Source organism: Weissella minor (genome assembly GCF_001437425.1).
In the GTDB taxonomy this organism is placed as follows: Bacteria; Bacillota; Bacilli; order Lactobacillales; family Lactobacillaceae; genus Weissella; species Weissella minor.
In genome coordinates this window covers 1-46,728 of sequence record NZ_JQCD01000029.1, presented here as the reverse complement: position 1 = coordinate 46,728, position 46,728 = coordinate 1, and the positions used below count along the sequence as shown (strand labels likewise).

The following is a 46,728-nucleotide window of genomic DNA, read 5'->3' as shown; positions in this document are numbered from 1 at the left end:
CGACAATTTGATCGATTTCGCTTTGGTCGGCTCCCTTATCAATGGCGTCCTTAATCACATCCTTAGTTGCATCATCTAGATTATCTAGACCGTCCACAACTTCCTTCGCTGCATCCTTGGCATCTTGCAATTCCTTAGCCGCTTGGTCGTCCTTCTTGGCGTCTTCGACAATTTGATCGATTACGTCTTGATCGGCGCCCTTATCAATGGCATCCTTGATGGCATCTTTCGTTGCGTCATCTAGATTATCTAGACCGTCCACAACTTCCTTCGCTGCGTCCTTAGCATCTTGCAATTCCTTAGCCGCTTGGTCTTCTTGTTCCTTCGCATTGTCTAAGATGTTTTGCACTTCTTCTTCTGACGTTGCCTTGTCTAACGCATCCTTAATGACATCCTTCGTTGCGTCATCCAAAGTTGGGAACTGATCCACCGCATCCTTGGCTGCATCCTTGGCATCTTGTAAGTCCTTAGCCGCTTGGTTTTCTTGTTCCTTCGCGTTGTCTAAGATGTTTTGCACTTCTTCTTCTGACGTTGCCTTGTCTAATGCATCCTTGATGGCATCCTTAGTTGCATCATCCAAAGTTGGGAAGCCATTCACTTCTTCTTTGGCTGCATCCTTGGCATCTTGCAAGTCCTTTGCCGCTTGGTTTTCTTGTTCCTTCGCATTGTCTAAGATGTTTTGCACTTCTTCTTCTGACGTTGCCTTGTCTAATGCATCCTTGATGGCATCCTTAGTTACATCGTCCAAAGTTGGGAAGCCATTCACTTCTTCTTTAGCTGCATCCTTAGCATCTTGCAAGTCCTTGGCGGCTTGATTTTCTTGTTCCTTCGCGTTGTCTAAGATGTTTTGCACTTCTTCTTCTGACGTTGCCTTGTCTAATGCATCCTTGATGGCATCCTTAGTTGCATCATCCAAAGTTGGGAAGCCATTCACTTCTTCTTTGGCTGCATCCTTAGCATCTTTCAGGTCTTTATTCGCTTGATTCTTTTGACGTGCTTCAACTAAAATCTCATCAATTTCAGCAATATTGTCTGATGCATTAATACGTTCATTGAAGTCATGTTTTTGTGCATCCGTCAAATGATCCAAGTTTTCAATTTCAAATTCGCCTGAATCTTTCTTTTCAGCCAAAATGCGTGCGTCTTCTGCTTGTGCTTCAGAAATTAACGCATCAATATCTCCAACAAAGTCACCTGCATCAATCTGATTTTTAATTGATTGTTTATACTCAGCATCCACGTTCTTCAAGGCATCAACAATTTGATTCCCCTCAGCCTTTTTATCTTGCAGATGTTTAGCATCTAATGCATTCGCATCGGTAACTGCTTGATCAACACCAGCTTGATTAGTTGCTTGATCAACCGCATCTTTGGCTGCTTGCTTCTCAGCTGCATCCAAGTTCTTTAATTGATCAATACCGTCTTTAGCAATTTGTTGTTGCTCTTGCAACACATTTAAAGCACGCGCTTCAGCTAAGATTGCGTCAATCTCTGCAATTGTATCTGAGGCAATAATTCGATTATTGAAATCTTGTTTTTGTGCATCTGTTAAGAATTGCATATCCGTAATTTCAGCTTGACCAGAAACCTTTTTCTCTGCCAATAAACGCGCATCTTCTGCCTGTGCTTCTACAATTAAATCATCAATATCTCCAGTGAAATCCGCTGAATCAATCGCATCAATCATTTGTTGACGATAGTTATTACCAATATTTTTCAATTGGTCAATGGCCTTTAATGCCTCTTCACGCTTAGCATCTAAAATCGCATAATCTTCTTCCTCTGCTTCAACGGGAACGTCCAGTAAATCATCTAGTGTTTCTGCAGTTTCAACACGTTCTTTATAAGCATTCTTCGCATCATCATCAATGTTCAAGAGGTTATCAATTGTTTCTAACGCCAAATCAAGGGCACTGTCACGGGCAGCACGATTTGAATCATCAGCCTTCTTTTTTTGTGCTAAGACTTCATCTTTTGTCTTCGTTCTTTTAATTGCCGAAATAATTGAATCCTTCACACGCTTATCAATGAAGCCTAATCCATTAACATAGTCAATTGTTTCAGCTTTCAAACGCTCAAAGGCTTCCTTTTCAAGACTATCATTTAACGTCTTCGCTTCAGCAACAATCTTTTGGATATCTTCAACAGATGTTGCTTCACGAATACGTTTCGTAAACTCATTTTGTTGCGCCACTGTCATATTATCATATTCAAGAATTTGACGATTAGCATTAATTTTTTCACCAGAAATAAGTGAGTCTTGAGCCTTCATATCAGTGACTTTATCATTAATCGTCTTAGCATCCGTAGCGTCCATGATAATTTGCTTGGCTGCATCTTTATCAGCTTGGCTCAAATTCTCTAACTTATCAATTTCAGCAATTGAAGATTCCTTCAACTTTTCCAATTCATTCGCTTGACGTAGCTTTTCGTTTTCTACCTTCGCATCGGCAACAATTTGCAAAACCGCATCCATATTAGGTGCATTTTTAATTTGTTCTTTTAACTCAGGCTTATTTGACAAATAGTCTAATTCATCAATATCTTTATATGCTTGTTCTTGTGCTTCTTCCAGAGCTTTTTGCACACGGTTAGCTTCATTTTGTAATTGCGCTTCATTCAAAATTTCTAACATATTTTGCAAATTTTCATCTGTCGCATCAGTAATGGCATCTAAGCGTTCAATATAACCATTCTTTTCTTCATCTGAGAGATCTTGCAACTTGTTAATGATTTCAGTTGTACGTTCCTTCAACTGTTCAAAGAATTGTTCTAATTCTTTACGTGTTTCGTCATCTTTTTCATTAGCTTGCTTAACTAAAGCATCGACCTCTTCAATGGTCGTTGCACCCTTAATTTTTTCAATGAAATCAGCCTTGCTTTCATCCGGCAAGTAACCGAGTCGTTCAACTTCAGCTTGACCCGCATTTTTAGCCTCTTGCAACTTCTTTTGATATTCCAATTCATTATTACGAGCAACTGCTTCGTCACTAATACTGTTAACAGCATCCATATCTTCAGCTGCATCAATTTTTGACTTGAAGTCATTGATTTCACCCGCATCAACTAATTCTGTTAACTTATCCAGTTCATCCTTAGCTTTTTGCTTGTGCGCCTCTAATTCTTTTGCTTGACGGTTAGCTTCATTTTGCGCGACAGCATTATCTACAATTTGCGTAATTTCCTTAACACTTTGTGACTTTTCAACTTGATTTTTAAAGTCAGTTTGTTGCTCTGGTGTTAAATCCGTCAATTCAAAATCAATCTTCTTATTGGCATCTTCTTTTGCCTGTGCCGTATCAGTGTCACGTGCATCAGCTAAAATTTGTTCTAACTCTTCAGGACTTGTGGCATTTTGAATTCGATCTTTAAATGGTGCTTGATTTTTTTCACCCTTTATAATGCCTTGAACCTTTTCATAAACTCCAATTTGTGCATTTTCAAGCGCTTGCTTATTATTGTCTAATTCAACATTCTTCCAAATGTTATCCAACATATCTCCTGTAAAGTAGTTATCCTCTAAATAATCAATAATATTCTGCTTTTGTGCATCTGAGGAACCAGGATAAGTTTCTCCATCAACCGTCCATCCTTGCATATTACGAACATTATCGATAATATCTTGCTTCTTTTGGAGGTTAGCCGCGCGTTCTTCCTCAGAAAGCAACGAGCTGTCATATACTTCAACAGTCACAACCCGTGAGTACACATGGTGGCTTTCACGACCAGTAATTGAATTCCAGTATTTTTCATATTGATAGTAATAATCCCCTAAGTCATTTGGAGTAACCGTTAGTGTCTCCGATGTTTCTTTAGGAATAACTTCCCAAACACCAGTACTTTTATTGTATCGACGCCAACGAGATTTATATGAACCAGCAATGTCAGTAATAGACCATGGATAATCAGCTTGAGCGGTTAATGTAATGCTCTTCTTTGATGTATCAGCCATATCAAATCCAACATCTTGTGGCTCCTTTTTCATACCTTCCTGCGTACGTGTAAAAAATCCGCCGCTTTGATATGCGCCAGTTGGCTTGAATGGCGGTTCAGGTGTCGTTGTTGCAGCTTCTTTTGCCTCGGCTTGAGCCGTTTTCTTTGCTTGATTTGTTTTCGCTTCAGGCTGTGTAACAGCATCTGTTGCTTGCACTTCAGTTTTATTGTCATCAGACTTTACATCTGTTGTATCTGCTACTTCAGATTTTTCATCTGCATTGTCAACTTCTGCATCAGTTTGAACTTCTGCATCCTTTGACTTATTCTCAGTTTGTGTTTCTGTGTTCTTAGCATCTTGTTCAGAATCTACTTGTTGATTCTCAGGAGTTGTATCTTCAGAAACCTGTTCACTTTTTTCAACGCTTTTGTCATTTGCTTCTGATGATTCAACGTCTGTAGTCGTTTCAGTAGATGCTTCAGCCACTACGGCCTCTTCAGAATTTTGGGCATCAGAAATAAGCTTTGCCTCTTCAGACACAGAACTCGCCTTAGTTTCAGACGCATCCAAACGTACTTCATTAGAATTACGTGGTGCATCTTCATCGTCTTCAGTACTTAATGTGCTCGTATGTTTTTTTCATCAGCTGATGCTTCCGTGACTGTCGTTAGTGTCACGCCAGTCCCCATTGTCAAACCGATAACACCGGCAAATACCCAGTTCTTACCTGATTTGTACATCTTATAATGCATTTTTGAATTCATGGTATGTATCTCCAATTTTTTAAATGTAGTTGTAACTGTTAAACCTCCACCGCAATTAAAAAAATATTGTCTGGTTTTAATCTAGATAGTCATTATAATATCAGACATTCACCCAAATAAAAAGAAAAGTTTCATTTAAATTACATTAGTTTCAATGCCGTTTCATTAGAAATAACTCATTTTCAATTTATAACATGTATACCAATTAAATCTCAAGTTCGAATTCAATGTATACTCTATGTATAAACATAATTTCATTTTAATCATAAAAGAGTAAATGGCAATTCAACGTGTATCTTGCTAACTGAAATAGCACCAAACTAACTAAATTTTGTTAAAACGTTTTAATATTTCATTCACGTTACATTAAGCTTTATTTTATTTAAAAAGAAAAAATTATTATGCATGTATTTTAAATATATAAAAAAGACCACCGTTCAGTTTACCTGAACGGTGGTCTTTTATGTGGTAGCCACAGAAATTAATCAAACACGTTGATTAAGCTTCTTCGTGCTTACCATACTTCTTAACGATCTCTTCTTGAACGTTCTTAGGAACAGCTTCATAGTGATCGAATTGCATTTGAAAAGTACCACGACCTTGCGTTGATGAACGCAAAGTAGTTGCATATCCAAACATTTCTGACAATGGAACCTTGGCGTGGATAATCATTGAGTTTCCACGTTGTTCTTGTCCTTCAAGCATTCCACGACGAGCTGAAACGTGTCCCATAACATCACCTAAGTTGTCTTCTGGCACAACGATATCAACACGCATGATTGGCTCCAAGATAACAGCTCCAGCAGTCTTAGCAGCTTCACGCAAAGCTAATGAAGCAGCAATCTTAAAGGCAGCTTCAGATGAGTCGACATCGTGGTATGATCCATCATACAACTTAGCCTTCAAATCAACCAATGGGAATCCGGCAATTGGACCGTTGTTCATTGAATCACGCAATCCAGCTTCAACTGAAGGAATGTATTCACGAGGAACGGCTCCACCAACGATAGCGTCTTCGAATTCGAATCCTGCTCCTTCTTCGTTAGGTGAGAATTCAATCCAAACATCACCATATTGTCCCTTACCACCAGATTGGCGCTTGAAGAATCCACGGGCTTGAACGTCCTTAGTGAAGGCTTCACGGTAAGCAACTTGAGGTGCACCAACGTTAGCTTCAACGCTGAATTCACGCTTCAAACGGTCAACGATGATATCCAAGTGAAGTTCTCCCATTCCTGAGATCAAAGTGTCACCTGTTTCTTCGTTTGTTTCGGCACGGAATGAAGGGTCTTCTTCAGCCAACTTTTGCAAAGCTGTAGACATCTTGTCTTGGTCAGCCTTTGTAGCTGGTTCGATAGCCAATTGGATAACTGGGTCAGGGAATTCCATTGATTCAAGGATCAATTGACGATCTGGTGAAGTCAATGAGTCACCAGTTGTTGTTGCCTTCAAACCGATGGCAGCAGCAATGTCACCTGAGAACACTTCAGGAATTTCAGTACGGCTAGTTGCGTGCATTTGTAGCAAACGACCAACACGTTCACGCTTTCCACGACTTGTGTTCATTACGTATGAACCTGATTCCAAACTACCTGTGTAAACACGTAGGAAAGTCAAACGTCCAACGAATGGGTCAGTCATAACCTTAAAGGCCAAAGCGGCGAATGGATCATCGTCATTAGCAATCAAGTCAATTTCTTCACCAGAATCTGGGTCGTTAGCAACATATGGCTTAACTTCCAAAGGTGATGGTAGGTAGTCAACAACACCGTCCAATACCATTTGGACACCCTTATCCTTATAAGCTGATCCAGCAAATACAGGGTAGAATTCCAAGTTCAAAGTTGCACGACGGATAGCAGCCTTCAATTCGTCAGCTGAAATTTCTTCTCCGCCCAAGTACTTTTCCATGATTTCGTCATCAACATCAGCAATGGCTTCAACCAATTCGTTGTACTTTTCTTCAACAAGGTCAACGTAGTCAGCAGGCATGTCGCGAACTTCCCATTCTTCACCAAGTTCAGTTGTTGGGAACCAAGCTTCCTTGGTAATCAAGTCAATCAAACCAGCAAAGTCATCTTCAGCACCGATTGGCCATTGAACAGCCTTAGCGTTTGCATCCAAACGTTCCTTCAATGAGTCAACTGACATACCGAAGTCAGCACCCATCTTGTCCATCTTGTTAACGAAGACGATACGAGGAACATCATATGTTTCAGCCTGACGCCAAACAGTTTCAGTTTGTGGTTCAACACCGGCTGAACCGTCCAAAACAGCTACGGCACCATCAAGCACACGCAATGAACGTTCAACTTCGATTGTGAAGTCCACGTGACCTGGTGTGTCAATGATGTTAATACGGAATGGATCATTCTTATATTGTTCGAAGAAACCATGCCAAACAGCTGTTGTAGCAGCTGATTGGATCGTAATTCCACGTTCTTTTTCTTGATCCATGAAGTCCATTTGTGAAGCACCATCGTGTGTTTCACCAATCTTATGAATCTTACCTGTGTAATACAAAATACGCTCAGTCGTAGTTGTCTTACCAGCATCGATGTGGGCCATGATACCGATATTACGTGTACGGTTAAGAGGGAATTCACGCTTGTTAGCCATGAGTACAAAATCTCCTTAAAATTTAACGACAACGCAATTAACTTGCGAAATCTGTCTGTCTTTCATTATACCGCAAAATACACAAAAATGGCCATAGCCGATATAAGGCTGTAGCCAAATTTTGTAATATTACCAACGGTAATGTGCAAAGGCACGGTTGGCTTCAGCCATCTTGTGCGTGTCTTCACGCTTTTTAACAGATGCTCCAGTGTTGTTAGCAGCATCCATAATTTCCTTAGCAAGACGTTCGTCCATTGTGTGCTCACCACGAGAACGGGCGTATTGCACCAACCAACGAAGACCAAGCGTTACACGACGTTCTGGACGAACTTCGATAGGAACTTGGTAGTTAGATCCACCGATACGACGAGCCTTAACTTCCAAAACAGGCATGATGTTGTTCATAGCCTCTTCGAATACAGTCAAAGGTTCTTCACCAGTTTCTTGCTTAATACGATCAAAAGCATCGTACAAAATTGTTGAAGCTGTTCCACGCTTACCATCAATCATCAAACGGTTGATCAAACGTGATACTAGCTTTGAATTATAAATTGGATCAGGCAAAACTTCAGCCTGTTTAGTATAACTCTTACGTGGCATTATTTATGTCCTCCCCTACTTCTTTGGACGCTTAGTTCCATACTTAGAACGTGACGTCATACGTCCTTCAACTCCGGCAGTGTCTAGCGCACCACGAACGATGTGGTAACGTACCCCAGGCAAGTCCTTAACACGACCTCCACGAATCAAAACAACTGAGTGTTCTTGTAGGTTGTGTCCGATACCTGGAATATATGCAGTAACTTCGATCAAGTTTGATAGACGCACACGTGCATACTTACGCAAAGCTGAATTAGGCTTCTTAGGTGTCATTGTTCCAACACGAGTTGCAACCCCACGCTTTTGTGGAGAAGAAACACGAGTGGCCTTCTTTAATTGTGAATTATAACCGAAGTTCAAAGCTGGTGACTTTGACTTCGTGCTCTGTGACTTACGAGACTTACGAACCAATTGGTTAATAGTAGGCATGTCCTAGAGTCCCCTTTCAATTTAATTCTTTATAGTGTCTAGTCCACATTACCAGGCGTATCGCTTAAATACATCCAGTAACATTTGAAATAGTACTTTTCGTTTAAGAGTTCAGCACGTCACGTCGAACACGTAAACACCCTTGCTCACTAAAAGCACAATGAATAATATACCATTAATCATTTCATCGTGCAAGTCTTTTTTGCAAATTAATTCCCCGTCTATAGCCATTCATTTTGCAAACAATACCGGGCGTGTCAAAAGTGTAATTTTCGTTGTTCTAAACGTCTTTATTCTCCATGGAGGTTTAGTCATGACGCATATGTTGCCACAATTTCTTTTCACAATAATACTTTTTTTCTTATCAATCCAAGATTTTCGCCAATATTTTATTAACAGCTTGCTTTTAATTCCCTTTTGGCTGTATTCATTTGCCATGAACCCAGATACGCCATGGTTCAATCTCGGTTGTTATCTCGGGTTACTATTGCTTAATCAATTAAATAAAGAAAAATGGATTGGTCATGGAGATTTAGATGTTTTAGCTTGCGGCTCATTATTGCTCTCAGCAACGCATTGGATCTATTGGCTAAATGGTGCATGCTTCATTCAACTACTGCTGCAAGCGACGTATTATCGCACTAGGCGTGCCCCATTTGTGCCTGCACTGACACTCAGTTGGCTAGTTTGCACCCTTTGGGTAAAATAAAAAGACTTACAAGCCAGACGGCTTATAAATCTTTTGTATTCATTAAACTAAGTCCAACAATTCAGCCTTCTTAGCTGAAGCTTGGAAGTCAATGTTGTTAGCAGTCAAGTATTCCTTGATTTCTGCAACAGTGTTCTTATCAGTTGGCTTTGCAGCTGAAGCTGACTTGTCAGCCTTAGGTGCAGCAGCGTTGATAGTAACAGTCTTTTCAGTTGTAGCAGGTGTCTTTGAAGCAACATGCTTTCCGTCAGCTTCCAAAGCCTTCTTAGCTTCAACAACCAAAGCAGCGAATGCTTCAGGGTCAGTAATAGCTAAGTCAGCAAGCATCTTACGGTTAACAGTTGTTCCCATCAATGACAAACCGTGCATGAAGTTTGAGTATGACAATCCGTTGATACGTGCAGCAGCGTTAATACGTGCAATCCATAGCTTACGGAAGTTACGCTTTGTTTGCTTACGATCACGGAATGCGTATGTCCAGCTCTTCCAGACACGTTCCTTAGCAACCTTATAATTAATGTGACGTTGACCACGGTAACCCTTGGCCAATTTGATCATTTTCTTACGGCGTGCGCGCGTAACTGTTCCACCTTTAACTCGCATGGATAATTTCCTCCAGTATTTTTTAAATATTAAATAATTTCGTTTGTAACTTTAAAAATGACAGATTAGCGACCCATCATGTGAACGTAGTTCTTCAAAGTTGTGTGGTTCATCATTGAAGTTCCACGCAATTGACGACGTTGCTTCTTTGTCTTACCGTGGAAACGGTGTGATGTAAAGGCGTTTGCACCCTTTAAACCACCATTTGCAGTCTTCTTAAAACGCTTTGCTGAAGCGCGGTGTGTCTTATACTTAGGCATCGTAAAATTCCTCCAAACTGATTTTAATTACTTAGTTTCTTTGGGAGCAAGCACCATAGACATGCTGCGCCCTTCCATCTTTGCTCTTGCTTCGACTTTTGCAACATCTTGCAATTCGTCAGCAAGTCGGTTCATTACTTCACGTCCAATTTCCTTGTGCGTGATAGCACGCCCACGGAAACGAATTGAAACTTTAACTTTATTTCCCTTTTCTAAGAACCGGATTGCGGCCTTTTTCTTGGTATTAAAGTCGTTGTCATCAATTGTTGGACTTAAGCGAATCTCTTTCACACTAACAGTCTTTTGATTCTTACGTTGTTCACGTTGCTTCTTTTGAGCATCAAACTTGAACTTACCGTAATCCATGATCTTGGCAACAGGTGGCTTTGCAGTTGCCTGTACTAGTACCAAGTCCAATTCGGCATCATCTGCCATCTTTTGGGCATCACTAGTAGGGATAACTCCTTGGTCACCGTCATCCGTAATCAAACGAACTTCGTGTGCGCGAATGCGATCATTAATCAAATCTTTTTGTTGTTGTGGTTGACGTGCGTTTGCTATGGTCCTTTACCTCCGTTAAAACTTGGCTTGAAATAACTACATAGTAAAAGCGGCTTATCGTATTTGCACACGATAACCCGCCATCAACATCAAAACTAAAATAGTTATAAATGATTTACCTGACAAGATTAGCTCATCAAGGTGAACAGCGGGTTGCTGTTACTTTATTTCTTAACAATGATTCATTATAGTGAATTAATTGTCTTGAGTCAAGGCTTTATTTAGAACCGCATTAATAAACTTACGAGAATCATCCCCCGTAAAGTCGTGTGCTAGTTGTAATGCCTCGTTAATTGCGACATTCTTAGGTGTATCAGTTGACTTAGCTTCATATAAAGCTAAGCGCAATAATGTCAAATCAACCTTACTCAAACGATCAATTGTCCAGCCAGCAGCTAAATATTGTGATAGCTCAAGGTCTAATTCATTTTTATGATCATTTACTGCTGATACCAAATCTAAAACGTCTTGTGGAAGCGTATCTGAAATTTCTATTTCAGGATCGCCGGCCAATACTTGTCTTACGACCGCTTCTATATTGGCATCTAAATTCATCTCAAGACTATACAAAGTCTGAAATGCGACTTGTCGTGCTTGATGTCGATTCAATGTCGTCATGCTACTGAGCATCCTCCACGGTTTCTTCTTCACCAAATAAATTATTTGGATCAATCGTTGTTGCTGTCTTTGGAGAAATCATACCCTCAACATGCACATTAACAGTATTAACAGTCAATTCTGTCATTGCGGCAATTTGCATCATGATACGTTCTTGCACTTGTACAGCTAACTTAGGCACACTTACACCATAATTCACATAAATGTACACATCAATCGTCAAGCCTGTTTCAGTTTGTACAATTTCAACACCTTTACCGCGTACCATAAAACCAAAGGCTTCTTGTGCACGATCTGAAATTGAACCACGCAAGCTAGCAACCCCTTCAACTTCTTGGGCTGCTAGCGCCGCAATAATATCAATCACACGTACATTAACACGTGTTGTTCCGGCTGATCCCGTCGGTTGGTCTAATACAATGGTTTCTTCTGCTGCCATGAATTGTCCCTCCTTTAACATAAAAGTGCCGGCCGGCGGCCGGTCGGCACTAAATTAATGACTTAATAAGTATTAAGCACGTGATGAGTATGATCCACCGTTGTCAGTGTTAATAATCAACTTGTCATCAACGTTAATGAAATCAGGTACTGTAATTACAAGACCTGTTTCCATTGTAGCTGGCTTACCACCACCATTGGCAGTTGCACCCTTAATTCCTGGTTGTGTTTCAGTAACTGTTAATTCAACAGTCTTTGGTACTTCAACATCCAAAATTTCACCATCGTATGTTGTCACACGAACAGTCATATTCTCAAGCAAGAACTTCAAAGCATCTTGAATCTTGTCGCCAGGAATTGAAATTTGGTCATATGTTTCAGTATCCATGAAGACATATGAGTCACCTTCAGCATACAAATATTGCATGTCAGCTGAAACGATGTTTGCAGTTTCGAACTTATCTCCAGGACGGAAAGTCACTTCGTTAACTGCTCCGCTACGCAAGTTCTTCAACTTTGAGCGCACAAAGGCTGCACCCTTACCAGGCTTAACGTGTTGGAATTCCAACACACGCCAGATTGATTGGTTGTACAAAATTGTCAAACCAGTCTTCAAGTCATTCATACCAATAGTTGCCATGATTGAGTTCTCCTAAAATTTTATCTTTCGATTAATATTACCATAACTTACGCTTAGTTGAAACACTCGCGTTTGTTTTTTTATTTGGGGCATAAAAGCCCACTCCAATGGAATGGGCTTTTTTCATTATCTTAATGCAAGCGCTGATTACAAACGTGCACGTAATTCAGCAGTCTTTTCTTCATATCCAGGCTTACCTAACAAGGCAAACATGTTTGACTTGTATGCTTCAACACCTGGTTGGTTAAATGGGTTAATCCCATTCAAGTAACCTGAAATACCAACAGCCAATTCGAAGAAGTAAATCATGTAACCAAGTGCAAATTCATTTTGCTTATCAAGTTCAACAACCATGTTTGGCACACCACCATCAACGTGAGCCAACAAAGTTCCATCTGAAGCAGTCTTATTAACAAATGACATTGTTTGACCTTCAAGGTATCCTAAGCCATCATCTGCTTCTGAAACAGGAATTTGAACATCTGAAGCAGGCTCGTCCACACGAATAAGCGTCTCAAACAAGTTACGACGACCATCTTGAATGAATTGACCAAATGAATGCAAATCAGTTGAGAAGTTTCCTGATGCGGGGAAGATTCCCTTGCCATCTTTACCTTCTGACTCACCTTGCAATTGCTTCCACCATTCACCAAATTGTGCCAATGTTGGTTCGTAGTTTACCAACAATTCTGTTGTGTAACCCTTACGGTACAAAATGTTACGGTAAGCAGCATAAGCATAGGCGTCATTCTTTTTAACATCTGTGTCAGTATAATCTGCACGTGCTTGCGCAGCTCCAGCCATCAATTGATCAATATCATGACCAGCAGCAGCAATTGGCAACAAACCAACAGCTGTCAAAACTGAGAAACGGCCCCCAACACTATCAGGCACAACAAATTCTTCATAACCTTCAGTATCAGCAGTTTGCTTCAAAGCACCCTTGTGTGCATCAGTTGTGGCGTAGATACGTTCACGGGCACCTTCTTCACCATACTTCTTTTCTAGCATTTCCTTGAAGACACGGAATGCAATAGCTGGTTCTGTTGTTGTACCAGACTTTGAAATGACGTTAACTGAGAAATCACGATCACCAATCAACTTAATCAATGAGTTAACGTATTGTGGTGAAATTGAGTTACCCGCAAAAACAACTTGTGGCATTTCACGATCAGCTGCAGCATAGGCGTTTTCAAAATAATCACTCAAAAAGTCATTAACCGCACGCGCACCTAGATATGATCCACCAATTCCGATTACAACGAGTACTTGTGAATCACTTTGAATCTTCTTAGCAGCCGTCTTAATGCGATCAAATTCTTCCTTATCATAGTCAACTGGCAAATCTAGCCATCCAAGATAATCAGATCCAGCCCCAGTACCTTCACGCAATAATGAATCTGCGGTATTTACCATTGGTTGAATTAAGTCCAATTCCTCATCATTTACGAATGAAGATAACTTAGATGTGTCAAATTTCAATGTTGTCATAATAGCTTTGCACTCCTTTATTGAATAAACTTTAATTGGTATATACCGATTATAGCATATTCAACCGTCAATGAAAACGGTTTCTATAATTTTTTTTATAAAAAAATAAAAAACCTGCGCCAAAATTGGCGCAGGTTTTATCGATTAATTATGCAAAATTACCTAAGTTTGAAATAATAACGGCCCCGATAACAACTAAGACAGTCCCTAAGATGATGTACTTCATCTGGCGAGAAGTCTTCTTCTCATGCAAGATGTAGATTCCACCAAATGTTCCAACGATAATTCCAAGTTGTGACAATGTTGCGGCAGTTGCTTGACCAATTTCTGGATTTGCAGCTGAAATGAACATTGCAATATTACCAACACCCCAAATCAAACCAGTTAGGATATTACGGAATGTTGCTGGTTGCCACATCGTCTTACCTTCATGCATGATGAACATAACGATGATTAAAGCACCCACAACTTGACCAATTGATTGTGGTCCCACAATCGCTGTCATATAGTGCAATCCTGAACCATCAGGTGCACTGTGAAGTGCATCTGAAATGAAGCCAATCTTGTTCAACAAGTTCGGGAACACAAAGTACATCATAAATCCTAATGATGAAAGTGTTAGGGCAATATAACCACCCTTGGCATCATGTTCTGGATTTGGCGCAATTTGTGAATCTGGGTCTGGCAATGAAGTCAAGACCGCACCAGTAACAACAGCGACGATGGCTAGCAAACCAAAGATCCACATCTTACCAGTTGTCCATTCTCCCAAAACGGAAGCGGCCATCAAGGCGTTCAACGCAATTTGACTGGCCGTTGAAAGTGGGTTACCAACTGACACACCCAATTTCTTAAAGGCTACGAATTGCCCAGCCGTTCCAACAGCCCAGAATAGACCTGAAACTGCTCCAACAATCCAAATACGTGGATTCAACGCATAATCTGCTCCAGCGGCTGGCATCACGTAGAAGAACAAAGTTGAAAGCCCGAAAATCAAAGCTCCCAAAGTCATTCCTAATGTTCCTTGTGCGGCCGTTCCACCCATCTTAGTGGTTACAATACCAACAGACCCCCAAGCCAAAGCCGGGATCAATGCAATTAACATTGCCATAATCTTATCTCCTTGAAAAACATTTAATTGTTTACTTTATCAAAAAGCAATTCTACCAGATGAAAACAACTTGTGCAAGCGTTTTCAGAAATAAAGTTACAAAAACTAATAAATTGTCAACGCAATTTAATTTATATCAAAATGCATTAGTGTTTGCACAGGCTTATTCTCAATTAAAACCGCACCATTTCGGATTGAATATAACATCTCAGCCCGCTCATTTAAGGCATTAAACCAGTTATCCGCGTTAAAAATCAAGAAATTAGCTGGCTTACCAACTTCAATCCCATATGCATCTTGAACTTGCAAAACGCGCGCACCATTATGTGTGATGAAACGATATGATTGCATAATGTCACTATAGCCCATAATTTGTGTGGCATGTAGCCCCAAATGTAGCACATCAACCATATTACCATTTCCCATGGGATACCATGGATCCTTAATATCATCCTCACCAAAGGCAACATTTAAACCAGCGGCATCCAATTCTTTAACACGAGTTAAGCCACGACGTTTAGGATAAGTATCAAAACGACCACCCAAATACATATTAATCAGTGGATTTGATACAAAATTTAAATCAGCCATCTGCAATAAACGCATTAATTTATACATATAAGCATCATTATAAGCACCCATGACCGTGGTGTGTGAAGCCGTCACACGCTCTTTCAATCCAGTTTCATATGCAACTGTCGCTAATGTTTCCAATCCTCGAGCTGCCGGGTCATCAATTTCGTCACAGTGTGCGTCAATCATTAAACCATACTTCTGTGCTAAATCACCGACAAAGCGAATTGATTCAGACCCATATTCACGCGTAAATTCAAAGTGCGGAATCGCGCCTAACGCATCAACTCCTAATTTAGCAGCTTCTTCCATCAGCTCTTTCCCATTTGGGAATGACAAGATACCCTCTTGGGGAAAGGCAACCAGTTGGAGCGTCATCCAAGGCGCCACTTCTTCGCGCACATCAATCAGTGCTTTTAAGGCCGTTAAATCAGGATCCGTCACATCAACGTGTGACCGTACAAATTGCAATCCGTGCGCTGCCTGCAACTTTAAGGCTGCAATCGCGCGGTCATGAACATCTTCATAGCTAAGCTTTTGCTTACGTTCAGACCAAATACGAATGCCATCAAATAACGTGCCACTTTCATTCCATTCTGGGTCACCAGCCGTCATCGTTGAATCTAAATGCACATGTGGATCGACAAAAGGCGGAATCGCCACCTTGCCGTTTGCATCAATCACCGTTTCTGTTTCAGGTACGTCAATATGGTCCGCAATCGCTTTAATCAAACCATCTTCAACCAGAATATCTTGCAACTGCTCAGCATTCTCAATCCGTACTTGTTGTATTAACATTATTTCCCTCACTTTATTAATTTAAAGCCAATATACTGATTGCCTCGATACGTCCGCTTACCTAACTGCCCTTTTGCAGTAAAAGGTTTCTTTTGTTTGGTCGTCGTTTCAAAGGTAATGGTTTTACCAGCTAACAGGTCACTAATTTCTTGGTCAGTAAAAGTATGATTACCCCATGTTTTTGCAAAATGAATCTCCTCACCTTTATAAACACCAGTGACTTGCTCCGCTTTAGGCTTCGCCTTTACTTTACGTTTTTTGGGAGGCGGACCTAACCTTGCCGATAATTGTTGCACATTCTCCGTCATTTGCGGCATATCATGCTCAATCACTTGCGTAACGGAATGTAATAGCTGGGACATTGGCATTTGAAATGCGGCCACTTCGTCCATCATGGCAAACAAACGTTTGGTAATTTTAGGGGATGCAATCCACGTATTTTCAACCATAATGGCGGATATTTCACCCGTCTGTGTTGGCGTCAACTTACCTTTACTTTCATTTAACATGCTTTTAGACCCTTGACTCATTTCTGACAAGGTCGAGACCCGCGTCGCCCCAGTTCCCACATTTTGCTTTTCCAAATAGGCCATAATCCATTTTGTTGTCGGTGTTTGCGGTTTTGGATTTGTCCCTTCAGCTAAATTCGGTTTAGCTGTCGGACCTAAAGCCCCCGCCTTTTCCACCGTTGCATCATCTGAATCAGGATTAAAAACTGCTTTGAAATTCAACTTAATCGGTACATTAAAAGCTGTTTTAAAAGCTGGGTAATCCTGCAATTCTGCGGTCACATGGTCATAGATGTAATCTTCCGCTAACATGGCTAAATAATTCTTTGCAAGCACGGTATAAATTTGACGAGCCCCTTGCCCATATTTATCTAACTGGCCTAAATCGCTTGGCACTTTAGTTCCAGGTCGGTTTGCACCGTGGCTACCTTGGTTTTTAACATGCGTTGAACGGGCTTGACGATGCGTTAATAAGCGCGTATCAACCCCAACCAATTGCGCAATTTGGTCAACCATTGGTAATAATTCATTAAATTGCTCAAATGTCACATTGCGATCTTCCGTTCGCGGATAAGAGACATATTGCGCTTCATATAGCTTTTGATAAGTACTTAACACTTGTTTTGGCGACAAACCTGACGGTGCCAATAAAGCTGCTAATCCAGCTAAGTCCAACAATTTAGGGGGTGCCTGTCGCTTCGTTGCATGCTGCTCATTCGTCACTGGACTTTCATGATAATGGGTTAAGTCTTGCACGCCAGCTTGCTTATCCTTAAAACGCCACGCAATCTCCGTTGCTTTTTTATCAACAGCGCGGGCAAAAATATGCCCAGCTGGGTCTTTAAACTTCACCTCAAAATAAGGCACTGGCACATAGGCCTTAATTTTTTGCCATTGTTCATAAATTTTCCAGATAATCACTGATTTCAAACGGCCTTCACGTGCAACAACCGAGTAGCCGGCACCTTTAGCCAGAGTGGTCGCAATTCGGGTGAGTTGCATCGATGCAAAATCCCACCGACTTCGACTTTCACCTTTTAAATAAGGCCCAAATTCCCACTTATCTGGAATCACCAGCAGTTGGCGCATGGCCTGCTGGATAGCAGGTGGCGTTTCATCCATAAAATTAGCGCGTAACACCTGCCCTTGCCAACGCATCGCATCAATTGCCTCAAACGCTAACAGGTCACCTTCACCTGAAGGATCATTATCGGTTGCAATGACAATGCCATCATAGCCTGTCTGTAATTCAGCTTTAATTTGATCCAATAATTGCTTGTTGGTCGCACCTTTGGTTCGCGTTTTAATATACGTTCGCTGCCAACTCAAATCTTTCAAATTCCAAGGCATATCAACTAATTTCCAGGATTTATACTGCTTAACCAACGGTTCCGCCACCATCGCCTCGGGTTCCTTAAATGTCATCAGGTGACCTCGTAAATTCATAATGCGAAAATCAAAGTCAGCAAAGTGACCGGCTGTTCCACCTAACGCTTTCGCAAAATTTTTAGCCGCCGAAGGCTTTTCCGTTAATATGAGGTATTTCACCATCTAATCGTCTCCGTTGACTTAAATAAATTTTTGATAAATGGGTAATAACGTGCGAATTGTATCTAACAATAACGCATCTAATGCATCAGTCCCAAAGCGGTCATCCCCACGTTCAATCGTGATTCCAACCGAAAATTCAGTATGCTTTTTTTGACCATAAGCACTAATTGTATCATTCAAATTAGTGGTATCAAGCGGAACAACTGTTTTTTCCATATGATTAGGACTTATCACAAAATCACTTGGTAGCGCCTCAAAATCAGCTCGATGGGCTTGGAGTTGCTCGGTCCATGTCGCCTGTGTTGCCGCATCTTTTTTCAAATTTTCTAAAAAGCTGAGATACAAATACAGATGGTCATCCCAGAATCCCAGTTCAAAATGTGGCATCATTTTATAGCCACGCTTGTTCGGCGCAAAAGCCACCCATGTATTTTCAGGCGGATACACGGTGCGCCGTAAATGTTTGGCAACATGCGCATACCAGACTTGCCCATTTTCATTTAAGACCGGCAAAGCAGCTGTCGCAAACTTTTCAAATTTCGGGTCTAAGTCGGTGCGAATTAACGTCATTCGCCCTTCTAAAGTCTCATCATTAAAGACATTAAAATCTTGATCTTCAAATATCATTATGCGTCTCCTGACATCATTTCTCCAACTTGAACAAACTTAATTGAACGCTTTTGTGCCATATCAATCATTGCTAAATTCAAATCGGCCTTAGTGGCATTAATTTGTTCAATTCCCATATCTGATAGTGGGCCATTGACTTGCAAGTGAATCCCAGTACTCGTAATCTCGAGCACATTGACTTGATATTCCATGTGACTCGCCATGAAACGCTGATCAGCTTTTAGAAAATTCAAAATATCAACTTTGAATTGGGTCAACTGAGCCTCAGTCGTTCCCACATTCAAATAATAATTTAACGTAATACGTGGTACATCAACCCGACTTTTATTCGTGATGGGTTCATTCGCCAATGTTGAATTTGGCACAACTTGCAGCGCACCAGCTGGGGTCCGTAATTTAGTTGAACGGAAGGTAATATCTTCAACTGTCCCTTCAATTGAGGGTGATTCGATGGCATCGCCAATTGAAAATGACTTTTCAGCAATAATCACCGCACCACCTAAGAAATTTCGAATCTGATCTTGAGCCGCCATCGAAATTGCTAGCCCAGTTAATCCTGCTCCAGCCAATAGACCGTTGACGTTAATATTCCAAATGTCTAAAACAGCAAAACCAATCACCGTAATTAACAACACTTGCAACAAAGTCGTCGTAAATGAACGCATGATAGCGTTCGTTTTTAAAATGTTTGTTTGCCCAATGGTGCTAGCCCGCTTCATCAAAGTCGGCGTCACATAATACAAGGCAATGCCGATACTAACAACAATCCAAGTTTGAAACAATTGACCCGTTAACCCTAATACTGATTTAGGTGCATTCAAATAATCAAGGACTTCAGTCACTCCCATAGCATAAATCACGACCGTTAGTGGCTTTTGCGCGCATTCAATGATTAGATGCGTCGTATCACCAAACCGCTCGACTCGGGATAGACGACCAATTAACCATTTGACCCCATAATGTCCGATAAGCCAAATCAAAACTAAGCACACCAGTGTGATGGCGCCAATTTTCCAATCAAAGGTTTGTTCAAACCAGCGAATTAAACTTCTCGTTTCCATACAAATCCCTCATTTATCATCTGTCTTTTTCTATTGTCCATTATAGAGAAAGCATGGTTGGCAAAGCAAATGTTGCCAAAATTTTTTTAACGTGCTAGACTACCCTGTATTGAAATAAAAAATTAATCCGCACCACCGGGTGCATCAGCAAAATGTCAAACTTATACCATTAGGTCATGGAAGGTATACGTTCCGGCATTTTTTATTTTGGAGGAAAACATCATGGCATGGATGAATTTAATTATCGCAGGACTACTCGAAGTTTTGTGGGCAAGTACAATGAAAATGAGCGATGGCTTTACCAAGTGGCCATTCGCAATTGCAACCGTTGTGGGGATGGCACTAAGTGTTGTGTTCTTAGCACTAGCAACTAAGAGCTTACCTTTAAGTACCGCTTATCCCGTTTGGACTGGAATTGGTGCCGTTGGATCAATTATTGCTGGTGTGATTATCTTTGGTGATCACATCGCGCCGATTACTTGGATTTTTGTCGTGATGTTGCTAATTAGCTTGATTGGGATTAACATCACACAAGGACACTAATTAAATCGAGATTCTAGGAGGCCTGTTATGGATGAAGCAGATATTTTTAAAGCGATTCAAGCTGACGAACAAAATCGTAGCTACACTGATCAAGGAATTAAGCCCTTGTATTCAGTCCATCCTGAAGCAAAACTCTTAATTGTCGGTCAAGCACCTGGCATTCGTGCACAAACATCTGGTTTATTTTGGGACGACCCCAGTGGTGAACGCTTGAGAAATTGGCTGGGTATCGACCGTGAAACATTCTATAACAATCCCAAATTAGCCATTTTACCTTTAGACTTTTACTTTCCAGGTAAAGGCAAAGGTGGCGATTTAGCCCCCCGCACTGGCTTCGCCGATAAATGGCATCCAAAGTTACTGGCAACAATGCCTGAATTAACCACAACTTTGTTAGTGGGTAATTATGCTCAAAAATATTATCTTAAGCAGACGCGTTATAGAACATTGACGGAAACCGTCAAGCATTATCAGGATTATTTACCGGACTTCTTTCCATTAGTCCACCCGTCTCCGCGCAATCAAATCTGGTTAAAGAAAAACTCTTGGTTTGAACAAGCTGTTGTGCCCGATTTACAACAACTTACCAGAGATTTAATAAATTAAAAGCGTTACCTCATTTTAAAATGAGGTAACGCTTTTTTCTATATTAATGTTGCGATGGCCTGTTCAATTTTTTGGACAGAAGCTACCGGCGCAAAACGATGAACAAGTTCACCGTCTTGATTAATTAAAAACTTTGTATAATTCCATTTAATAGCACCATGACCACTAGCCGCTTTTAAATACTGAAAAAGTGGATGCGCATGTTTACCATTCACATCAACGCGTTGCGTCATCGGAAAATTAACCCCATAGCGTAATGCACAATAATTTGCGGTTTCGGCATCCGTTGCCAACTCCCCTTTAAATTGATTAGACGGAATTCCAATAATCTCAAAACCTTTTTGATTATATTTTTCATACAGCTCTTCTAGATCATTCAGCTGACCCGCTAAACCACATTTACTAGCTGTGTTCACCACGAGTATGATTTTCCCTTTAAAATCAGAAAATTTTAACGGCATTCCATCTATATCTTTTAATTCAAAATCATAAATACTTGCCAAAACAATTCCCCCTCATACCATCTAATGTATGCTACCTTTAAACGCACATGCTTCAATATGATCATTCACCATACCAATCGCCTGCATAAATGCATATGTGGTTGTTGGCCCAACAAATTTAAAGCCATAACGTTTTAAATCTCGACTAATTGTCTCCGCTAGGTCTGTCTTAGCTGGAACTTCTGCTTCAGTCTGCCAGTGATTGATTTGTGAGACACCTTCCGTGTAGCGCCAAATAAATTGGCTAAAACTTCCAAATTCAGCTTGTATTGCTAAAATTTGTTGCGCATTGTTAATGACTGCTTCGATTTTTTTGCGGTGTCGAATAATTGATGAATCCTGTACTAAACGTTCAATATGGTCCTGATCAAATTGTGAAACTTGATTATAATCCCAGTTTGAAAAAGCCACCTTAAAATTCTGGCGCTTTTTCATAATTGTTTTCCATGAAAGGCCTGACTGCATAAGCTCTAAAGTCAATGCCTCGAACAGTTTTTCATCGTTATTACGAATCGGAACACCCCATTCATGATCATGATATTCTTGATTAACTTCGTCTTCACCCCAGCTGCATCGTATCATCATTTCTCTCACTTTATACGCATATTTGTTTCCCTTTCAGAATACCCTCAATCAATGATTAGCGCAAACAAAAAAGACTACCTTTCGGTAATCTTTTGAATCAGAATTTTTGTTTAATGGAAAACCATTCCACCGTCGACAATTAATGTTTGTCCCGTCATATAATTTGAATCTGGACCAGCCAAGAAAGCAACCCCGGCAGCCACATCTTCCGCTGTTGATAGACGGCCTAAAGCAATCCCTTCTGAGAATTGCGCCATGCCCCAGTCATCATCTTTTCCAGCATTTTGAGCAACTTCATGTGCAATATCATACATCATTGGTGTCTTCACAATTCCAGGTGCAAATGCATTAACAGTAATCCCAAATTCAGCCAATTCCTTGGCCGTCGTTTGCGTGATGCCACGAATGGCAAATTTAGTTGAGCCATAAACTGTTAAGTTAGGATTACCTTGTACACCAGCTTGTGATGTTGCATTAATAATTTTTCCACCATGTCCCAAATCACGGAAAGCTTCAGTCGCAGCTTGGATTCCCCAAACCGTTCCATTCACGTTGATATCTTGGGCCCAACGTAAAGTCTCTTCATCAACTTCCAAAATTGGTGTCGTTGGTGCAACTCCGGCATTATTAATCATAACCGTTAAGTCACCAAATTCATCAATTGTTTCTTTCACACCTGCAAATACTTCTTCGCGGTTTGCAACATCTGCTTGGACTGGAAGTGCAAATCCAGGATGAACGGCATTAATTTCATCCGCAACACGTTCAACCTTGCTTAACGTACGACCAACAATCGCTACCTTAGTACCATCATCAGCTAAACGCTTAGCAATTGCTTCACCAATCCCTTGCCCTGCTCCTGTAATAAATGCGACTTCTGTCATTATTCTGCGCTCCTTTTATTGTGTGATATTTCTTTTACAAAACTAAGTATAGCACCGTTTGTGAAAAATGACACAAAAGTATGTGATACAGATTAAATCAATTTGTCACATTTTTATTTTTTAATGCTTGCTATTATATCCAAGTATCCTTTATACTAATGCTATTGATTTATTATTGCTCTGTAGTTCAGTTGGTAGAACGCCGCACTGTTAATGCGAGGGTCGCTGGTTCGAGTCCAGCTAGAGCAGTTATAAAGCGTCTTTAAAGGTATTTAGGCGCTTTTATGGCATTAAGATGAATTAATGCTTGCTTTTTAACCTTTTCTTCATTTATAATACCTTTATTGATAAATTTTTGCTCTGTAGTTCAGTTGGTAGAACGCCGCACTGTTAATGCGAGGGTCGCTGGTTCGAGTCCAGCTAGAGCAGTCCTATAAGTGTCAAAGCATATGCTTTGACACTTTTCTTTTTGCTTTCATCACAAAAAAAGACCCTGATTCAAAAATCAGGATCATGTTTATTTAATCAATTTTTGCTGTTTCAAAAACATCGAAAATGTAATTCCATAGCGGACGAACAACAAAGAAAAATAACGGGAAGAGAATCGCTAACTTAATTCCCCAGCCTTCAAGAAAGTTAGTTAGCAACGGAAATTCGCCAATATTCTTTAAAATCGTTGATACCATTGTAATGATACCCGAATTAATCAACATCACCATTGCCGGAAAAAGAATCATTCGGCGTACATTTTGGCGAATACTCATTAAATATTTCGTCTCAATATTCTTTACTAATGGAATTGTGAAGAGCTCTTTTAAAATAAAAGCGCCTGGAATCACAATGACCAATAATTGTAAAATAATCAAAACATCATGCATTGAAAAACCATATACCAATATTGTATTTATCGTGACCATTGTCGTCACCATCGTCAAAAATATTAAATGACCTTTCAAAACATGCCTCATCTTCCTGCTAAACCATTATTTTTACGTGTACGTCCTATACATTAGCAATCCTTTTAATATTATAGGATTTTACAAAACTATTCAAGTAATTTATGCATAAATTCTCGCCAATTCACATTTTCGTATTTTCGACGCCACTTTAAGAGTTTGGATGTTGTCGTTAACGATACCGATAACAACACATTCACCAAAGTCAAAACTAAGAATGGTTTGGGAATATTTGAACCCGCAAATTCAACCAATAAGGTTGATAACGTCGTAAATACTGTAATCATCCCTAATATACCAATCACAATTTCATAATCATTTTGTAGGTTTAACAAGCGATGAGCCGCGTATAAAATGCTAACGGTCGTTACAATAAACCCAGCGTACATCACTGCAAATGTTTTAATGAATTGACCGGGGTCAACTTGCGCATAATCTAGCAAGTCATCATGCGCCACATTTGAGACGACAAAATCAAATATTTCAATATACAAATAAATAACCACCAACCACACCAACGCTGGATACAGTCGGCGCCAAAACTTCCAAAACACCGTTCTAAACTTTTGCATCACATTCTCCCATTTAACCATCTTCTAATTTTGATTTAACGCCAATATTTTAACATAGCTATTTAGTATTTGTCAGAAACGCCATCCCCTATAATAAAAAGGATTCCTGCTACTATTCAGTAACAGGAATCCTTTTTATATGCATACTTATTCTGAAACTAGTGGTTTCTTTAGTGGATCTGAGTAGTTGATTACCACTGCAACAACTAATACAAAGAGCATGATATAAAAGACTGTATGTTGCGCCCGTAGCATGATTGCATTGGCTATCTGCCGAGAGGTTTCACTAATTTGTGCAGAATTATTAACGAATTGATTCATAACCTGTTCCGAAACTGCTTCCCTATGTGCTTTAATCCCTGAACTCAACGTTATATTAAAGCTCAATCCATAAACTCCCGTCATAATTGTCTGCCCTAGTGTGCGACCCAAAGTGAGCATAGAAGATGCAAGGCCCAATTCGTCCTGATTGATTACTTGCTGAGCAATTAATGTATTTGAAGTAATCACCATGCCTAATACGAGCCCACTAATTCCAGAAATGATATAAAATAACATCAAATCGGTGTGTAATGTTGCGCTTATAATGAACATATAACTAATAATCATGACACTAATGAAAAAAATATTGATATATTTAGGCGCATATCTCTTCACAAAATATCCGACAAAAAATGATGCAATCAACCACATGATTGGACTTGGCGAAACCACCAAGCCTGCTAAATCAGCTGGTAATTTATAAATTGACTGTAGCCACATTGGAAAATAAATTTGAAAGGAGAATTGCGCGCCACTCAATATGAATGCAGTGAAAATTTGAATCGTAAAAGTTCTATTTCGAAAAATACCAAAATCAATCAACGGTTGTTTACTATGTCGCTCTGCATAAACAAAGCTAATTCCTGACACCGCAAGAATGAAAAATAGTCCACTAATCCAGCGCCATGAAACAGGCGTCTTTTGTAAAAATTGAAAAATCATTAATAAACTCAACAGCGACAGACTTAACGTTAAAATGCCTTGATAATCCAGTACAAGTTTATTTGCCTTTGTCTCTACAGGATTCTCATATAAACTGACAATGATCAATAACACAATTAGCCCGATTGGTACATTAATAAAGAAAATCCAGTGCCAATTAAACTTTTGTACAATTAAACCACCGACCACTGGTCCAGCTAAAGCAGATATCCCCCATGCAGTATTATTGAAAGCCAGTGCTGTTGCTCTTTTATCAAAGGTAAATAAATCAGCAATAATTGTGTTGGTGATTGGCAATACTGCACCTGCACCAATTCCTTGTACCAAGCGCGCTAGAATTAAAAACATCATATTTGATGCTAAACCACTTAGTAAAGATCCAACTGTAAACAATAAAATCCCCGTCACAAATATGGGTTTGCGTCCCAACTGATCTGATAATTTCCCATAGATGGGCGTCGTAAGTGCAGTTGCCAGTAAATAAATTGTAAAAATCCAACTCTGCATAGATAACCCATGCAAAGCACTCACAATCGTTGGCATCGCTGTGGTGATAATCGTTGTTTCAATTGATGTCATCAGAGTTGCTAAAAAAACAGCTACCATAATCAAAGATTTATGTTTCATATCTAACACTCCTTATTTTCCAACAAAACCAGTACCTGCATGCGACACAATTGATGGCTGCTTGCACTGGATACAGACAAAAACTATAATAAACTTATTAATAGTAAATAAAATATATTTAATTTCATCGTATCGCATTCAATAAATATTAAAAGTACGGAATTTTTGTATAGTACCTAGGAGTTGAAAAGGATGATAGAAAATAAAAAAGCATTATCTGAGACAAATGTCATCACAGCATTATCAACATTAAAGGGTAAATGGATTATCCCTATTCTCATTCAAATTTGTGCTGGTAATATCCATTTTGGAACATTATTACGTTCTGTTCCAAATATTAATCCACGTTCCTTAGCGCATAGCTTAAAATTCCTAGAAAATGAAGGCGTTTTACAAAAAGAAGATTGTCATACAATCCCACCAAAGTTTGCCTATCACCTCACACCAAAAGGCAATGCCCTTAAGCCAATTTTACACGCCTTGGACGACTGGACTAATGACTATCACTAACCATCCCCTATAATAAAAAGGATTCCTGCTACTATTCAGTAACAGGAATCCTTTTTCACTTTAAGTCATTAGCTTTGCCATTCAACTAAATTATGCTTATTAATGTGCACCGCCAAACCGTAATCATTTTGATTTAAAAGATACTCAATCGCTTGACGATCTTGTTTACTATCAAAAGCTTTATCAGCAAGTTTAATTTGGTGCATAAACTGTCCTTTTTGTTCCAATACAAGCTTCATAATCTTTGAAGCTTTATCGACTTGCACTTGCGTTGTTTTATAACTCATTGGCTTATCCCCCATTAAATATCCAACAACCTGGTTACTTATAGTGTACGCCTATTCTGATTGAAGCTAAAGGCTTTGTCATAAAAAAACACGGTCGTTATTTGCTAACGGCCGTGTTTTTCTAGCTTCATTATGTTTTTAGATTAAGCTTCAACACCAAATTCTTCAAACAATTCTGGCAAAGTCTTCAATGATTGTGCGTCATAGCTGTCAAAGAAGTCGCGAACTGAATCAATGTGCTCCATAACACCAACAGCGTTGTAGTTAGGGGCAACCTTTTCAACCCACTTACCATCTTCAACATCAATCAACAAATCTTCAACTGGCAAACTACGCTTGTCAGTAATCTTAGCATCAATCAAGAATGGCTTTCCAGCTTCAGTTACTTCAACAGCCTTATCAAAGGCAGCTTCCAATTCGTCAGTTGAACGAACAGTTACAGCTTCAACACCCATTGACTTAGCGCTCATTGCAAAGTCTTGACCTTCAATAAAGATACCTGAGTAGTCGTTCATATCAGTATCAGCTTGTGAATTCTTAATGAAGTTTAAGGCTTCATTTGAAGTAATCACGTTAATAATTGGCAATTGATACTTAGTTTCTGTGATTAAGTCTTGCATAACCATTGAGTAGGCACCGTCACCAGAAATATTAAATACTTGACGATCTGGGTAGTTGAACTTAGCAGCCAAAGCCCCTGGTACACCAACACCCATTGAAGCGAACAAGGCTGAAATCACCCACTTGTTCTTCTTAGTTAACTTCAAATGACGGAAACTGTTAATAATGTTGTCACCAACATCGATTGAGAAGATTGCATCATCCTTAGCAATACGGTTGATGTGCTTGTAAACAGGTTCGAATTCCAAAGGTGACACGTCACGATTAGTCAACATGTCTAAGTACTCACTCCAGTTTTGCATATCAGCAACAGCAGCCTTGAACCATGGTGACTCTGGTGCAGCTTCGCTACGGTCTAAGGCCTTCTCAACAAAGCTAGTTGCATCTGACCAGATTCCCAAATCTAGGTAGTGGTGACGTCCGAATTGCACACGATCAGCATCGATTTGGATAAACTTGAAGTCATGGCTACGATATACCAAGTTAGCAAATGGGAAATCAGCACCGATGGCAATCACTAAGTCAGCTGTGGCAAACATTTCATCGGCAGCCTTTGAAGCCGCACGGTTTGCCATACCAAGATTTCCTTCATATTCATCAGGAACCAAGCCCTTTGCTAATCCAGTCATAACCAAAGGAATTTGAAGCTTCTTTGATAATTCAACTAATTGGTCGCCACCATCCTTGATTCCACGTCCAACGTGAATCAAAGGACGCTTTGCTTCCTTAACCATCTCCAAGAACTTATCAACTTCTTCGTTTGTTGGATCTGGAAGTGGGGCTTCCTTAGTTTCGTCAATCATAGCTGAAGCATATTCAACATCAGGAATCTCACCGAATCCCATGTCATTAGGAATCACAACAACTGCAACTCCTTGGTGCTTATAAGCTTCACGAACAGCCTTGTCAACAACCCATGGAAGACTTTCTGGCGTCATAACTGTACGGTTATAAACAGCAACGTCTTCAAACATTGGTTGCTCAGAGAACTCTTGGAAGTAATTCATATTCATGTTTGGTGATGGTACTTGACCAACCAAAGCAACAACTGGGGCGTGATCTTCACGAGCATCATACAAACCAGTTAATAGGTTAGTTGCACCAGGTCCAGCTGAACCAAATGTTACGGCAACCTTTCCAGTTAACTTAGCTTCTGCCGCTGCTGCCAAAGCACCAACTTGCTCATGACGAACTTGAACATATTGAATACGTTCTTTTTCTTGTTCTAATGCAGACATTGTTGAACTAAATGAACCACCAGGATAACCATAAATTTGCTTAACCCCCCATGACTCTAGGACACGAAGCATGGCAACACTAGCAGGTACTGTATTTACATCTGACATCATCTTTACCTCAATTCTATATTTAAGCAATCATTTACTTGTCTATGTCTAAAAGTATACGCTTTCATGAAAGCGTTTTCAAGCAATTCAAATATTTTTCTAAAAATATTTTTTAGCTATCTGATTCTCACATTTTTCACAATACAATTTAATATTCCCGGATTACATTTAAATAACTCAAAAATACAACGAATTTTGTTCATATTTCGCCCTAAACCGCCGTTTCGAACAATCTTTTTCAAGCTTTATTAACTTTCCCTTGTGCACACTTTGGTCGATTTTGTTCCGTATTTCACATTCCAAAAATTCAAAACACATACTTATTTCATGCATTAAAAAAGGTGTTACATATTCCTTTCACAAATAAAAAGGACCTATTGGATAACCAATAAGTCCTGATACATTTATTTTTAATAGCCAAAATTAACGCTTCTTAATAAAATAATCGTTGCCATCCCCACCAAAAAAGCCAGATTTTGAATCAATAAACTTTTCGGCTTCTTTCTTAGAAACATTATCTAAAACCACTTTGTCAGATTTTAAAAAGCCACCTTTTTGCATCACCTGGTATTTACTATCAAAAAGTCCCATTCTAATCGTCTCCTTTTTCAGTTATTGATTATTTTAAGCTTATCAAGATTCCCTTTAATAGAACATAGATTACGCTAAAATTTTCGCGGTCAATGCTCGTACATCAACATCAGAAATGAGCGTCTTTTCCACATCACTATTATCAAAGTGCGTCATTGGTTGTCCTGAAAATTGCGTTGCCACAAAAATTGCCATATCGTTAAAGTCATCAGATTCCATTTTCAAAATACAATAAGGCAAAGCATGAATTGGTAATAAATAAAAGTTCACAAAACATTCATTTTGGACCTTCTTAATCATATCTTGAATTTCAGGCTTCCAATAACTTAAGACATAGTCTAATTGCGCAACTGTTCGGACTGAAATGGCTTGTAATCTTTTCACACAAATTTGAAACGTATCATATGAATAATTCAAATTTTTCATCGTTTGTTTCATAAATAGCTTGGTACATAAACGGTCAAATTTTGGAATTGATTTATTCGCATAATTTATTTTGAAAAAATTATCAGCCGTCACTTGGTACGTTGACACTGTATATGCTTTTAAAGATTCGGCAGTTAGCGGCTCTCCCTGGACCAATGCTGCCATCCCTTCTAAATAGTCTTCATACTTTGATATAGTCACGTCGTCACTATTATCCATTATTTGATCAGTATGATTATTTTCAATCATGGCTCCCACTCCTAGATAATTGTTATATACATTTTCATTATATAATACTGAGTCCTTGTGAAAAAATCAACATTAAATTATATTTTTATTAATATTTAGAAAAAATTTTTCATGCAGATATAAAAAAGCCTCATTCTAAAACGAATGAGGGCTGACTTTCTTCACTTACAATACATCATAGATTAATTGTTTCAATCCAACCGTTTCTTCAAATAATACTTGGTTGTGCCCACAAAGGGCGTGTCTTCAATTGATCCAAATACTGTAAAACCGAGTTTTTGGTAAAACGCTAACGCTTGGTAATCTTGGGTGTTGACTGTCAGATAGCGACTCTCCCGCTCCCGTGCAAAAGCCTCAATCTTAGCCACTAATTTTTGACCAATTGCATGGCCACGCCATTCAGTTTTAACGGCTAACAATGATAAATGCACGGTATTCCCAAATCGCTTCGCAAACACGCCACCGATATAATCCTGGTCATCATAAGCACCGATTGAAACCATTTCTTCATCTAATATTTCATCTGTTATATGCATACTTTGATGCTCTGTTAACAGGTCAATCAAAGCAGCGCGGTTGTCTGAATCATCATTTTCTTTAATCTCAATCATATAGCCATGCTCCTCTCCTGCAATTAATATCTTCATCATAACATTGTCAAAAAAACTTGCACGTCTCACTAAGACATACAAGTTTTTTGAATTGCTATTTAAAATTAAATAACGTTGGGAAGAAGCCACTCATAATAAAAAAGGCACTTATAAAGATAACTAGATAAAATAAAACCTTTTGGAAATTGGTTTTCGGATCAATATAAAAGCTTCTCTTTGCGACGAAGACAATCCCTGCCCCAACTAATAAACTACATCCGATATATAATAAAATAACCACGGGTGTTCTCCTTAATTCAACAGTTAAACATCATCAAAATTAATTAGTGGTTCTCGGCTATATTAGCTTGAAAGCCACGAATGAGATCAGGAATTCCAAATATGATTGTTAGAATTGCCAAGACGAAAATGACAATGACCATGATTTTTTGATTCTTAGAAATGACATTGAATGATTTTTTAAATACAAAAAATTGCACAATTCCAAAGACAGTTAACAAAAAGCTCACTAAATCTTCCATTTTTTAATATCCTCTTTTACATAAATACTAAATGCATATCGTAAAAATATACATATCTTGTTTAACTTTGTTACTGAGTATAGCACCAATATTTAAAGACATATAGTGACAAATATTTCAAAAAAAGCGAATTTCACCGAGAAATCCCGCGTCTTTAAAAAAACAAAAACCAGTATAAAACCTGTTATAACAAGGTTTATACTGGTTTTATTTTGGACTTGATTTTGACCAAAATCCTACAGATGGAGCCGAGGGGAGTTGAACCCCTGTCCTACTATCTCGCCACTAATACATCTACGCTCATAGTATTACCATTTGAAATTCACAGGCTGCACGCCGTAACACAAGGCGATCAGACTGCTAGCTTGATTATCCTCTTCCAGCCACCCCCAAGCGGAGAGCAACTGGCGCAGATTACTAATTTATTAAACCATCAAATAATCGGCAATCACAATTAAAGATGATCACGTGTGCTGGTTTTTAGGCAGCGACAGCGTAGTTATTTGAATTTTTTGCAGTTAATTCATCTGAGTGGATTATAGGGACACAACCCCTAAGCGCCATACTAGCTCGAACAATACCAGTCGATTCCGTAACGACCCCGAACTATTCTTACTATTATACCAGACCCATGCCTGAAGATAAAACTTTCAGCGTCCGTTTGGTTTATCCTGAATTTTTTATTTGTATTTTCAATAAAGTTCGTTTATAATCATTAACTGTTGGGTTAAATAAAACAAAACAATACAAAACACGAACATTAATGAGGTGCTTACATTATGCCAGAGTCAAATCTTTTCGATTACGAAGACATTCAATTAATTCCTAAGAAGTGTATCCTTAAAAGTCGCCATGAAGCTGATACATCAATCACCTTCGGTCCACATACTTTTAAATTGCCCGTGATGCCAGCTAACATGCAAACGGTCATTAACGAACAATTGGCCATTGAACTAGGTCAAGCCGACTATTTCTATGTGATGCACCGTTTTGAACCTGAAACACGCGCGCAATTCATTAAAGATGCCCATGCGGCTAATACCTTTGCTTCAATTTCAGTGGGTGTTAAGGATGCTGAATACGACTTTATTGACCAACTAGTTGCCGATAACTTAGTACCAGAATATGTCACAATCGACATTGCGCACGGTTACAGCGATACGGTCATTGACATGATTAAGTACCTTAAGTCTAAGTTGCCAGATACTTTTGTGATTGCCGGAAATGTTGCAACACCAGATGCTGTGACTGCACTTGAAGAAGCTGGTGCCGATGCAACCAAAGTTGGTGTTGGCCCTGGAATGGCTTGTATCACAAAGTTAAAGACTGGATTTGGTACTGGTGGTTGGCAATTAGCTGCCATTCAACAATGTGCCGAAGTTGCCACGAAACTAATCGTTGCTGACGGTGGCATTCGTTACAATGGTGACATTGCAAAATCAATCGCATTTGGTGCTGACATGGTGATGATTGGTTCATTATTTGCCGGTCATGAAGAAGGCCCTGGTGACGTCATCGAAATGGATGGCGCCAAGTATAAAACTTACTTCGGTTCAGCCTCACAATTCCAAAAGGGTGAATACCGTAACGTTGAAGGTAAGAAGTTGCTCGTGCCACTCCGTGGTAGCATCTATTCAACTTTGCGTGAAATGCAAGAAGATCTACAATCTGCCATCTCTTATGCCGGTGGCCGTGATTTGCATGATTTAACAAAGGTCGACTCAGTGATTGTTCGTAATACCATTACAAATGGTGATAATCGTTAAAAACAAAAAGGGCGTGAAATGTGTTTACACACATCTCACACCTTTTTTTATTTGATATACCGGCCAATCATATCTAGTCTGCGCCGTAAAGTCTTGCGATTCACCGCTAATTGGCGACTACGCGCTTGCAAAGTTAGATCTGGATAATCTAACACATGTTGATAAATTGGTTGTAAGGAAAGTGGTAATTGCTGTTTTAATGCATACCACATCCCCATATAAACATCTTCACAAAATCCAGCATCAACCTCTTGCTTTAACTGACATCGTGATTGCTGTAACCATTCCTTACGTTGCATATCTTTTAACCGCCACAAAAGAAAACGAAATAACTGTGTGTTATGTGTCGGTGCCAAATCTGGTTCGTTCGCCGATCTTTCCCATAAGATTAACATTAATTCTTGAAAGTAATCATCATACTGGGGATGACTTCGGGTCAAACCGTTTACTTTTAAAACACCCCCAACTAATGGTTTAAAAGCAACTAATTCCGTCATTAAATTCTACCGCCCTCATATTTCAATTTTGTCAGACCTCTACCGATGCATCTGACTCATTTTGGTCATAAAAAAAGACCTCCAGCGCGAATGGAGGTCCTTTTTTATCTTGCAGATGTCTCAAATAATTTTTTTATAATTAACTCTACAACATTTTGAATAACTCTATTATATCTTAATTTAGTGAGAAAAAACACACCAATTCAAATTTGCACATCGATGTCAAAAAAAGTTACACTTCAAATTTAACAGGCTCTGATGCCTGTGTACTAATATACTCAGCTGAAACTTGTGTAACATCGGGCCATAGCATGACGCCCTTACTGTCGGTAATCCATTGACACTTTGCTAACATCCGCAATGCCTCTTTGACTTTCTCAGGGGCTGGATGTGCTGTGACATTCTTTAATTTCCACGTCACTATCTTCTTAGCATTGTCTGGACCAATCGTAAAGTGAATATTTAAATATTGCATACACATCTCCTTATTTAACTAAATATTGCTTCGTGGTCACAATTTGATGGACATATCGCTCTTGTCCAAGCTGTTCAAAAATCCGTCCCAAATTATGTAATTCATCAGAACTTGTATTCGGACGTGCAAATACTCGCCGTACGACTGGTTCCACTAACTCAGTATTGGTAGCATCCAAACTATTGTTTGATCCAATATATTGAACACGCATGACTGCAGCAGGTTGCTTTAATTTCATTGATTTCATCCATCCTTTTAATATTGTTGTACGCGTACAACATACTAACGAAATCAACTTGCCTTTTGGGACAAAAAAAAACACATCCAATTTGAATGTGTTTTTTAATACATTTATTTAGCGTACTCCACTGAGCGTGATTCACGAATAACTGTAACTTTAATATGTCCTGGGTAATCCAGTTCTTTTTCAATTTCTTGAGCAATGTCGTGTGACAAAACTGTTGCTTCCAAATCAGAGATAACAGCTGGTTCAACAACAACACGTACTTCACGTCCAGCTTGGATGGCAAATGATTTTTCAACACCACTAAAGCCATTAGCAATTGCTTCCAATTGCTTCAAACGTTGTACATAATTTTCAAGAGATTCAGAACGGGCTCCTGGACGTGCAGCAGAAATAGAATCTGCCGCCGCTACAAGTTCCGCAATTACACTTTCTGGTTCGACATCACCGTGGTGTGATGCAATCGCATTCACAACTTCATCACGTTCATGATACTTAGAAGCAATCTCTACTCCTAATTCAACGTGTGAACCATCCACATCGTGATCCACTGCCTTACCAATATCGTGGAGTAACCCTGCGCGCTTAGCAAGCGTAACATCTTCACCTAACTCAGCCGCCAACAGACCAGTTAGTTTTGCAACCTCGATTGAATGGACAAGAACATTTTGACCGTAACTTGTACGATAATTTAGACGACCAACTGTTTTGACTAAGTCTGGATGCATATTGTGAATACCAAGATCAAAGACTGCTTGTTCTCCGACTTCACGAATATGTTCATCCATTTCCTTACGTGACTTCTCAACCATCTCTTCAATTCGAGCTGGATGAATACGTCCGTCCGCAATTAACTTCTCCAAAGCATTTTTGGCGATTTCACGACGAATTGGATCATATCCACTCAAAACGACCGCTTCTGGTGTATCATCGATAATCACATCGATTCCAGTCACTGTTTCAAGTGCACGAATATTACGGCCTTCACGACCAATAATACGACCCTTCATATCATCGTTTGGTAAGCTCACCACTGACACCGTAGATTCAGCAACCATGTCGGCTGCTGAACGCTGAATCGCATCAACGACCAAACTCTTGGCACGCTTATCCGCTTCAGCTGATGCTTGGGCATCGCTTTCCTTAATCATCACAGCACGCTCTGAAATCAAACCTTCTTTTGTCTCTGCCAAAATTTGTGATTTAGCATCGTCACGTGAAAGTTGTGCAACTTCCACCAATTTGTCTTCGCGTGCATCAAGTAATGCATCCGCCCGTTGCATCTTATCATTGACGCTCTGACGTTGCTGGTCTAGTTTCTTTTCCTTCTCTGCGATAACTTCTTCACGCTTTTGTAAAGAAGCATCCTTTCGATCCAATACAGACTCACGACTTACCACACGATCTTCTTGAGCTTTAACTTCGCCACGGCGTTGTTGTAGTTCATTTTCGATACGATCTTGGTAACGTTGGCTTTCATCACGTGCTTCAACAATGGCAGATTTCTTAGCTTGTTCTGCCTTAATTTCAGCTTGATGCGTAATGTCTGTTGCATTTTTATGAGCTTCTGTGAGATGCTGATTGATTTTACTCTCAGCATACTTATAACCACATCCGCCCCCAATTACGATTGCGACAAGCGACACAAGAATTATTAAAATAATACTCATCTCATATCTCCCGTCTATTTCACAGGAAGTCCTGATCATAGTTTAATCTGTGCATGTGCACTAGTATTATTTTAGTCTCTCAAGCGCTTTCTGTCAATTAAACTGACAGGTATTAACCATGTAAAAAAGACTGATTTCACAAGTGAAATCAGTCCTCATTTTTAATTTATTTTAACCAATATTTCAAAACGGTTGTAATTAACGCACGCACAAAAATGGTAAATATTGGTACAAACAGAATCATAGAATTCGTCATGTTAATAAAAATTTCTAGACCTGCAGCCAACACAATCAAAATAATCAAAACCGTTTGCCAAAGCACTAAACTGCCATGATCAATTTGATTTAATTTTTTGGCTGTTTGCCAGATATCTTTAATTTCACTTAATTTCGTGATTGTGATATCGACTTCTGCTGGTTGGTCAAGAAAACTAACCACCAACTCTGGCTTTACATCAGTTGGTACCGGCTGATTTGTGACCAAAACGGCTGGTGCTTCTAAAGCCCATTGCTTTTGCCAACGAACCTTCTCATTAACCGCTAAGCCACCTTTACTTTCTTCAAGGCTTTGCATCATTTCTTGAACGCGAATCAATGATCCCTTTGTATCACTACTTGCAATTTTCGTACTAATTTTTTCACCAACAAAGAATTTATCTGTATCCGTCAAAGAACGAATCAACGGTGCCCCAAAAGCGACAACCCCAATTGCCCGCTTATCCTGGATTAACAAACTCACTGAATTTCCTAATTCAACGATTTCATTCAACCATTGACGCTTAAATTCATATTGGTTTCGTGTCGCATATGTTGCTGACACAAGTTCGTAATCAGCACCCTGGACTGAGCCCTTAACACCAACTAATGGTAAATATGAAGCATCAGTTGCTTGTGTTGGGTATACACCCTGACTTTGACTATAAGTTAACATGGCTTGGGCATAGGGACCACCAATTTCTTGCTCCAATCCAGCCATAATGGCTAGAACATCTTGGTCACTATACTCATCATTAATACTATAAACATTATATACGGTCAATTGTGGGCTGGTTAGCACACCTGTCTTCTCCATCAATGCCTGTTTGATTTCCTTTACATGATCAAGCACTTCAGGATGATGTATCTTGACATCTGATTCTTTCAAACGGTCAATTGCTTCAAACCGGCGCTGTGCTGCCACAATCAATGGCCATCGTGGATCAATGATTAAGAGTGATGCTGTTGCAACGACTAATCCAATTTGCCAATCCCAGGTAATACCAAAGAACAAAAGTCCATAGGCGGCCAAAATAACACTCAACCATGATAAACGACGTGCTGACTTATACATTGCGGGTGAAGCCGGAGCTTGTCTTTCCGCTTTTTGACTCCAGTTAAGGGTTAAAAATAATAAGCCAATGCCTAACATTGTGATTGGTAATGTTAATGTCCGTAATGCATTCGCATGGATCGGCACAAAGTAAACCCAAATGGTCAGCAAATATAGGGACGTCTGTCCGAGAATTGGCACCCATAGACTTGAATAACCTTGTTTTCTCTGATGCATAAATGCTTGCCACGCCATCAATAAATCAGCGAGCAACACAATGCCCCCGGCACCAAGCAATAAATAAATTAAGATGTCTGGTTGATTAAGCGAGACAGCGACATCCCACCCCCATAAAACGGGCATGAGTAAGGCTGAACCCAATGCTACTAGAAATGCCAAAATTGCAAACCACGTATAATGTATTTGTCGCATGGACGTCTACCTCAAATTTCTGAATAATTAAAAAAACCGCACCCTACCAAAAGCAGGACACGGTTATCAATTAAGGAGAATGTGGGATTCGAACCCACGCGCCGGTTTCCCGACCTGACGGTTTTCAAGACCGTTCCCTTCAGCCAGACTTGGGTAATTCTCCATAAATTGCGGGTGCAGGATTTGAACCTACGACCTTCGGGTTATGGGCCCGACGAGCTACCAGACTGCTCCAACCCGCGATAATAAAAAGGAGGGTGTGGGATTTGAACCACACGCGCCGGTTTCCCGACCTACAATCTCAAAAGAAATCGTTCCCTTAAACCAGACTTGGGTAACCCTCCATCAACAATAATATATATTACACTTTAGCTAAGTGACTGTCAACACTTATTTTAAATAAAATATTACCTTATCGCGCCTGTCCTTAGTACATTCTACCATCATTTTAAGGAAATAACTAAAAAACCACTCTTCATTATGCACAAAGAGTGGTTTTCATTATTTAATTTTTAAAGTCATGGCATTTATCGCAACAACAATCGTTGAAATTGACATCAAAATAGCTCCCACCATTGGATCAAGCTTAATGCCCCAAGGAATTAAAATTCCCGCAGCTAGTGGCAAAGCTAACACATTATAGCCAGCTCCCCACCATAGATTTTCAATCATCTTTTTGCGTGTATTTCGTGCTAATTTAATCAAATTCAAAATGTCAGTTGGCTTTGAATTAACCAAAATCACATCAGCTGCACTAATGGCAACATCCGTCCCAGCTCCAATTGCAACACCGATTGTGGCCTGTGCTAATGCTGGAGAATCATTCACACCATCCCCAACCATCATCACACCCGCATTTTGTTGATATTGCTTCACAAAGTCAATTTTATCATCCGGTTTCAATTCAGCATGAACATGTTCAATGCCCAGCATCTCAGCCACTTTTTTGGCTGCATGCTGATTATCACCGGTTAACATAACTGGTGTATAGTCCATGCTTTTTAATTCATGAATAAAGGCATCAGTTCCAGCCTTGATTGCATCACCTTGTGCAATTAAGGCAACCACTTGTTGTTCAATTAACACAAAGCTCACACTATAACCTTGTTCTGCTTGGGCTTGATAAGCAGTCGCATCAAAAGCCAAGTCGTGATCAACTAAATGTTGTTTATTCACAATGGCAACTTGTTGCTGATTAATGATTCCTGTGACACCTGTACCCGGAATATTTTCAAATTGCGTGACTTTTGGTAGTTCACTTGTTCCAGCCGCTGCGACAATCCCAGTGGCCAAGGGATGCGTACTACCTTGTTCTAGCGCTGCTGCTAAAGTCAACACATCTTGTTGTTGGTAGTGTTGATTAAACATCACCACCTGTTGCACTTTAAATTGCCCTTCGGTTAACGTCCCCGTTTTGTCCATTAAGACATATTTCACATCATTAATTGATTCCAATGCATTTCGATTTTGAATTAACAAACCATTTTGAGCAGCTAATCCCGTCATACGTGAAGCAACTAACGGAATTGCTAAACCAAGTGCATGTGGACAAGCAATAATTAAGACCGTTACAACAATTGGCAAGGCATACGTGAATCCACGCGTCATTGTCCAAACAACTAGTGCAATAATCGCAATCGCTGTTGCAGCATAGAATAACCAACCGGCAACTTTATCCGCCAAATTTTCAGCATCTGATTTATGATTTTGTGCATTGGCAACCAATGCCTGAACTTGGGCCAAGAAACCGCCTTGTTCAGTCTGTGTGACTTGCATGGTAAAACTACTGTTTCCATTTTGCGAACCACCCACGACAGTATCATGCTGTTTTTTCGCCACACCAGCGGACTCCCCCGTCAATAGCGACTCATCCAAAACCGGTGTACCGGAAACAACAATCCCATCTGCTGGGACGCTTTCATTTTCCTTAACTAAAAGCAAATCTCCATTATTCAAAGCATCAATCGCAACATCTGTGATGCTACCATCATGCGCTTGACGATGGGCTGACTTAGGCACTAACTGTGCCAAGGCATCGACCGCTGAGCCAGCTTGCATCACCGTATTCATTTCGACAATATGCCCAATCAGCATAATGACAATTAACGACGCCAATTCCCAGAAGAAGTCCATAATATGCGCGCTTGGATTTAAGGCATTCATAACCGTTGCATAAACGCTATAAAAATAGGCCACCGTAATTCCGAGCGTAATTAATGTCATCATCGCCGGCTTTTTAGCTGCCAATTCACCCCGGGCGCCACTAAAGAATGGTTGCCCGCCATAGAAAAATAGCACCGTTCCCAAAAGCAAGACCAACCAATTTTGTCCCGGTATACCGGTAACTGTGAAGGGCAAGTTCATCCCCATCATTGGTGACAGAATCACAATCGGAATCGTTAGAATAATCGATACCCATAGTTTCTGCTTCATATTGCCCATATGCATCATATGCCCACCGTGCATCATCATATCACCATGATCCATACCGGCCATATCATGACCCATATGCTCGTGGTTCATACCATCCATGTCATGTTGCATACCTTCATGTTCATGCCCCATATGCTCGTGGTTCATGCCACTCATGTCATGTTGCATCTCTTCGTGCTCGTGTTGATTCTTCATATTCATTTTTATACCTCTTTCTAACTCGTTCAATTTACAAAAAAGTTAGAATCGTCACGGAGGTTTATCGGAGGGTTCTGGTAATGTTTCTACTGAGTCTGATGACAAATCTTCGCGAGAACTGCCATCGATGTTCATCATTTCTACTGTAACCGCTGCCTGCGTTTGCATCGGCTCAACTGCTTGTTCGCAACAACCACAACATTGTGCCATTTTAGTCCCTCCTTTCGTACCTGCTTTCTTTCTTACATATTAACACATTTTTTCTTTAATAAAAAAAGAGTCATTCCTCAAAGGGAACAACTCTTGCTTAGATGCGGTCGGCGGGAATCGAACCCGCACGGTATTACCTACCACAGGATCCTTAATCCTGCGCGTCTACCAATTCCGCCACGACCGCAACTTCATGGTAAAACTACCATGAAATATCATAGCAAAACTGCGTCCATAACGCAAGTCTCGACCATGTTACTTATCTTGCTTTAATGGATGTGGTGTTAAAATTTCTACAACAACAGGCTTCTTTTCAGCAGGCGCTGGCGTAACATCAGGATAATCGACAACAATATCGTCATTATCACTTGAACTCTTCAAACCTGAATCAACCATATTAGCAAATTGCTTACCCCAGTCACTAGCACTATGTGTCACAGTTTGCGCTGTATCGACAACAGTGTCTTTAACGTTGTTAGCAGTACTCTTAGTCTTTGCCTTGATTTCATCCTTGGCTTCTGGCTTACCTAAGTATTCGCCACCTTCTTGCAACATGCTTCCAGCCCAGTTAACAATATCACCAGTCCCAGCAACAATCTTTCCTAAACCTTCTAATAATGACATCTGATTTCCACCTCTCTAACAGTTATTTTAATTTCATTATACATGAATTAATTAAAAGAACCTTATTGATTGTCCAAATTTGGTTCAACCATCGTGAGTTCAATGCGTTGACGTTGTTTATCCACCTTAACGACCCACACATCAACAATATCACCAACCGCGACCACTTGATGCGGATCCGAAATCCGCTTCTTGGCTAGACGTGAAATATGCACAAGTCCATCTTCGTGCACACCAATATCAACAAAAGCTCCAAAATCAACCACATTTCGAACAGTTCCTTGAAGCTTCATACCGATTTGCAAATCGTTAAGACTCAACACATCAGAACGCAAAATTGCGCCTGGCTCCGCATCACGCAAATCACGTCCAGGATTTCCTAATGATTCGATTACGTCTTGCAAGGTTGGTAAACCAACCGTTAATTCGTCCGCTAAGGCTTTAACGTTGACTTGAGATAGCTTCGCTTTAGCATCACTTCCAGGCTGAACCTGTTCCATTTTCAAAACAGATTTCGCAATCGCATAAGATTCTGGGTGAATATCGGTATTATCTAAGACGTTTTTTGCCCCTGGAATTCGTAAGAAACCAGCCGCTTGTTCAAATGCTTTGGCGCCAAGTTTTGGCACTTTTTTAAGCTCTGTTCGTGAGGCAAATTGACCATTTTCATCACGATAAGCCACAATATTATGCGCAATCGTGTTATTTAGTCCCGCAATATGGGTTAACAATTGTGGGGATGCCGTATTTAAGTTCACACCAACTTGATTAACCGCAGTTTCCAAAACAGCATCAACTTCGTTTGACATTTCTTTTTCTGGCAAATCATGTTGATATTGCCCGACACCAACTGCTTGTGGATCAATTTTAATTAATTCTGCCATTGGATCTTGCAAACGACGCGCAATTGAAATTGCTGAACGTTGCTCAACTTGTAATTCTGGGAACTCTGCTCGCGCTAAATCACTTGCCGAATAAACTGAAGCTCCGGCCTCGTTTACAACCACGTACTTTAATGCTGGTAAATCATTCTTAATAATGTCAGCAATAAATTGTTGTGATTCACGACTAGCGGTTCCATTTCCAATCGCAACAATCGAGACATCATAGCGTTTTACCAAATCAATAATTGTTTCACGTGCTGCTTTTGGATCATACTTTGGGGCTTTGTGTGGATATATCACACTTTTTGCCAAAAACTTACCATTTTCATCAACAACGGCAAGCTTAGAACCTGTACGAATACCTGGATCAAATCCCAACACAACATTACCCTTTAATGGCGCCGCCATTAGCAAGTGATATAAGTTTTGTCCAAATACTTTAATAGCTTCATTTGATGCACGTTCAAACAAATTCTTTTTAAATTCACGTTCAATGGCCGGACCAATAAAACGCTTATATGCATCGGATGCAGCATCAGTTAGGATGTCAGCAGCAAATCCCGTATGTTGTCCAACCAAACGGAACTTCAAGAAACGTTCAACCGCATCAACATCGACGGTAATACTTGAAGACAAAACACCTTCTTTTTCACCACGATGCATCGCCAACATTTGATGGTTCGCGACCTTTTTAATTGGCATATCGTATTCATAGTATAATTCGTATACTTTCTGCGGATCTTTATCCTTGGCACCACGCTTTAATTTAGACGTTAAATGCCCGTTCTTTTCGGTGTAAGTTCGGACCCAATCTTTAAGTCCTGCATTTTCACCAATAACCTCCGCAAAAATTTCGTGAACACCACTTAATACGGCTTGTTCATCAGCCAATCCTGTGTCAGGAGCGACAAAATCGCCAATACGGTCCTTTAATTCGGCCCCTGGGAATTGCTGAACAAGTTTTGCCAATGGCATCAGTCCCGCTTCTTTCGCGATAGTCGCCTTTGTGCGACGTTTTTGCTTATAAGGCAAATAAATATCTTCAACCGCCTGCATCGCAGTCGCATCGGCTAAAGCATGTTCTAATGCCGGCGTCCATGCATTTTGTTCACGAATGGCTTTTTCAACCGTTTGTTTACGTGCATCTAATTCCTGAAGACGCTTAGCCACGGTTTGTACATCTCGAATTTGCACTTCATCCAAATTTCCAGTAGCTTCCTTACGATAACGCGCAATGAAAGGCACCGTATTTCCTTCGTCCAACAAACCTTGGACAGCCGTTACCTTTTTTAAAGGCAAGGCCAATTCTTTTGCAACTCTTGTATTTATATCTTCTGGCATTTTTACTGAACCTTACATTGCTGACATCATCACGCGACGCAATTGCGTTCCAAATTTAACAATTAAATCGTTTTGCTTCGCTTCTGAATCACGGAATTGTTCCATATCAACGGCATGCTTTTCAACTTGCAAAGCATCTGCCATTTCCTGCGTTGCATCAGCATAGTCCTTGTATGATTGTACCAATGACTTATGCATACCTAATACACGAGCAGGTGCCTTAATGGCCGCCAAGTTAGCTGAAGCATCTTGATAAACATCAACTGCGTCATCAAAAGCAGTGGCAATTTCTTGGAAATCTTCCTTAGACATGTCAGCAAGCTTATCATCACTCAACGCTGCATCTAAACGGTCAAAAAATGGTGAAGTCTTTTCACCAGTATCTTCAGTCAATTGGGCAATTTCTGCAACTTTCATTGCGTATTGTTGTGGTGTTACAAATGTCTTTTTCATAATTATTTCCTCTATTTTTTTATTGTCTATCTATTATACCGTACTCACTCGTATTATGATGTCAGAAATAAAGACAAAACATCAACTGATTTTTACAAAAAAACCTCACCTAATTTGGTGAGGCGTAATCATTTACGTTTAATTTAGTTATCTGTATCAAGTAATGCGTACTTGCCATCATGACGCTTATAAACAGCGGCAGGCAAATCATTTTCAGCATTCATAAAGATATAAAAATCATGTCCCAACAATTCCATTTGAAGCACAGCCTCTTCTGGATCCATTGGCTTTAACTCAACTGTCTTCTTACGGACAATTTCTAATTCATCATCGCTATCAGCTGTATCTGCAGGAATATCACTTTCGACTTCATGCAAGTCAGCAATTCCTTGCTTACGCAACTTACGGTTAATCTTTGTCTTGTACTTCTTAATTTGACGTTCTAGCTTGTCAGCAACAAAGTCAATTGCTGCATACAAGTCTTCTTCAGCGTCTTCGGCACGTAAAACTAAATCTGGTAGTTGCACTGTTACTTCAGCCTTAAAGCTACGATCACTCTTTTGGCTGCTTAACTTCACACGTACCACATAAGTTTGGTCATCCTCTAAATACTTTTCAAGGCGTGAAAGACGCTTCTTAACGTAAGCATCGATTGCTTCTGTAATTTCAAAATTTAAACCACGAATTTGATAATCTAACATAATATGTCTCCTATCTAACCTCGGGAGGTTTGACAATGAATTTACTACATACCGAATGATATTTAGTACAACTATTTTATCATGATTCATTTGTTTAATTCAAATTTCTAAAGCTTGCTTTAAGCCCTTGCCAAAGTTATTGAACACACATTTGTATATCCTGCTGTATACAAACTATTGTATGCATGATGTAAAGTTGCGCCAGTCGTATATACATCATCCACAATACAAATTTTGACATTATTTTGAACATTTAAGTCTAAATTAACCGTGAATGGATTCTCTACATTTAAACGTTTCGCACGTGTTTTCAGACTTTGTGCTTTATTAGCTTCTGCTTTTTTAAGTAATCGCGTATACCCAACTAGTAAACCTTCAACTTGATTAAATCCACGTTCATTGAATGTGCACTCGTGCACCGGTATTGGCACAATCACATCAGGCTTCAATTGCCTAATATGTAACATCATTTCTTTTTTAAAAATTTCAGCAAAGTGATAACCGCCCATAAACTTGTAGCATTGGAAAAATTTGCGCATCATGTCATTATATTCGTACAAGGCTACATGATTAACCGCTACGCTACTAGTATTTTGCCATCTCAAACATTCATCACAAATTGACTCATCCTGCATTTTCCGACCACATGCCATACATTGAAAACCGGTAATTCGCTGAAATTTATTTTGGCATGTCACACATATTAAACGATTCCTTAGGACCATTCTCAAATCCAATTGAAGCCAGTTTTCCATTAAATCACTACATAATAGACATGCATCACTTTGCGTTAAGTTGATCAATTGCTTCTATCACTTTCATTAATTGCTTCGTCCGTTCAAAACAGTAAACAAAAATATTTCCATGTGGGTAGCGTGCATCACGACCGCTACGTCCAGCTATTTGAATTAAGGATTCGTCAGTATATATTCCTTCATCACCATCTAAAATGATAATTTGGACATTCGAAATGGTTATTCCACGTTCTAAAATAATTGTCGTACAAATAATATCAATCTTATTTTGCTTTAGTTCATCAACAATCCCTTCTCTTTTGTCCGTTTGTGACGATATACACCGTATTCGACAATGTGGTAAGCACTTTTCAACCTGTTGTGCAATCGCGTCTAAGTCTGCAATTCTTGGTACGAAAATTAACCAAGGGCCACTATGTTTCTGTAATTGACGTATCATGTGCTGCGGAAGCTGTTGACGCCAATCATTTTGAATCAAGATTAACTGCAAATTTGGGATCTCAAATCCGTGATATCGCAAAAGTAATTGTTGTAATTGTACTTGTTTCATTTTGATTAACCATTTTAAATCTTTGCTTAGTGTAGCTGTCATATAGATAATGCGACTCTTGTCACTTCGTGCTTGTGCCAATGCATACCATAATGATCGATTTTCTTTAAATGGGAAAGCATCAGCCTCATCCACAATGATTAAATCAAATGCTCGATAGAATTTATACATTTGATGTGTGGTTGCAAAGAGCAACTGTGTCCATAGCTTATTGTCTTTTACTTCGCCATGAAGCATCGCGTATTCGATGTGAAAGTAGGTCATAATGCGTGGCGCTAATTCTCGAATGACTTCTATCCGTGGTGATACATATGCCACTCTATAATCTAAATCCAGATATTTTTTTAAGATGGGATAAATCATTTCCGTCTTCCCCGCGCCTGTTACAGCGTGAAGTAATTGGTCTTTTCCAATTTGCAATCCATCTATTATTTTCGCGACTAATCTGCTTTGCACTTCAGTTAATTGACCGTACCAAGTATAATAGCCGCTTGGCCTCTCAAATCGATCATGAATACCTCTATTAAGTGTTCCCAAAGTATCTTGTTCTGTTAAACGTCCTACTATCGCACAATTCCAACAATAGCTTATGCCACTTGGTAATTGCCAACGTTCATCAATTTGACTTACACATCGCTGACAAATATTTTCTTCAATCGCTAACCCGATGTTTTGATAAGGTGCCTCTAATTTTCTGTTTTGTTTAACTTGAATTAGTCTACCGATTTCAGATGTTCTCATATAATCCCCAATAATAAAGAGCATCATTTCCAATTTTTTTGCAAAAAAAAAGCTACCATTTCTGGTAACTTTTCGTTTGCATTGCGACGTCCTATCCTCGCAGGAAGAGATCCTCCAACTACTT

Annotated in this window: 46 protein-coding genes, 6 tRNA genes, 1 other RNA gene and 1 pseudogene; 7 read left to right on the top strand and 47 right to left on the bottom strand. The window is 39.6% G+C overall.

Features of this window, described 5'->3' with window-relative positions:
- The 5 genes from IV67_RS06650 to rpsL form a co-directional block, all read right to left on the bottom strand.
- Positions 1–4,504 (bottom strand): GA module-containing protein (locus tag IV67_RS06650; protein WP_162261081.1); only part of this gene is annotated, 4,504 nt, incomplete at its 3' end.
- A gap of 47 nt (positions 4,505–4,551) precedes the next feature.
- A complete protein-coding gene (locus tag IV67_RS09145) occupies positions 4,552–4,698 on the bottom strand; it encodes a KxYKxGKxW signal peptide domain-containing protein (protein ID WP_083486701.1) in 147 nt (48 codons plus the stop codon).
- 498 nt (positions 4,699–5,196) lie between these two features.
- Positions 5,197–7,317 (bottom strand): elongation factor G, encoded by a 2,121-nt coding sequence (gene fusA / locus IV67_RS06645; RefSeq protein ID WP_057788353.1) that lies wholly within the window; start codon positions 7,315–7,317, stop codon positions 5,197–5,199.
- A 129-nt stretch (positions 7,318–7,446) separates the two neighbouring features.
- The gene (gene rpsG, locus IV67_RS06640) at positions 7,447–7,917 is read right to left on the bottom strand and encodes a 30S ribosomal protein S7 (RefSeq protein WP_057746999.1); all 471 of its coding nucleotides are present in this window, start codon (positions 7,915–7,917) and stop codon (positions 7,447–7,449) included.
- Positions 7,918–7,932: 15 nt separating this feature from the next.
- Positions 7,933–8,346: a 30S ribosomal protein S12 gene (gene rpsL, locus IV67_RS06635; protein ID WP_057788351.1), complete on the bottom strand. Its 414-nt coding sequence runs from the start codon at positions 8,344–8,346 to the stop codon at positions 7,933–7,935.
- A gap of 313 nt (positions 8,347–8,659) precedes the next feature.
- Between rpsL and IV67_RS06630 the strand changes: the two genes are divergently transcribed.
- Positions 8,660–9,055, top strand: a complete 396-nt coding sequence (locus tag IV67_RS06630) for a prepilin peptidase (protein ID WP_057788349.1) — start codon at positions 8,660–8,662, stop codon at positions 9,053–9,055.
- A gap of 42 nt (positions 9,056–9,097) precedes the next feature.
- On the opposite strand, the gene IV67_RS09625 is transcribed toward IV67_RS06630, so the two are convergent.
- The 13 genes and pseudogenes from IV67_RS09625 to IV67_RS06570 all read right to left on the bottom strand — a co-directional run bounded on the left by IV67_RS09625 (position 9,098) and on the right by IV67_RS06570 (position 19,899).
- Positions 9,098–9,175: a HeH/LEM domain-containing protein gene (locus tag IV67_RS09625; RefSeq protein ID WP_420031182.1), complete on the bottom strand. Its 78-nt coding sequence runs from the start codon at positions 9,173–9,175 to the stop codon at positions 9,098–9,100.
- Between the two features lie 69 nt (positions 9,176–9,244).
- Positions 9,245–9,658, bottom strand: a pseudogene (rplT, locus tag IV67_RS09530) (50S ribosomal protein L20); the annotation flags it as partial.
- Positions 9,659–9,723: 65 nt separating this feature from the next.
- Entirely contained in the window at positions 9,724–9,918 is a 195-nt protein-coding gene (gene rpmI / locus IV67_RS06620; protein WP_057788345.1) for a 50S ribosomal protein L35, read from the bottom strand.
- Between the two features lie 27 nt (positions 9,919–9,945).
- On the bottom strand, positions 9,946–10,443 hold the full coding sequence (infC, locus tag IV67_RS06615) for a translation initiation factor IF-3 (RefSeq protein WP_057788343.1): 498 nt from the start codon (positions 10,441–10,443) through the stop codon (positions 9,946–9,948).
- 231 nt (positions 10,444–10,674) lie between these two features.
- On the bottom strand, positions 10,675–11,097 hold the full coding sequence (nusB, locus tag IV67_RS06610) for a transcription antitermination factor NusB (RefSeq protein ID WP_057788341.1): 423 nt from the start codon (positions 11,095–11,097) through the stop codon (positions 10,675–10,677).
- A 1-nt stretch (position 11,098) separates the two neighbouring features.
- The gene (locus tag IV67_RS06605) at positions 11,099–11,536 is read right to left on the bottom strand and encodes an Asp23/Gls24 family envelope stress response protein (protein WP_057788339.1); all 438 of its coding nucleotides are present in this window, start codon (positions 11,534–11,536) and stop codon (positions 11,099–11,101) included.
- Positions 11,537–11,608: 72 nt separating this feature from the next.
- A complete protein-coding gene (gene efp / locus IV67_RS06600; protein ID WP_057788337.1) occupies positions 11,609–12,175 on the bottom strand; it encodes an elongation factor P in 567 nt (188 codons plus the stop codon).
- Between the two features lie 147 nt (positions 12,176–12,322).
- Positions 12,323–13,666, bottom strand: a complete 1,344-nt coding sequence (locus tag IV67_RS06595; RefSeq protein WP_057788335.1) for a glucose-6-phosphate isomerase — start codon at positions 13,664–13,666, stop codon at positions 12,323–12,325.
- Between the two features lie 148 nt (positions 13,667–13,814).
- Positions 13,815–14,777, bottom strand: coding sequence for a GRP family sugar transporter (locus IV67_RS06590; RefSeq protein ID WP_057788333.1), 963 nt, complete (start codon positions 14,775–14,777; stop codon positions 13,815–13,817).
- A 126-nt stretch (positions 14,778–14,903) separates the two neighbouring features.
- Positions 14,904–16,148, bottom strand: coding sequence for a cytosine deaminase (codA, locus tag IV67_RS06585; protein ID WP_057788331.1), 1,245 nt, complete (start codon positions 16,146–16,148; stop codon positions 14,904–14,906).
- Between the two features lie 8 nt (positions 16,149–16,156).
- A complete protein-coding gene (locus IV67_RS06580; protein WP_057788329.1) occupies positions 16,157–18,208 on the bottom strand; it encodes a DNA topoisomerase in 2,052 nt (683 codons plus the stop codon).
- A gap of 18 nt (positions 18,209–18,226) precedes the next feature.
- Positions 18,227–18,832, bottom strand: a complete 606-nt coding sequence (locus IV67_RS06575) for a DUF1054 family protein (RefSeq protein WP_057788359.1) — start codon at positions 18,830–18,832, stop codon at positions 18,227–18,229.
- A 2-nt stretch (positions 18,833–18,834) separates the two neighbouring features.
- Positions 18,835–19,899, bottom strand: coding sequence for a mechanosensitive ion channel family protein (locus tag IV67_RS06570; protein ID WP_057788327.1), 1,065 nt, complete (start codon positions 19,897–19,899; stop codon positions 18,835–18,837).
- Between the two features lie 222 nt (positions 19,900–20,121).
- Between IV67_RS06570 and IV67_RS06565 the strand changes: the two genes are divergently transcribed.
- Both IV67_RS06565 and IV67_RS06560 read left to right on the top strand, forming a co-directional pair.
- Entirely contained in the window at positions 20,122–20,442 is a 321-nt protein-coding gene (locus IV67_RS06565) for a DMT family transporter (RefSeq protein ID WP_057788325.1), read from the top strand.
- A 27-nt stretch (positions 20,443–20,469) separates the two neighbouring features.
- Positions 20,470–21,048 (top strand): uracil-DNA glycosylase family protein, encoded by a 579-nt coding sequence (locus IV67_RS06560; RefSeq protein WP_057788323.1) that lies wholly within the window; start codon positions 20,470–20,472, stop codon positions 21,046–21,048.
- 38 nt (positions 21,049–21,086) lie between these two features.
- Here the strand turns inward: IV67_RS06560 and IV67_RS06555 are convergent, their stop codons facing one another.
- The 3 genes from IV67_RS06555 to IV67_RS06545 form a co-directional block, all read right to left on the bottom strand.
- Positions 21,087–21,551, bottom strand: coding sequence for a glutathione peroxidase (locus IV67_RS06555; protein WP_057788321.1), 465 nt, complete (start codon positions 21,549–21,551; stop codon positions 21,087–21,089).
- A gap of 21 nt (positions 21,552–21,572) precedes the next feature.
- The gene (locus IV67_RS06550) at positions 21,573–22,136 is read right to left on the bottom strand and encodes a DNA-3-methyladenine glycosylase I (protein WP_337250199.1); all 564 of its coding nucleotides are present in this window, start codon (positions 22,134–22,136) and stop codon (positions 21,573–21,575) included.
- A gap of 110 nt (positions 22,137–22,246) precedes the next feature.
- The gene (locus IV67_RS06545; RefSeq protein ID WP_057788317.1) at positions 22,247–23,020 is read right to left on the bottom strand and encodes a (S)-acetoin forming diacetyl reductase; all 774 of its coding nucleotides are present in this window, start codon (positions 23,018–23,020) and stop codon (positions 22,247–22,249) included.
- A gap of 176 nt (positions 23,021–23,196) precedes the next feature.
- Here IV67_RS06545 and IV67_RS06540 point away from each other — a divergent pair.
- Together IV67_RS06540 and IV67_RS06535 are read left to right on the top strand one after the other, a co-directional pair.
- Positions 23,197–23,269: transfer RNA gene (locus IV67_RS06540), tRNA-Asn, on the top strand.
- 107 nt (positions 23,270–23,376) lie between these two features.
- A tRNA-Asn gene (locus tag IV67_RS06535) sits at positions 23,377–23,449 on the top strand.
- A 92-nt stretch (positions 23,450–23,541) separates the two neighbouring features.
- Here the strand turns inward: IV67_RS06535 and IV67_RS06530 are convergent.
- From IV67_RS06530 to IV67_RS06520, 3 genes are all read right to left on the bottom strand, one after another.
- On the bottom strand, positions 23,542–23,949 hold the full coding sequence (locus IV67_RS06530) for a hypothetical protein (protein ID WP_057788315.1): 408 nt from the start codon (positions 23,947–23,949) through the stop codon (positions 23,542–23,544).
- A gap of 116 nt (positions 23,950–24,065) precedes the next feature.
- Positions 24,066–24,548 (bottom strand): hypothetical protein, encoded by a 483-nt coding sequence (locus tag IV67_RS06525; RefSeq protein WP_057788313.1) that lies wholly within the window; start codon positions 24,546–24,548, stop codon positions 24,066–24,068.
- Between the two features lie 147 nt (positions 24,549–24,695).
- Positions 24,696–26,159, bottom strand: a complete 1,464-nt coding sequence (locus tag IV67_RS06520; RefSeq protein ID WP_057788311.1) for an MFS transporter — start codon at positions 26,157–26,159, stop codon at positions 24,696–24,698.
- Between the two features lie 192 nt (positions 26,160–26,351).
- On the opposite strand from IV67_RS06520, the gene IV67_RS06515 reads away from it, so the two are divergent.
- On the top strand, positions 26,352–26,669 hold the full coding sequence (locus IV67_RS06515) for a winged helix-turn-helix transcriptional regulator (RefSeq protein ID WP_057788309.1): 318 nt from the start codon (positions 26,352–26,354) through the stop codon (positions 26,667–26,669).
- A 68-nt stretch (positions 26,670–26,737) separates the two neighbouring features.
- Here IV67_RS06515 and IV67_RS06510 read toward each other — a convergent pair whose 3' ends face one another.
- From IV67_RS06510 to ssrA, 7 genes are all read right to left on the bottom strand, one after another.
- Positions 26,738–26,956 carry a hypothetical protein gene (locus IV67_RS06510; RefSeq protein ID WP_057788308.1) on the bottom strand — a complete coding sequence of 73 codons (219 nt, stop codon included), beginning with the start codon at positions 26,954–26,956 and terminating at the stop codon, positions 26,738–26,740.
- A gap of 143 nt (positions 26,957–27,099) precedes the next feature.
- Positions 27,100–28,923 carry a pyruvate oxidase gene (gene spxB, locus IV67_RS06505; protein ID WP_057788357.1) on the bottom strand — a complete coding sequence of 608 codons (1,824 nt, stop codon included), beginning with the start codon at positions 28,921–28,923 and terminating at the stop codon, positions 27,100–27,102.
- Positions 28,924–29,346: 423 nt separating this feature from the next.
- On the bottom strand, positions 29,347–29,514 hold the full coding sequence (locus IV67_RS09300) for a hypothetical protein (RefSeq protein WP_157050308.1): 168 nt from the start codon (positions 29,512–29,514) through the stop codon (positions 29,347–29,349).
- A 69-nt stretch (positions 29,515–29,583) separates the two neighbouring features.
- Complete coding sequence (locus tag IV67_RS06500) at positions 29,584–30,189, bottom strand: hypothetical protein (RefSeq protein WP_057788306.1); 606 nt, start codon at positions 30,187–30,189, stop codon at positions 29,584–29,586.
- Positions 30,190–30,380: 191 nt separating this feature from the next.
- Complete coding sequence (locus IV67_RS06495) at positions 30,381–30,839, bottom strand: GNAT family N-acetyltransferase (RefSeq protein ID WP_157050307.1); 459 nt, start codon at positions 30,837–30,839, stop codon at positions 30,381–30,383.
- A 284-nt stretch (positions 30,840–31,123) separates the two neighbouring features.
- On the bottom strand, positions 31,124–31,321 hold the full coding sequence (locus tag IV67_RS06485; protein WP_057788301.1) for a hypothetical protein: 198 nt from the start codon (positions 31,319–31,321) through the stop codon (positions 31,124–31,126).
- 240 nt (positions 31,322–31,561) lie between these two features.
- Positions 31,562–31,924: a transfer-messenger RNA gene (gene ssrA / locus IV67_RS09140) on the bottom strand.
- A gap of 176 nt (positions 31,925–32,100) precedes the next feature.
- Between ssrA and IV67_RS06480 the strand changes: the two genes are divergently transcribed.
- The gene (locus IV67_RS06480; RefSeq protein ID WP_057788299.1) at positions 32,101–33,087 is read left to right on the top strand and encodes a GMP reductase; all 987 of its coding nucleotides are present in this window, start codon (positions 32,101–32,103) and stop codon (positions 33,085–33,087) included.
- Positions 33,088–33,134: 47 nt separating this feature from the next.
- On the opposite strand, the gene IV67_RS06475 is transcribed toward IV67_RS06480, so the two are convergent.
- The 16 genes from IV67_RS06475 to IV67_RS06405 all read right to left on the bottom strand — a co-directional run.
- Positions 33,135–33,584: a hypothetical protein gene (locus tag IV67_RS06475; RefSeq protein WP_057788297.1), complete on the bottom strand. Its 450-nt coding sequence runs from the start codon at positions 33,582–33,584 to the stop codon at positions 33,135–33,137.
- Between the two features lie 232 nt (positions 33,585–33,816).
- A complete protein-coding gene (locus IV67_RS06470; protein ID WP_057788295.1) occupies positions 33,817–34,059 on the bottom strand; it encodes a hypothetical protein in 243 nt (80 codons plus the stop codon).
- A gap of 10 nt (positions 34,060–34,069) precedes the next feature.
- Entirely contained in the window at positions 34,070–34,297 is a 228-nt protein-coding gene (locus tag IV67_RS06465; protein WP_057788293.1) for a hypothetical protein, read from the bottom strand.
- A 113-nt stretch (positions 34,298–34,410) separates the two neighbouring features.
- Entirely contained in the window at positions 34,411–35,973 is a 1,563-nt protein-coding gene (rny, locus tag IV67_RS06460; RefSeq protein WP_057788292.1) for a ribonuclease Y, read from the bottom strand.
- A gap of 166 nt (positions 35,974–36,139) precedes the next feature.
- Positions 36,140–37,714, bottom strand: coding sequence for an HAD family hydrolase (locus IV67_RS06455; protein WP_057788290.1), 1,575 nt, complete (start codon positions 37,712–37,714; stop codon positions 36,140–36,142).
- Positions 37,715–37,787: 73 nt separating this feature from the next.
- Positions 37,788–37,877 (bottom strand) — tRNA-Ser (locus IV67_RS06450).
- Between the two features lie 5 nt (positions 37,878–37,882).
- Positions 37,883–37,956, bottom strand: a tRNA-Met gene (locus IV67_RS06445).
- A 9-nt stretch (positions 37,957–37,965) separates the two neighbouring features.
- Positions 37,966–38,058: transfer RNA gene (locus IV67_RS09295), tRNA-OTHER, on the bottom strand.
- A gap of 157 nt (positions 38,059–38,215) precedes the next feature.
- The gene (locus IV67_RS06440) at positions 38,216–40,348 is read right to left on the bottom strand and encodes a copper-translocating P-type ATPase (RefSeq protein ID WP_275453010.1); all 2,133 of its coding nucleotides are present in this window, start codon (positions 40,346–40,348) and stop codon (positions 38,216–38,218) included.
- A gap of 309 nt (positions 40,349–40,657) precedes the next feature.
- A tRNA-Leu gene (locus IV67_RS06435) sits at positions 40,658–40,742 on the bottom strand.
- Between the two features lie 68 nt (positions 40,743–40,810).
- Positions 40,811–41,179 (bottom strand): hypothetical protein, encoded by a 369-nt coding sequence (locus IV67_RS06430; protein WP_057788288.1) that lies wholly within the window; start codon positions 41,177–41,179, stop codon positions 40,811–40,813.
- A 62-nt stretch (positions 41,180–41,241) separates the two neighbouring features.
- Positions 41,242–43,404, bottom strand: a complete 2,163-nt coding sequence (locus tag IV67_RS06425) for a Tex family protein (RefSeq protein ID WP_057788286.1) — start codon at positions 43,402–43,404, stop codon at positions 41,242–41,244.
- A 12-nt stretch (positions 43,405–43,416) separates the two neighbouring features.
- Positions 43,417–43,857, bottom strand: a complete 441-nt coding sequence (locus IV67_RS06420; protein ID WP_057788283.1) for a hypothetical protein — start codon at positions 43,855–43,857, stop codon at positions 43,417–43,419.
- 143 nt (positions 43,858–44,000) lie between these two features.
- Positions 44,001–44,558, bottom strand: a complete 558-nt coding sequence (gene hpf, locus IV67_RS06415) for a ribosome hibernation-promoting factor, HPF/YfiA family (RefSeq protein WP_057788281.1) — start codon at positions 44,556–44,558, stop codon at positions 44,001–44,003.
- A 119-nt stretch (positions 44,559–44,677) separates the two neighbouring features.
- Entirely contained in the window at positions 44,678–45,025 is a 348-nt protein-coding gene (locus tag IV67_RS06410; RefSeq protein ID WP_236698266.1) for a ComF family protein, read from the bottom strand.
- Positions 45,026–45,338: 313 nt separating this feature from the next.
- Positions 45,339–46,728 (bottom strand): DEAD/DEAH box helicase (locus IV67_RS06405; RefSeq protein WP_083486697.1); only part of this gene is annotated, 1,390 nt, incomplete at its 5' end.

Excerpts from the sequence above, each read along its gene's own strand:
- IV67_RS09145 (WP_083486701.1), bottom strand. The coding sequence starts at position 4,698 with ATGAATTCAAAAATGCATTATAAGATGTACAAATCAGGTAAGAACTGG.
- fusA (WP_057788353.1), bottom strand. The coding sequence starts at position 7,317 with ATGGCTAACAAGCGTGAATTCCCTCTTAACCGTACACGTAATATCGGT.
- rpsG (WP_057746999.1), bottom strand. The coding sequence starts at position 7,917 with ATGCCACGTAAGAGTTATACTAAACAGGCTGAAGTTTTGCCTGATCCA.
- rpsL (WP_057788351.1), bottom strand. The coding sequence starts at position 8,346 with ATGCCTACTATTAACCAATTGGTTCGTAAGTCTCGTAAGTCACAGAGC.
- IV67_RS06630 (WP_057788349.1), top strand. The coding sequence starts at position 8,660 with ATGACGCATATGTTGCCACAATTTCTTTTCACAATAATACTTTTTTTC.
- rpmI (WP_057788345.1), bottom strand. The coding sequence starts at position 9,918 with ATGCCTAAGTATAAGACACACCGCGCTTCAGCAAAGCGTTTTAAGAAG.
- nusB (WP_057788341.1), bottom strand. The coding sequence starts at position 11,097 with ATGACGACATTGAATCGACATCAAGCACGACAAGTCGCATTTCAGACT.
- IV67_RS06605 (WP_057788339.1), bottom strand. The coding sequence starts at position 11,536 with ATGGCAGCAGAAGAAACCATTGTATTAGACCAACCGACGGGATCAGCC.
- efp (WP_057788337.1), bottom strand. The coding sequence starts at position 12,175 with ATGGCAACTATTGGTATGAATGACTTGAAGACTGGTTTGACAATTTTG.
- IV67_RS06595 (WP_057788335.1), bottom strand. The coding sequence starts at position 13,666 with ATGACAACATTGAAATTTGACACATCTAAGTTATCTTCATTCGTAAAT.
- IV67_RS06590 (WP_057788333.1), bottom strand. The coding sequence starts at position 14,777 with ATGGCAATGTTAATTGCATTGATCCCGGCTTTGGCTTGGGGGTCTGTT.
- codA (WP_057788331.1), bottom strand. The coding sequence starts at position 16,148 with ATGTTAATACAACAAGTACGGATTGAGAATGCTGAGCAGTTGCAAGAT.
- IV67_RS06580 (WP_057788329.1), bottom strand. The coding sequence starts at position 18,208 with ATGGTGAAATACCTCATATTAACGGAAAAGCCTTCGGCGGCTAAAAAT.
- IV67_RS06570 (WP_057788327.1), bottom strand. The coding sequence starts at position 19,899 with ATGGAAACGAGAAGTTTAATTCGCTGGTTTGAACAAACCTTTGATTGG.
- IV67_RS06565 (WP_057788325.1), top strand. The coding sequence starts at position 20,122 with ATGGCATGGATGAATTTAATTATCGCAGGACTACTCGAAGTTTTGTGG.
- IV67_RS06560 (WP_057788323.1), top strand. The coding sequence starts at position 20,470 with ATGGATGAAGCAGATATTTTTAAAGCGATTCAAGCTGACGAACAAAAT.
- IV67_RS06550 (WP_337250199.1), bottom strand. The coding sequence starts at position 22,136 with ATGATGATACGATGCAGCTGGGGTGAAGACGAAGTTAATCAAGAATAT.
- IV67_RS06545 (WP_057788317.1), bottom strand. The coding sequence starts at position 23,020 with ATGACAGAAGTCGCATTTATTACAGGAGCAGGGCAAGGGATTGGTGAA.
- IV67_RS06530 (WP_057788315.1), bottom strand. The coding sequence starts at position 23,949 with ATGGTGACGACAATGGTCACGATAAATACAATATTGGTATATGGTTTT.
- IV67_RS06525 (WP_057788313.1), bottom strand. The coding sequence starts at position 24,548 with ATGCAAAAGTTTAGAACGGTGTTTTGGAAGTTTTGGCGCCGACTGTAT.
- IV67_RS06520 (WP_057788311.1), bottom strand. The coding sequence starts at position 26,159 with ATGAAACATAAATCTTTGATTATGGTAGCTGTTTTTTTAGCAACTCTG.
- IV67_RS06515 (WP_057788309.1), top strand. The coding sequence starts at position 26,352 with ATGATAGAAAATAAAAAAGCATTATCTGAGACAAATGTCATCACAGCA.
- IV67_RS06510 (WP_057788308.1), bottom strand. The coding sequence starts at position 26,956 with ATGAGTTATAAAACAACGCAAGTGCAAGTCGATAAAGCTTCAAAGATT.
- spxB (WP_057788357.1), bottom strand. The coding sequence starts at position 28,923 with ATGTCAGATGTAAATACAGTACCTGCTAGTGTTGCCATGCTTCGTGTC.
- IV67_RS09300 (WP_157050308.1), bottom strand. The coding sequence starts at position 29,514 with ATGGGACTTTTTGATAGTAAATACCAGGTGATGCAAAAAGGTGGCTTT.
- IV67_RS06500 (WP_057788306.1), bottom strand. The coding sequence starts at position 30,189 with ATGATTGAAAATAATCATACTGATCAAATAATGGATAATAGTGACGAC.
- IV67_RS06495 (WP_157050307.1), bottom strand. The coding sequence starts at position 30,839 with ATGATGAAGATATTAATTGCAGGAGAGGAGCATGGCTATATGATTGAG.
- IV67_RS06485 (WP_057788301.1), bottom strand. The coding sequence starts at position 31,321 with ATGGAAGATTTAGTGAGCTTTTTGTTAACTGTCTTTGGAATTGTGCAA.
- IV67_RS06480 (WP_057788299.1), top strand. The coding sequence starts at position 32,101 with ATGCCAGAGTCAAATCTTTTCGATTACGAAGACATTCAATTAATTCCT.
- IV67_RS06475 (WP_057788297.1), bottom strand. The coding sequence starts at position 33,584 with ATGACGGAATTAGTTGCTTTTAAACCATTAGTTGGGGGTGTTTTAAAA.
- IV67_RS06470 (WP_057788295.1), bottom strand. The coding sequence starts at position 34,059 with ATGCAATATTTAAATATTCACTTTACGATTGGTCCAGACAATGCTAAG.
- IV67_RS06465 (WP_057788293.1), bottom strand. The coding sequence starts at position 34,297 with ATGAAATTAAAGCAACCTGCTGCAGTCATGCGTGTTCAATATATTGGA.
- rny (WP_057788292.1), bottom strand. The coding sequence starts at position 35,973 with ATGAGTATTATTTTAATAATTCTTGTGTCGCTTGTCGCAATCGTAATT.
- IV67_RS06455 (WP_057788290.1), bottom strand. The coding sequence starts at position 37,714 with ATGCGACAAATACATTATACGTGGTTTGCAATTTTGGCATTTCTAGTA.
- IV67_RS06440 (WP_275453010.1), bottom strand. The coding sequence starts at position 40,348 with ATGAATATGAAGAATCAACACGAGCACGAAGAGATGCAACATGACATG.
- IV67_RS06430 (WP_057788288.1), bottom strand. The coding sequence starts at position 41,179 with ATGTCATTATTAGAAGGTTTAGGAAAGATTGTTGCTGGGACTGGTGAT.
- IV67_RS06425 (WP_057788286.1), bottom strand. The coding sequence starts at position 43,404 with ATGCCAGAAGATATAAATACAAGAGTTGCAAAAGAATTGGCCTTGCCT.
- IV67_RS06420 (WP_057788283.1), bottom strand. The coding sequence starts at position 43,857 with ATGAAAAAGACATTTGTAACACCACAACAATACGCAATGAAAGTTGCA.
- hpf (WP_057788281.1), bottom strand. The coding sequence starts at position 44,558 with ATGTTAGATTATCAAATTCGTGGTTTAAATTTTGAAATTACAGAAGCA.
- IV67_RS06410 (WP_236698266.1), bottom strand. The coding sequence starts at position 45,025 with ATGTTACATATTAGGCAATTGAAGCCTGATGTGATTGTGCCAATACCG.